The 46,931-nt window shown below is 35.2% G+C and carries 31 protein-coding genes; 22 read left to right on the top strand and 9 right to left on the bottom strand.

The annotated features are described in order from the left end of the window. Positions 1-127 precede the first annotated feature (127 nt). On the bottom strand, positions 128-583 hold the full coding sequence (locus tag BOW55_RS13500; RefSeq protein WP_129024546.1) for a hypothetical protein: 456 nt from the start codon (positions 581-583) through the stop codon (positions 128-130). Positions 584-829: 246 nt separating this feature from the next. Between BOW55_RS13500 and BOW55_RS13495 the strand changes: the two genes are divergently transcribed. From BOW55_RS13495 to BOW55_RS13485, 3 genes are all read left to right on the top strand, one after another. Next, entirely contained in the window at positions 830-1,819 is a 990-nt protein-coding gene (locus tag BOW55_RS13495) for a sensor histidine kinase (RefSeq protein ID WP_129024545.1), read from the top strand. After that, the gene (locus tag BOW55_RS13490; RefSeq protein WP_129024544.1) at positions 1,797-2,525 is read left to right on the top strand and encodes a LytTR family DNA-binding domain-containing protein; all 729 of its coding nucleotides are present in this window, start codon (positions 1,797-1,799) and stop codon (positions 2,523-2,525) included. Before BOW55_RS13495 ends, BOW55_RS13490 begins: the two co-directional genes overlap by 23 nt. A gap of 140 nt (positions 2,526-2,665) precedes the next feature. Beyond that, a complete protein-coding gene (locus BOW55_RS13485; protein ID WP_241686560.1) occupies positions 2,666-3,811 on the top strand; it encodes an agmatine/peptidylarginine deiminase in 1,146 nt (381 codons plus the stop codon). Between the two features lie 280 nt (positions 3,812-4,091). Here BOW55_RS13485 and BOW55_RS13480 read toward each other — a convergent pair whose 3' ends face one another. Beyond that, positions 4,092-4,958 (bottom strand): AraC family transcriptional regulator, encoded by an 867-nt coding sequence (locus BOW55_RS13480; protein ID WP_129024543.1) that lies wholly within the window; start codon positions 4,956-4,958, stop codon positions 4,092-4,094. A 164-nt stretch (positions 4,959-5,122) separates the two neighbouring features. Here BOW55_RS13480 and BOW55_RS13475 point away from each other — a divergent pair, with 164 nt between their 5' ends. The 8 genes from BOW55_RS13475 to BOW55_RS13440 all read left to right on the top strand — a co-directional run bounded on the left by BOW55_RS13475 (position 5,123) and on the right by BOW55_RS13440 (position 20,703). Further along, positions 5,123-6,043, top strand: a complete 921-nt coding sequence (locus tag BOW55_RS13475; RefSeq protein WP_129024542.1) for a dihydrodipicolinate synthase family protein — start codon at positions 5,123-5,125, stop codon at positions 6,041-6,043. Between the two features lie 160 nt (positions 6,044-6,203). After that, entirely contained in the window at positions 6,204-7,787 is a 1,584-nt protein-coding gene (locus BOW55_RS13470; protein ID WP_129024541.1) for an aldehyde dehydrogenase (NADP(+)), read from the top strand. A gap of 3 nt (positions 7,788-7,790) precedes the next feature. Further along, positions 7,791-8,801: a 4-hydroxyproline epimerase gene (locus tag BOW55_RS13465; RefSeq protein ID WP_129024540.1), complete on the top strand. Its 1,011-nt coding sequence runs from the start codon at positions 7,791-7,793 to the stop codon at positions 8,799-8,801. A 77-nt stretch (positions 8,802-8,878) separates the two neighbouring features. Next, positions 8,879-10,114: an FAD-binding oxidoreductase gene (locus BOW55_RS13460; RefSeq protein ID WP_129024539.1), complete on the top strand. Its 1,236-nt coding sequence runs from the start codon at positions 8,879-8,881 to the stop codon at positions 10,112-10,114. A gap of 4 nt (positions 10,115-10,118) precedes the next feature. Continuing rightward, positions 10,119-11,414 (top strand): aminopeptidase P family protein, encoded by a 1,296-nt coding sequence (locus tag BOW55_RS13455; protein WP_129024538.1) that lies wholly within the window; start codon positions 10,119-10,121, stop codon positions 11,412-11,414. A gap of 496 nt (positions 11,415-11,910) precedes the next feature. Then, positions 11,911-15,105: a SusC/RagA family TonB-linked outer membrane protein gene (locus BOW55_RS13450; RefSeq protein ID WP_129024537.1), complete on the top strand. Its 3,195-nt coding sequence runs from the start codon at positions 11,911-11,913 to the stop codon at positions 15,103-15,105. 11 nt (positions 15,106-15,116) lie between these two features. Next, positions 15,117-16,574, top strand: coding sequence for a SusD/RagB family nutrient-binding outer membrane lipoprotein (locus tag BOW55_RS13445; RefSeq protein WP_129024536.1), 1,458 nt, complete (start codon positions 15,117-15,119; stop codon positions 16,572-16,574). A gap of 280 nt (positions 16,575-16,854) precedes the next feature. Then, on the top strand, positions 16,855-20,703 hold the full coding sequence (locus BOW55_RS13440; protein ID WP_129024535.1) for a M43 family zinc metalloprotease: 3,849 nt from the start codon (positions 16,855-16,857) through the stop codon (positions 20,701-20,703). 156 nt (positions 20,704-20,859) lie between these two features. Here the strand turns inward: BOW55_RS13440 and BOW55_RS13435 are convergent, their stop codons facing one another. From BOW55_RS13435 to BOW55_RS13425, 3 genes are all read right to left on the bottom strand, one after another. Then, the gene (locus BOW55_RS13435) at positions 20,860-22,071 is read right to left on the bottom strand and encodes a Xaa-Pro peptidase family protein (RefSeq protein WP_129024534.1); all 1,212 of its coding nucleotides are present in this window, start codon (positions 22,069-22,071) and stop codon (positions 20,860-20,862) included. A gap of 237 nt (positions 22,072-22,308) precedes the next feature. Continuing rightward, positions 22,309-23,376 (bottom strand): proline racemase family protein, encoded by a 1,068-nt coding sequence (locus tag BOW55_RS13430; protein ID WP_129024533.1) that lies wholly within the window; start codon positions 23,374-23,376, stop codon positions 22,309-22,311. After that, entirely contained in the window at positions 23,369-24,343 is a 975-nt protein-coding gene (locus BOW55_RS13425) for an ornithine cyclodeaminase family protein (protein WP_129024532.1), read from the bottom strand. The genes BOW55_RS13430 and BOW55_RS13425 overlap by 8 nt, the downstream gene beginning before the upstream one ends. 154 nt (positions 24,344-24,497) lie before the next feature. Here BOW55_RS13425 and BOW55_RS13420 point away from each other — a divergent pair, with 154 nt between their 5' ends. Beyond that, positions 24,498-25,805 (top strand): S28 family serine protease, encoded by a 1,308-nt coding sequence (locus tag BOW55_RS13420; RefSeq protein ID WP_129024531.1) that lies wholly within the window; start codon positions 24,498-24,500, stop codon positions 25,803-25,805. Between the two features lie 216 nt (positions 25,806-26,021). Here the strand turns inward: BOW55_RS13420 and BOW55_RS13415 are convergent, their stop codons facing one another. Further along, on the bottom strand, positions 26,022-26,492 hold the full coding sequence (locus BOW55_RS13415) for an Lrp/AsnC family transcriptional regulator (RefSeq protein ID WP_129024530.1): 471 nt from the start codon (positions 26,490-26,492) through the stop codon (positions 26,022-26,024). A gap of 188 nt (positions 26,493-26,680) precedes the next feature. On the opposite strand from BOW55_RS13415, the gene BOW55_RS13410 reads away from it, so the two are divergent. From BOW55_RS13410 to BOW55_RS13370, 9 genes are all read left to right on the top strand, one after another. Next, positions 26,681-27,493: a DUF1338 domain-containing protein gene (locus BOW55_RS13410; protein WP_129024529.1), complete on the top strand. Its 813-nt coding sequence runs from the start codon at positions 26,681-26,683 to the stop codon at positions 27,491-27,493. Positions 27,494-27,586: 93 nt separating this feature from the next. Further along, positions 27,587-29,140 (top strand): aldehyde dehydrogenase family protein, encoded by a 1,554-nt coding sequence (locus BOW55_RS13405; protein WP_129024528.1) that lies wholly within the window; start codon positions 27,587-27,589, stop codon positions 29,138-29,140. 152 nt (positions 29,141-29,292) lie between these two features. Further along, positions 29,293-32,415, top strand: a complete 3,123-nt coding sequence (locus tag BOW55_RS13400) for a TonB-dependent receptor (RefSeq protein ID WP_129024527.1) — start codon at positions 29,293-29,295, stop codon at positions 32,413-32,415. 24 nt (positions 32,416-32,439) lie between these two features. Then, complete coding sequence (locus tag BOW55_RS13395) at positions 32,440-33,939, top strand: RagB/SusD family nutrient uptake outer membrane protein (RefSeq protein ID WP_129024526.1); 1,500 nt, start codon at positions 32,440-32,442, stop codon at positions 33,937-33,939. Positions 33,940-34,128: 189 nt separating this feature from the next. Further along, entirely contained in the window at positions 34,129-36,129 is a 2,001-nt protein-coding gene (locus BOW55_RS13390) for a trehalase family glycosidase (RefSeq protein ID WP_129024525.1), read from the top strand. A gap of 38 nt (positions 36,130-36,167) precedes the next feature. Beyond that, entirely contained in the window at positions 36,168-38,300 is a 2,133-nt protein-coding gene (locus tag BOW55_RS13385) for a beta-galactosidase (RefSeq protein WP_129024524.1), read from the top strand. Positions 38,301-38,441: 141 nt separating this feature from the next. Further along, a complete protein-coding gene (locus BOW55_RS13380) occupies positions 38,442-40,739 on the top strand; it encodes an aminotransferase class III-fold pyridoxal phosphate-dependent enzyme (protein ID WP_129024523.1) in 2,298 nt (765 codons plus the stop codon). Between the two features lie 266 nt (positions 40,740-41,005). Next, the gene (locus BOW55_RS13375; protein WP_129024522.1) at positions 41,006-43,957 is read left to right on the top strand and encodes an FAD-binding and (Fe-S)-binding domain-containing protein; all 2,952 of its coding nucleotides are present in this window, start codon (positions 41,006-41,008) and stop codon (positions 43,955-43,957) included. A gap of 109 nt (positions 43,958-44,066) precedes the next feature. After that, complete coding sequence (locus BOW55_RS13370; RefSeq protein WP_129024521.1) at positions 44,067-44,489, top strand: MgtC/SapB family protein; 423 nt, start codon at positions 44,067-44,069, stop codon at positions 44,487-44,489. A 34-nt stretch (positions 44,490-44,523) separates the two neighbouring features. Here BOW55_RS13370 and rclC read toward each other — a convergent pair whose 3' ends face one another. Continuing rightward, positions 44,524-45,087: a reactive chlorine resistance membrane protein RclC gene (gene rclC, locus BOW55_RS13365; RefSeq protein WP_129024520.1), complete on the bottom strand. Its 564-nt coding sequence runs from the start codon at positions 45,085-45,087 to the stop codon at positions 44,524-44,526. Between the two features lie 62 nt (positions 45,088-45,149). Further along, entirely contained in the window at positions 45,150-46,001 is an 852-nt protein-coding gene (locus BOW55_RS13360) for an AraC family transcriptional regulator (RefSeq protein ID WP_129024519.1), read from the bottom strand. A 184-nt stretch (positions 46,002-46,185) separates the two neighbouring features. Between BOW55_RS13360 and BOW55_RS13355 the strand changes: the two genes are divergently transcribed. Beyond that, positions 46,186-46,479 (top strand): GNAT family N-acetyltransferase, encoded by a 294-nt coding sequence (locus BOW55_RS13355; protein ID WP_089053970.1) that lies wholly within the window; start codon positions 46,186-46,188, stop codon positions 46,477-46,479. Between the two features lie 69 nt (positions 46,480-46,548). Here BOW55_RS13355 and BOW55_RS13350 read toward each other — a convergent pair whose 3' ends face one another. Further along, positions 46,549-46,854 (bottom strand): hypothetical protein, encoded by a 306-nt coding sequence (locus tag BOW55_RS13350; protein WP_129024518.1) that lies wholly within the window; start codon positions 46,852-46,854, stop codon positions 46,549-46,551. Positions 46,855-46,931 lie beyond the last annotated feature (77 nt).

Genomic DNA, 46,931 nt, shown 5'->3' with positions numbered 1-46,931 from the left:
ATAAGAACTCTTTGCGGAGCAAGTTGTGCAGCTTTTTACGAGAACTTTTTGCGGAGCGGGTAAATTACCCTAATTTTTAATTTCATCAAAAATTTGATTTTCTTTCAATTCGGGATGATCCCATTCATCAAATATCTTGATATAATTTAATATATTTTTTTGCGTTTTTTACATTATACCTTTGCAAATAGTTTTCTACTTCGAAGTTGTTCTTCTTATTAAAATAAAATAAGAACTTACTATTCGTTTCCAATATACCCCAATAGTTATTAGCATGTGAACTTAGCGAAAAAAAGCGAACTAATAAAACATTGTTCTTTTCAGGTGAAATAGGAAAAATCTCCATTATTTTTACGATTCCAATCTTACCTACGTATTCGCTAACTTTAATTTCTCTACTGCTTTTAGTCCCAAATTGATTATTCTCAATTAAATATTCTATCATCTCTTTTTGGTACTTTTTTATTCTATAGTCACGATCCACATAATTTACTTTAGTCTGACCATAAAGATAAAACATAGAGAAAAACAGTCCGAAACTCAGGATTATATTTACTCTTTTATTTATTTTTCTTGTTTTCATCCGTTTGTTTATAAATGTTCCTGCTCCGAAAAGTGTTCATGAGAAGTACTGCGCAATCCCGAAAGCCTTCGGGAGCGACTTTGCACTTTTACAACAATAATCTATTAACTTCTTAAAACTCCTAAAAGTTTCTGACTTTATAAAAAAATAGTTAATAATGATTATCCCTAAAAACAGATTTAAAATTATTCTATTTTATTCAATGTTGCTTCTAAATTAATTACTTTGCATAAAATTAAGAGTCAAATGAATAAAATTTACTACCATCTGCTTTTTTGGTTGTTTATCTCATTGTATGTATTTGATTACATAGCTTCATTTTACAATCTAAAAGAGAGTATTCTTTATACTTCATTTGAAGTTGCTGCTTTTTGCTCTGAATTTTACATTAACCTATTCATTCTCCTGCCTTTTGTTTTGAATAAAAAAGGAAAAACAGCTTATGTATCAGCTTTAATTCTGTTGTTAAGTATTAGCTTTTTAATCTATTACAGCACTGGATTGAATATTGTTTTGTATGATGATGATTTGCTAAAATCATTTATTTCATTCCTTCTAAACCATTCGCTTTATCTTTTCATCTCTTATATTGTTTGGTTTTTCAATAAATATTTTACCGAAAAACAACTTCGCCTGCAGGCAGAAAATGAAAAATTGCAAACCGAAATGATGCTGTTAAAATCACAAATTAGTCCACATTTTCTTTTTAATGCACTTAATAACATTTATGCACTAACATTGATAAAAAGTGACAATGCTCCCAAAATGCTTGCTTGTTTAGCTGATATACTTCGTTATTTTTTATATGAAGGCGACAAGAAAAGCATATCTCTGCTGTCAGAAATAGAAATAATTCACAAATACCTTCAAATTCAGGAATACCGAGAAATTGCAGGAATGAAAAATATCAGCTTTACCATTTCTAACGACAACTCTGTAACGCAGGTTCCTCCTTTATTGCTTCTTACCCTAATAGAAAATGCTTTTAAGCATGGAGATATTATTGAAAATAAAAATGGTTTCGTCGACATAATTCTTACTGCTGCCAACAATAAAATTGAGTTTAGTGTTGTTAATTCTTTTCAGCCCAAATCAAAAAATCAAGGTATTGGATTAAAAAACCTAGAATCGCAGCTCAAAAATCTGTTTGGAGACAATTACCAATTAAGTACCGACGACATCGATTCAATCTATAAAGTAAGTTTACGTTTTTATGGAAACAAAGACAATATATAAATGTGCCATCGTCGATGATGAAACTTTAGCCCGTACTTTAATACGCACTCATTTAATGCATATTCCTGAGCTCGAAATTGTGTGCGAATGCTCGTCGGCACTTGAAGCTGACGATTATTTAAAAACAAATAAAGTCGATTTACTGTTTCTAGACATTCAAATGCAGCATTTGTCTGGAATCGATTTCTTAAAGTCACTTCAAAATCCGCCAAAAGTAATTTTTACAACTGCTTATTCTGAATTTGCTTTAGATGGTTACGAATTAAACATTATAGATTATTTACTAAAACCCATAACTTTTGAGCGTTTCTATAAGGCTGCAGCCAAAGCGCTGGAATTATTAAAACTAGAAAACGAAAGTAAAGAAGCATCTGAAGCCTCAGTTATAGATCAATCGATAGTTATAAAATCCAGTCATCAGCACATCAAAATTCTTTTGAGCGACATATTGTTTATCGAAGGCCTTCATAAATATGTAAAAATTGTAACCGAGAAAAAAACATATATTACTTTAATTGCTCTTACGGCAATGGAAGAAGAACTTTCAAAACAGCTTTTTTATCGCTGTCATCGCTCTTTTATTGTCAACTTAAGTAAAGTGGAACTGATTGATGGAAATTTAGCCATTATTGGGACTCATAAAATACCTATTAGCAAATTAAACAAACAAGAACTTCTTGCCAAATTAGGTAAGAAAATTGGGTAAATTAAGCACAAAACAAACTTTCTGTACCCAAACTAGTTCATTTGGGAGAAAAAAAATTATCAGGGTTTTAAAAATTATTCTCTTTGTCGAATAATTTTTAGAACCCTTAACGCATTTATTCAATAATTTAAAACATCAAAATGTACAACAAAGCAATTTTATCAATGACTTTTGCCATTTTAATTTCAGCTTGCGACAGCAATGAAATCGAAGGATCAACACAAAATCCTGATCCAACTTTACCTGTTACTAACGTTCTTTATACAATGCCCGAAGAATCTGCACCGCACGAAGGCACTTGGCTGCAATGGCCCCACCAATATGAATATGGCGTTACATACCGCAACAGTTTAGACGCGACATGGGTGGCGATGACAAAAGCTCTTCAATCAACAGAAAAAGTTCACATTATTGCTTATGACGCAGCAGAACAATCAAGAATTGAAACTCTGCTGACAAATGCCGGTGTGCCATTAACTAACGTAAATTTTAAAATACACGAAACAAACGACGTTTGGGTGAGAGACAACGGTCCTATTTTTGCAAAAGACCAATCTGGTCAATTAGTGCTTCAAGATTGGGGTTTTAATGGATGGGGAGAAAAATTTGGCTATAAAAAATGTGATAAAGTCCCATCATTTATCGCTGGTGAAATTGGTATAAAAGCGGTAAACGTACCAATGGTAAACGAAGGCGGATCTGTAGAATTAGACGGTAACGGTGTAATGATGGCTACAAAAAGTTCTGTACTGAGCCAAAAAAATAGATCAACTCGAAATGCAGGTATGACGCAGGCTCAAGCCGAAGCTAATTTTACGAAATACTACGGAGCTACAAAATTCATCTGGTTAGAAGGCGGATTTAGCAAAGAAGATGTAACAGATATGCATATTGACGGTATTGCTAAATTTGTTCCAGGTAATAAATTGGTTACCATGAATAATGATGATTTATTGAACTGGGGATTGACGCAAAAAGATATAGATGTATTGTACAGCGCTTCTAACAAAAACAATCAAGCCTATACAAAAGTATTTCTGCCATTATCAAAAAATGATGTTGTGACTACAAATGGCACCAATCTAGGATACAAAGGCTGTTACATAAACTTTTATGTTGCCAACGGAAAAGTATTAGTTCCAAACTATAACGATCCAAACGATGCTGTTGCCAATAACATTATTGCCGGCTTATTTCCTGGAAGAACTGTTGTAGGTATCGATGTTCGAAATTTATACAAAAACGGAGGAATGGTTCATTGTGTAACACAGCAGCAGCCTCAATAATAAAAGACATAAAACTCAAAAGCTCCTTAGACAAGAATGTTTAAGGAGCTTTTTTATTTGCACTCAATTGTTTTATTAACTCATTATGTGTAATTATTTTAACACATAGAAACATAGACTCTGAGTTCTAAAAAAAAGGCGTTTCACTTGTTTTAAATGCATCCCGAAGCTTCGGGACTGGCTATGCGAAAGAAATGTATTTCTTTATGTATTCTTTTCCAGCTATAAAACCTATGTTTCTATGTGTTTAAACATTTTTTTTGAAAATTACAGCCAACGTTTATACCTTTTGTTTCCATTTCAATCTTTGGGATTTCCGATAAACTAAAGGAGACATTCCTTTAATCTCCTTAAACTTTCTATTGAAGTTCGAAATATTATTAAAGCCGCACAATTCAGAAACTTCTAGAACTGAAAGTTCTTGCGATTTCGACAACAGCTTCCCTGCCCTCTCAATTCTAATTTCAATCAAAAACTGAAAAAAGGTTTTATTAGTTCGCACTTTAAAATATTTACAAAATGCATTTTTGGTCATATTCGATAAAGCAGCTATTTCCTCGAGCGTAATATTTTTTTGAAAATTAGTCATCACATATTCAAAAACCGTCTGCATTCTCTTGCCCTCATTATCAGTTATTTTTTTATCATATATATAACTCGAAAGCGGTGTTTTTTTATCCTGCGAAAGCTTTTTTGTTATTTCTAAAAAAAGCATAAACCGATCAAATTCATTAACCGATTTAATCTTTTTAAAGGATTTAATAACTTTATTAGACGGATTATTAACCACAAAACCATTTTTACAGCCCTCCCAAAACGGTTGAATTTCTTTTAAAGCGGGCAGTGAAAAGAAATCCTTTCCAAAAGAATTTGCAGTAAAAAACAATGTTAACATTACAGATAATTCTTCTGTGTTGGCATCACTTCTAAATACGTGAGGCAGATTACTGCCTATAACTACCACATCACCTTTTTGATAAGGTGAAATAGTATCACCTACAAAAATGGTTCCTTCGCCATTCTCAATATAGCTGATTTGTATTTCTTCGTGCTGATGCAATTTATCATAGAAAACAAACTCAATATCCTCTTGATAAATTAACGAATCTTCTTTAGTTTTTGGAATCTTAAATGGAAATACTTTCATAATCAATTTAATTACATGTGATAAATATAAAAAAATGTACACATATTAAGTAATAATTTTAAAAATTAATACTAAAGCGGATAATATAGTATCTTTTTGTGATAACTTCCCTAAGCACATATTTACTACTTATAAATATTTTTGAAAAAATTAAAATCGTAATTATGAGTATTCAATGGAAAGGCGTTATGCCAGCAGTAACCACAAAATTTACTGCCGATGACAAATTAGACTTCAATATGTTTGAAGTAAATGTTAAAGCTCAACTCGAAGCGGGTGTTTCTGGAATAATTTTAGGAGGTACACTTGGCGAGGCAAGCACATTATTACAAGAGGAAAAAAAAGAATTAATTCAAGAGACAATCAATATCGTTAACGGGCAAGTTCCGGTAATTATGAATATAGCCGAGCAAACAACTCGTGCCGCGATTCTTGCTGCTAACGAAGCAGAAAAAAATGGAGCAAAAGGTTTAATGTTACTTCCTCCTATGCGTTACAATGCTGCAAGTCACGAAACAGTAACTTATTTCTCTGAAATTGCAAAAAGCACTTCACTTCCTATCATGATTTATAACAATCCTATAGATTATAAAATAGAAGTAACATTAGATATGTTTGAAGAAATTTTAAAATTCGACAACATTCAAGCCGTAAAAGAATCTACAAGAGACATTTCGAATGTAACAAGAATTATAAACCGTTTTAACGGAAGATTAAAAATCTTATCTGGTGTTGATACGCTGGCATTAGAAAGTATCTTCATGGGATCTGACGGATGGGTTTCTGGTTTAGTGGATGCTTTCCCAGCCGAAACTGTTGCGATTTTCAAACTGGCAAAAGCAGGAAGAGCCGAAGAAGCTTTGGCTATTTACAGATGGTTTTTACCTCTTTTAGAATTAGATATTAATCCGCTTTTAGTGCAAAATATAAAACTGGCTGAAGTTGCCACAGGTTTAGGAACAGAGTATGTTCGTGCACCAAGATTACCGCTTCATGGAGCTGAAAGAGAAAGAGTGTTGGCTATTATCAACGAAAGCCTTCGCACTAGACCTACACTTCCAGATTACAAGTCTATAGTATTATAAACTTGTATTGAACAGAAAATTAATCTTTTTTCTCAAAAAGTTTAATTTGGTTGATTTAGTTTGTTTGTTTTTGAGCTGGTTATTATAGCAATAACCAGCACACAAAACACTGTAATTTTTAACAAATCTGGATTTAACTTTAATCTTAACATATAAAAAAATGATTACAGGAAAAAATTATGTTGGAAGTCAGCTTTTGGCGAGCGGAGCCAAAACATATAAAACCATAAACCCGCAGTGGAATATAGAAAATCCATGGACATTTACAGAAGCATCTCCTGAAGAAATTGAACAGGCGGTTGCTTTAGCGGATGATGCCTTTAAAATTTATAAAAATTATCCAGCGGCAAAAAAAGCAGCTTTTTTAAATTCAATTGCAGACGAAATCCTAGAATTGGGAGATGCTTTATTAGAAATATACTGCACCGAATCAGGTTTTTTAAAAGGCAGAGCAGAATCAGAAAGAGGACGTACTATTTTTCAATTACGCTCTTTTGCCAATATGCTTTTAGAAGGAAGCTGGCTTGAAGCTACTATTGACACAGCAATTCCTGATCGAGCACCGCTCGCGAAAGAAGATCTGCGCAAAATGCTGGTTCCGTTAGGTCCAGTTGTTGTTTTTGGATCTAGTAATTTCCCATTTGCATTTTCTACCGCAGGAGGCGATACTGCATCAGCTTTGGCTGCAGGATGTCCTGTAATTGTAAAAAGCCATTCTATGCATATTGCAACCGGCGAAATGGTTGCATCTGCAGTTATAAAAGCGGCAAAAAAACACCAAATGCCCGAAGGTGTTTTTTCTAATTTAATTGGCAGCGGTACAACACTTGGTACAAGTTTAGTAAAACATCCGCTTGTAAAAGCTGTTGGATTTACTGGAAGTATAAATGGAGGACGTGCTTTATTTAATCTGGCTTCACAACGCCCGGAACCAATACCTGTTTTTGCCGAAATGGGAAGCATAAATCCTGTCGTTATTTTGCCCGAAGCATTAGCAAAAAACAGCAAAAAATGGGCAGCCATTTATGCTGGTTCAATCACACTGGGAACGGGACAATTTTGTACCAATCCTGGATTGCTTTTAGGAATAAAAGGAAAAGAATTAGATCAGTTTACAAAAGAATTATCCGAAGAAATTGAAAAAATAGCACCTTCTTGTATGCTGCATCCGTCAATTAAAGCTGATTTTAATAACGGCAGAGAAAAAATCAGATCTCAAAACGGTGTTATAACGGTTGCCGAATACAAGGAAGAAACTGCACCTAATTATGCACAGCAGACTGTACTAAGTGTAGATGGTAAAACATTCTTAGAAAATACAATATTAAGCCATGAAGTTTTTGGTCCGTTTTCGATTATCGTTCAATGCGAAAATCTAGAAGAACTTACCACTATTATTAATAAATTAGACGGACAGCTGACTGGAACTATAATTGCCGAATCTGCCGAAATTTCAAATTATGACACTGTTATAAGCGCTTTACAAAACAGAGTTGGACGCTTAATTTTTAACGGAGTTCCTACTGGTGTTGAAGTATGCGCTTCAATGCTGCACGGAGGTCCTTACCCTGCATCGTCAGATTCTAGATTTACCGCTGTGGGAATTCATGCCGTAAAACGATGGGTACGCCCTTTCAGCTATCAAAATTGGCCGGATGAATTACTTCCGGAAGCACTTCAAAATAAAAACCCATTAAATATCAATAGAACTGTTAATGATGTAATAACAAACAAACCTATTTAATTTATGCCAAGAAAAACTTTTTTTTGTGTCGATGCACACACCTGTGGTAATCCAGTGAGAGTGGTTGCCGGCGGCGGTCCAAATTTAATTGGTGACAATATGAGCGAAAAACGCCAGCACTTTTTAAAAGAATACGACTGGATTCGCAAAGGACTAATGTTTGAACCCCGAGGTCATGATATGATGAGCGGCAGTATACTTTATCCGCCAAGTAATCCTGAAAATGATTTTGGTATTTTGTTTATCGAAACTTCCGGCTGTTTGCCTATGTGCGGTCACGGAACTATCGGAACAATAACCATTGCTGTTGAAGAAGGATTGGTTACTCCAAAAATTCCAGGAAAAATAAAAATGGAAGCGCCTGCTGGTTTAGTTCAAATTGAATATCAGCAAACAGGAAAAAAAGTAGATTGGGTACGTTTAACCAATGTAAAATCATATCTCGCTGCCGAAGGACTTACTATTGATTGTCCTGAACTTGGCGAAATAACTTTTGATGTTGCTTATGGCGGAAATTATTACGCTATTGTAGATCCGCAGACTAATTTTTCGGGAATACAAGATTTTACCGCGGCAAAAATTGTACAATACAGTCAGGAAGTTCGCAAACGCATCAACGAGAAATATCCTGATAGGTTCATTCACCCAGAAAACAGCACTATTAGAGATGTCAGCCATATGCTTTGGACAGGAGATCCGTTAGATTCTTCATCATCTGGACGAAATGCGGTTTTTTACGGAGACAAAGCAATCGATCGTTCGCCTTGCGGAACAGGAACCTCAGCCAGATTGGCGCAACTTCACGCGAAAGGCAAACTGAAAAAAGGCCAAGATTTTATTCACGAAAGTTTTATTGGCAGTAAATTTATAGGAAGAGTTGAAGAAGAAACTTCTATTGGAGATATTAAAGCCATTGTACCAAGCATTCAAGGATGGGCAAAAGTATATGGTTACAACAATATAATTATTGATGAAGAAGATGATCCTTACGCATTTGGATTTCAAGTAATCTAATAAATTAATATCAAAATAAATCATTGGTTTCAGCGAGAAGATACGCTTACCAATGATTTTTAAAATGCATAATTTTAATGAAAAAAGTAAGTATTATTGGCGGCGGAATAATAGGACTATGTTCTGCATACTATCTCGCTAAAGAAGGTTATGAAGTAGTTGTTTTTGACAAATCAGACATGACCGACGGCTGTTCGTATGGCAATGCCGGAATGATTGTTCCTTCTCACATTATTCCATTGGCACAGCCCGGAATGATTGCACAGGGCATAAAATGGATGTTTGACAGCCAAAGTCCTTTTTATGTAAAGCCGCGATTAAGTGCTGATCTTGCAAAATGGGGACTTCAATTTTATAAACATGCCAATAAACAACATGTCGAAAAAGCGATGCCGGCACTTTGCAATTTATCATTATTCAGCAAAGAATTGTATGAGGATTTCACTAAAGAAAATGATTCCTTTTTTTACGAGAAAAAAGGTCTTTTAATGCTTTATAAAACAGAAAGAACAGGCGAAGAAATAATTCATGAAGGAGAACTGGCTGCTTCTTTTGGATTAGAAGTCGATTTTTTATCAAAAGATGAAGTAACAAAACTTGAGAAAGGAACTCGAACAGACGTAATTGGCGGGGTGCATTATAAAAGTGACGCACATCTTTATCCGCAAAAATTCATGCGGTTTTTAAAAGGTGAATTAGACAAATTAAACGTAAAAATTTACAATAGAACTTTGGTCGAAGATTTCGTTATAAAAAACAATTCTGTTACAGAAATAATTACTGATATAGGACCATTTAAAACAGATGAAGTCGTTTTAGCAACAGGATCATGGAGCCAGGAAATTGCAAAAAAACTACATCGATCAATTTCAATTTTGCCTGGAAAAGGATATAGTTTTACTTTACAGGATACCAAACAAAAACCCTCAATTCCCGCCATTTTATGCGAAGGAAAAGTGGCTGTTACACCTATGAACAACGATATTCGTTTTGGCGGTACTATGGAAATAACGCATACAAATGACACTCAAATAAACAAAAACAGAGTGCAGGGAATTGTAAACAGCATTAACGACTTTTATCCCGATTTAAAAATCGAAATGCCAGAAGAAAAAGAAACTTGGTTTGGTTTTAGACCTTGTACACCGTCTGGAATGCCAATAATTACGCGAGACAAAAAAATAAAAAACTTAACTTTGGCAACAGGACACGCGATGATGGGATTAAGTTTAGCACCGGCAACAGGAAAACTGGTTTCGGAGATTATTTCGGAGAAAACCACATCGGTCAATACAGAAATGTTTCAATTATAATTTTATGAGATACGAATCCATATCACCTTCTTTATTCATCGAAAACAGAAAACGTTTTTCTGAAAAAATAAATCCAAGCACCATTACGGTTTTGGTTTCTAATGATGTAATGCCCAACAATGCAGATGATGTAATGGGATTTGCTCAAAATAACGATTTATTTTACCTGTCGGGAATTGATCAGGACGAAACTATTTTGGTTATTTGTCCGGATGCCTACAAAGAAGAAAATCGAACTATTTTATTTATAAAAGAAGTAAACGAGCACACCAAACTTTGGGATGGTGATTTTTTGACCAAAGAAGAAGCTTCAGCAATTTCGGGTATAAAAAACATAAAATGGGTTCATGAATTCGAAAAGACTTTACAGCTTTTTGCTTTTGAGGCCGATGCTTTTTATTTGGGTCATAATGAACACATCAAAAGAGTAACCGCCGAAATGACGACTCGTCAAGATCGAATGATTCAATGGTGTAAAGAAAAATATCCATTGCATCAATACTACAGAGCAGCAAAAATTACACGTGAATTACGCCCTATAAAATCTACGGAAGAAGTTGCTCTTATAGAAAAAGCTTCTGAAATCAGCGTGAAAAGTTTTGAACGTCTTTTAAAAGCAGTTAAACCAAACATTAAAGAGTTTGAATTAGAGGCTGAACTGATTTATGAAGTGATTAAAAATGGCGCTTCTCGTCATGCTTTCCGACCTATTATCGCTTCTGGAAAAAATGCCTGCGCTTTGCATTACAATACTAATGATGCCGTTTGCAAAGAAAATGATATGATCTTAGTCGATTTTGGTGTTTGTTATGCCAACTACAATTCAGATACAACAAGATGTGTTCCTGTAAATGGTGTTTTTTCACCTCGTCAGCGCGAAGTATATTCATCTGTTCTGCATTGTTTAAAAGAAGGTTCAAAACTACTAAAACCAGGCATACGTCATAGCGATTACGAAAAGCAAATGGCAGCTTTAATCGAACAGGAATTAATTAAATTAAAACTGATTACTCCTGAAGATATTGCCAACCAAAATCCTGATTATCCGGCTTACAAAAAATATTTTATGCACGGAACGGCTCATCATTTAGGTCTTGATGTTCACGATGTTGGATTGTATTCCCGCCCGTTAGAAAAAGGAATGGTATTGACCTGCGAACCCGGAATTTATATTAGAGAAGAAGGAATTGGCTGTCGATTAGAAAACGATTACCTGCTTACAGAAGATGGAAACATAAATCTTTCGGAAGCATTGCCTATTGAAATTGCAGATATCGAAAAATTGATGCAACACAAATAGTTTCTTTTAAGTCCCAGAGGGTAGTATCATTAAGTTAAGAAACAAAATCGCAAAGTTTTGTCATTTCGACGAAGAAGAAATCTTCATGAGAAGCTCGACAAAGATTGGATTCTCGTTGCGGAGTTACTTGCGAAGATTTCTTCTTCGTCGAAATGACAATATTATACTTAAAATTTAATCACATTGTCCCGTTGGGACTTTAAATTTATCATCATAAAAAAACAGTTACAAGAGCAATTTTGTAACTGTTTTTTTTTATTCTGAAAATGAAATTTTTATACTTTTTTAATGTCTCGGCTATTGTGACCAAATGTCTTCAAGTTTTAAAACATATAAAACAACAACATCTTTAAGCAAATAAATACTTACAACTGCAAAATAACAAAATAAACAATACGCAAAACACGATAATATAATCTGATTTTATGATAATATATTGGCATAAAAAAAACCATAAATGCAAAATATTTGCACCTACTAATCATAAAATCATAATATGAGAATTAACCTTTATTTTAGAAAGATTGCGATACTCTTTTTTGTATTTGCAACGCAGCTAATCTTTGCCCAGGAAAGAATAGTGACAGGAGTTGTTACCGATGATGCAGGACTGCCTTTACCAGGCGTAAGTGTATCCATCAAAGGAACCAAAACAGGAACACAAACAGACTTTGACGGCGCTTTTTCCATCAGCGCATCTGCAAACCAAGTTTTAACATTTAACTATATAGGACTGAAAGCTCAGGAAGTACCAGCATCTACAAACAAAATAAATATTAAAATGTCTGGAGGTTCAACGTCACTTCAAGAAGTTGTAGTAACCGCTTTAGGTGTTAAAAGAGAGAAAAAATCTCTTGGTTATGCTACTCAGGAAGTCAAAGGCGAAGATTTGACAAGAGTTAACAGCGGAAACGTTGCCAACTCTATTTCGGGAAAAGTGGCTGGTGTTGACATTAGAAGAAATAACAACATTGGCGGATCAACAAATGTTATTATTCGTGGATCGTCTTCTCTTACAGGAAACAACCAAGCTTTATGGGTTGTAGACGGAATTCCTTTAAATAACGACAACACAAATTCAATCGAACAAAAAATTGGCGGAAATACTGGTGGATACGATTATGGAAATGCGGCATCAGATATAAACCCTGACGATATTGAATCTATGAACGTTTTAAAAGGTGCTGCGGCTTCTGCTTTGTACGGTTCTAGAGCGGCAAATGGTGTTATCCTTGTTACATTAAAAAAAGGAAGCAAATCTAAAGGCGGACTAGGAATTACTTTTACAAGCGGAGTAAATGTTGGATCTGTAGACAAAAAAACATTACCAGAATACCAAAATCAATACGGAAGCGGATATGGTGATTTTTATGGAACTGTAGATTTAGGCAGCGGTACACACCCTTACGCAGCGACAGATGATGCGTCTTGGGGACCAAAATACGACCCAAATTTATTGGTTTACAACTGGAACTCTTTTTACCCAGAATTACCTACATATGGTATTGCAAAGCCTTGGGCACCTGTAAAAAAGAATCCAAACAGTTTTTACCAAAAGAGTCTTACGTATACGAACAACATCGCTGTTTCGGCATCAAATGAAAATGGAGATTTTAGATTTGGATATACAAACTATAACCAAACGCAAGGAATACTTCCAAACAGCAGTAACAAAAAAGACAACTTTAATTTTTCATCAAGCTACAAACTTAGTTCAAAAACAAAAATTTCTGCTTCGGCAAATTACTTGAAAGCATACGCTAAAGGAATGAACGAAACAGGTTACGGAGATGGTGGAAATAACTACTTGAGCAGTGTAAGACAATGGTACAATATGAGTGCTGATTTTCAGGATTTAGAAGATGCTTACAATTTAACTAAAAGAAACACAACATGGAGTGTTGGCGGACCAACGGACTTAAGCGTTCAGTTTCATGACAACCCATACTTTCAGCGTTACAACAATTACAACTCTTTAAACAGAGATCGTTTCTTTGGTAATTTTGCATTAAGTACAGATGTAGCAAGCTGGTTAAACATTGTAGGTAAAGGATCTGTTGATTACTACACTCAATTGCAAGAAGAACGTATTGCTGTAGGTTCTAAAAGAACAGCCAATATGTTAGGACAGTATTCTAGATATGACAAAACATTTCGTGAGATCAATTTAGATTTAATCTTAAACTTTAAAACTGATATTACCGAAACAATCAAATTTTATGGATTATTAGGAGGTAATACAAGACGCTCAGTAAATAGTAATACTTATGCCAGAACCAATGGAGGTTTAATTGTTCCTGGTAAATACATGTTAAGCAACACGATTGCTCCTATTAACTATCCTGACGAGTTTTACGAAACAATAGGTACAAACAGTGTTTATGCAAATGCCACTTTCAATTTTAATGAAACCTTTTTTGTTGAAGGTTCATATAGAGTAGATCAATCTTCGACACTTCCTAAGAAAAACAATACTTATACTTATCCATCTATTACTGGAACTTACATTTTCAGCAAACATCTTAATGCAGACTGGTTATCTTTTGGAAAACTTCGCTTAAACTATGCAGAAACTGGTAACGACGCTGAGTTTGCTGTTATTCAATCAACGTTTGCAAAAAACAGCAATTTTGGTCCTGATGGAATTCGTTTTTCAAATGAAAACAACAAAAGCAATTCTAACTTAAAAAGTGAGCTTACAAAAGGTGTTGAGGCCGGTGTTGAGCTTAAATTCTTAAAAAACAGAATTGGTTTAGATTTTTCATACTACAAAACCAACACTACAAACCAAATTTTATCTATTGAAGTTCCTGTACAAACAGGTTACAGCAGACAATGGATTAATGGCGGGAATGTTGAAAACAAAGGTTATGAACTTTCGTTGAATGTGATTCCGTTTCAAACCAAAGACTTTTCATGGGAAGCCAGAATCAACTGGGCATCTAACAAAAACAAAGTTATTGATCTAAATGGTGCTGAAAGACTTTCGATAAGTTCATTTCAAGGTGTAGGATACATCGCTGAGGTTGGAAAACCAATTGGTCAGTTCATCGGAAGAGGATTTAAATATCTAGATGGCGAAAGAGTTGTAAAAGCAAATGGTTTATATGAAGTAGTAGCCGGAGCAACAATTGGTGACGTAAATCCTGACTGGACAGGCGGTATCAACAACGTTTTCCGTTACAAAGATTTCGCATTCAACTTCTTGATAGACATGAAAAAAGGCGGAAGCGTATGGTCTCTAGATCAACAATATGGTCATACTACAGGTATTTACCAAAGCACAGTTGGAAACAATCACTTAGGAAACCCTGTAAGAAATTCAATTGCTGATGGAGGTGGAATTATTCTTCCGGGTGTAAAAGCAGATGGAACACCAAATACAACAGTTGTTCCTGCTGATTACAATACTTACAACTCGATGCCTCAAGAAGCTTATGTTTACGACGCTTCTTATGTAAAATTACGTGAAGTAGGTTTAAGCTATAAATTCCCTTCAAAATACCTGACACACACTTTTATCAACAGTCTTGTTTTTGCAGTAAATGGAAGCAATTTATGGATTATCCACAAAAATCTTCCTTATGCTGATCCAGAAGCTGGAACATCATCTGGAAATATGCAAGGTTTTCAAACTGGAGTATTACCAACAACAAAAGAGTACAACTTTAACATCAAAGTTCAATTCTAAAAACAAACAAAATGAAAAAAATAACAACCATACTCCTTGCCGGAATATTGCTAAGTTCTGCTGTTTCTTGCGAAGACATCGACAGATTAAACGAGAATACAAAAGCATATACCTCAGCCCTACCAGGAAGTTTAATGACAAGTTCTCAAGTAAATTATTCTTATTTCTTGACTAATGCTTCTGTTAATGATAATAACTTTAGAGGTTATGCACAGCATTGGACTACATCGACTTATACAGACGAAGTAAATTACAATCAAGCTAAGAGAAACTTAGGCAACTCTCATTCTGTAATACTTTACAGAGATGTTTTGCAGGATTTCGTAATTGCAAAAAAGAAAATAACAGAAGAGCAGGCTTTAGGTCCTGTTGAAGCAGCAGTTAAAAAAAATAGAATTGCTATTTTGGAAGTTCAAATTATAATGGCTTACCAAACACTAGTAGATCTTTTTGGAAACATTGTATATTCAGAAGCTTTAGATATAGAAAAATATCCAAATCCAAAATACGACGATGCAAAAACAGTTTATTTAGATTTAGCAGCACGTTTAGATGCTGCGATTGCAGATATGGATAGCAGTTATGACAGTTTCGGATCAGCTGATCTTATTTACAAAGGAAAAGTGTCACAATGGAAAAAACTAGCCAATAGCGTTAAACTAAAACTAGGAATGCACTTAGCCGATGTTGACGCTGCCAAAGCTAAAGCAATGGTAGAATCTGCGTACAGCTCAGGCGTAATTGGGAATAATGCTGAAAATGCTTTATTTCAATATTACAAAACCATAATAGATCAAAACCCATTATACAACAGTTTGGTAAACGAAAGCCAAATCATGCCGACAGAATTTTTTGTAAATGAATTAAACGGAAAATCTGACCCTAGAAGAGATATCTTTTTTAATCCTGCTTCAAAAATTGCAGGAGCTTACAAAGGCGCGCCTTATGCACAACAAGTTAGTTACAAAAACTTTTCGAATGTAGGTGTAAGAATAAAAGAAAGATCAAATCCAGGGGTAATCTTCGATTATACTGAAACTTGTTTTTTACTTGCAGACGCTGCCAGCAGAGGTTTTAGTGTAGGTGCTACAGCTGCAGAATATTATGAAAAAGGAATTCGTTCAAGTATGGATTACTGGGGAGTTTCAAATGCTGACACTAATACTTACCTAGCTAGAACAGATGTTGCTTATGCAACTGCCTTTGGAACTGATAAACAAAAAATAGCGTATCAGCTTTGGATTGCGTACTACAACCGTGGTTTTGAAGCTTGGACAGAATACAGAAGATTAGACTTCCCTATTTTAGTTGCACCAATAACAGCAGTTACTGAAGCTGAAGGAAAAGTACCCGTAAGAAACATTTATTCTTTATTTGACGCTACTTTAAATACAGCAAACTACAATGCAGCCGCAACAGCAATTGGCGGTGATAAAATGACAACAAAATTATTCTGGGATAAGTTTTAATTTGAATTAGTAAGCAATTTAATATCTCATTGAATTGAAGCAGGCGCCTTAAAAACGCCTGCTTTTTCTTTGGAATAAACTGAAATATTAGATTTTCTGCAGAAATCTAAAAACAAGACAAAAACAAAACAATGACACATCTAATTAACTGAATAAAAACACATAACATAATTTTAAAGTTAATTTTAAGATAATTTCATATCATAACCGAATAAAATAGTATAAGTATCTCATTTCATATAAAAATACCTTTGGTTCAACTAAACAAATACCTACATTTATGAAAACAAAATTATTTTTATTCGCATCGTTACTTATGATGCTCAAAATGAACGCTCAAGGTCTTCCCTGTCGGACGAGCGAGGAGAACGAAAAAATCTACAAATCAAATCCTCATGCACTAAAAGAAAAACAAGACTTTGATACTTTTAGTAAAAACTTTAGTGCAGCCAGAAAATCAAAAACTGGTAAAATGGCCGAAACCTCATACGTCATTCCAGTTGTCTTTCACATTTACGGCGATGTTCAAAGCGGAAAAACAGTTACCTATCAAAAAATAGTAAACCATTTACAACATCTTAATGATGATTTTAACGGCCGTAATACCGACTATCAAACGGTTGATCCTTTTTTTCAAGCCAGAAGAGGTACTTTAAAAATCGAATTTAAACTTGCCAAAATCGATCCAAACGGCGGCTGTACTTCGGGAGTTGTATTTCATCCTGCTAAAAACGGTTTTGGTAACGGCGGTGGTTACGACGATCAAATTGCAGCCGATGCTTGGGACAATACAAAATACATGAACGTTTACATTCAAAACGATTTATACGCAGATGGCGCTTTAAACAATTCGGGGGTTGCGTGGTATCCTGACTCTGGAATGACTGCCAGTAATACCGCAAGGGTTGTTTTTAATGGAGCTTATCTTTATGACAACTCCTACAGCACAGAATTTTCGGCTACGCTTACTCATGAATTCGGGCATTTCTTGAACCTAATTCACACTTTTGAAGGAGGTTGTACAGGTACTGATGAGGTAGACGATACTCCTCTTGAAGACGGAAAACATACTCTAGCTTGCACTCAAGGCACAAACTGCAACGGAGACCGAGTTAACAATGAAAACTACATGGGGTATAATGGAGCACAAGGTTGTTACAAAATGTACACTCAAGGACAAATTGACCGAATGGTTGCAGCTTTAGAACATCCGGCAAGAAAATCACTTTGGCAGGCAAGCAACCTTATTGCTACTGGAGTAAACGCTACTGGAGGTTTATTAACTGTAAACACGAGTTCGTTTAAAGAAGCTGTCTCTAATAATGGTGCTTTTGATACAGCATCAGTCGTAACACTTTCTGGAAAAACATTTGCACTTTCTTCTGGAACAATGACTTCTGGAACTCACTTTTCTCACACTTTTCCAGCAGGAATTACACCTGTAATCACTGTTAATTCAAACTCACAATTAACGGTAACTTTAACTGGAAACGCTGTAAATCATCAAACTGCCAATAATACAAAAGGCGCTATCACATTTTTACCTGCCGCTTTCACAGGCGGAACTGCAGATTTAACTTGTACCAGCTTAAACTACGACTTTAAGTTTGTAGATCCTTATGGTATTTTCTTTGTCGATATGCCAGACGCAACAGCATCTGCAGCTCAAACTTGGAAAGCATTTAAAATAAACAAAGGCGATGATCCCGCTTTTGGTTCCTGGAGATATACTGCCAACGCTTTAAAAATTGAAACTTACGCCAAAAAATTAGTGTGCGAAGCTGGAACAAGAAACATTACACTGCTTCCTGCTAATTCTCCTATAAGCGCTTCAAGTAATTTTACAGCTCCAGGTGCTTATCCAAATCAGTTAGATTTACGCACAGCAACATATACTAATTGGGACGGAAAAACTGGATATGTTGGTTTCGATTATCTTATTGATGGTTTAACTTGTTATGGCTGGTTTAAAGTTACTGTTGATGCAAATGGTGACGGTTTCAGCATTACTGAATATGCTTATAATACACAGCCAGGAGCTGCAATTTATACTGGAATGACTCCAAAAACAGCGGTAGTTCTTTCTACTGATACTTTGTATGAAGCAGATGCTAATGATGGAGCTATTACCACAAATGCAGTAATTTCATTGTCTACAAATAATGGAACTTTTACAAAAAGCACTGGCACTTTTACCGCAAATACAGACTACACTATTACTGGCGTTCCAGCAGGTTTAACAGCAGTTTTAACCTTGCAGAGCAACTCAAAAACGGCTCTTACTTTTACAGGAAAAGCAAGTTCACATTTACCAGCCAATGATGCTGCAGTAATTGTAACCTTTAAAGATGCTGCCATTACAGGCGGAATAGCAACGCTTGACAATGCTGCAAAAACCATAAATCTAAAATTCGAATCTCCTTACGGAATCTATTATGTAAACAATCCAGATTACGTTGCTTCACCAGCATCGGTTTGGCAATATTTTGATTTAGGAATCGGCGACAATACAGAGTATGGCGCGTGGCAATATGCGGCTAATGCTTTAAAAATTGAAACGTATGGCAAACGACTGGTTACTGAAACTGGAACACGAAACATTACTAAAATCGCTGCAGGAACATCAATAGGCGCAACAAGCAACTTTACGGCTCCAGGTGCATATCCGAATCAATTGGATTTACGTACAGCAGCTTACACTGCTTGGGACAATCAAACGGCTTATGTAGGTTTTGAATACAGCAGAAGAGGCAGAACTTGCTACGGATGGTTTAAGGTAAAAGTAACAGCAAACGGAGATGGTTATACAATTTCAGAGTTTGCTTATAACACACAGCCAAATCAAGCTATTATTGCAGGAGCAACAGGCGGAATAACTGTTGCTGCTCCAACAAATTTAGTTGCAACAGCAAATTCAACCAATCTTCAAGCTGTTTTAACATGGGCAGATAATGCCACTAACGAAACAGGATATACTGTAGAAAGAGCTTCAGCAGATGGTATTTACAGCAGCATTGCAACCTTAGGCGCCAATGTGGTTACGTATACTAATACTGGATTAACAGCTGGAAATACTTATACGTACAGAGTTAAAGCCATTGCTAATGCTGTTTCTTCAGATTATTCAAATGTCGCAACTGCTGTTATCGAAGCTGCATCGGCTTATTGTACAGCGCAAGGAAGCAATTCATATGAATATATCAAAGATGTTACGATTGGAAGTTTTACAACTACATCTGGTGCAGATGCTTCTGGTTACGGAAATTATACTTCTAAAAACATAACATTAACGCCTAATACTAGCGCTGCAGTAAGCCTAACTCCAGGCTTTTCAGGTTCTAACTATTCAGAATCTTGGGGAATTTGGATTGATTACAACAAAAACAACATTTTTGAACCTTCTGAAAAAGTAATTAACGGACTTTCGTCAACAGGTACAGTTACTGGTAATTTTACAGTTGCAGATGGAACTGGAACAACAAGAATGCGTATTGTAATGAAATACAACGGAAATCCTGCAACGCCATGCGATAATATTGGCGACGGTGAAGTTGAAGATTACACGGTAACTTTTGGAGCTTCAAACCCTAATCCGGTTACTTTAAATACACCGACAAATATTGGAAATTCAGGCGTTTATTCATCAGGATTCTATGCTTCTTGGACTGAAGTTGCGAATGCTACAAGCTATGAAGTACAATTGTACAAAGCTTCAACTGGATGGGCAACTACAGGAACTTCAACTACTTATTATTTATGGATTCCGAAACAAGGAACTGAAACGGCTTACCGATTTAGAGTAAGAGCAGCAAATACATCTGGAACGAGCGCTTGGAGTAATTATCTGGACATCAATCTGCCGCTTTCTGGAGCTGAAGGCAATGATATTTTAACAGGTAAAAAATCATTCTCAATGTTCCCGAACCCAGCAACTGATGTTGTAAATTTCAATTTTGAAAACGTAAATGTTGCAACTGCTGTAATTACGATTTACAATAATGTTGGTGCCATAATTGACACCGTTCGCAACACATCAAGCTATACCTTAAAGAATGTACCAACTGGTATTTATCATGTAGTACTTACTGATGGTAATTTCACTCAGAGAAAAAAACTAATCGTTAAGTAATCCTAAAAAATAATTACAATAAAATTCTAAAAAACAAAACCGCTGAGAGAGATTCTTTCAGCGGTTTTTCATTTTATACCATTAATCATAAAGACTTCATGCAAAACAATATAATTTAAACACTAATTTTTACGAATTAATTTGTGTTTGTTGTACTTAATACCCAAATGGATTTTCAACACTTTCCATTGGCGTTGTAAACCATTTTGGCCCGTTTTCTGTCATGTAAAAATGGTCTTCGTGACGAATTCCGAATTTTCCTGGAATACAAATCATTGGTTCGTTACTAACCACCATTCCTTCAAGAAGCTCAATTTTACTGCCTCTTACTAAATATGGATATTCATGAATATCTAAACCTGTTCCGTGCCCAACTCTATGCGGCAATCCCGGTAAGTTATAATCTGGACCTAAACCTGCTTCTACCAATGTTTTTCTAGCTGCATCATCAACAGATCCGCATGACGCTCCTATTTGAGCCGCTTCAAAAGCCGCATGCTGCGCTGCTCTTTCTAAATTCCAAATCGTTTTATATTCTTCAGACGGAGTTCCGTATGAATACGATCTGGTAATATCCGAGATATACCCTTCTAATTTACAACCCGTATCTATAATTACCGCCCCATTTTCTTTTAAATCCTGAGGTACAGAAACACCATGCGGATATTGTGTATCATCAGCAAATAAAACAATACAAAAATAAGAACCAGAAACAGCACCTGCTTTTATGTGCGCTTCATTTATAAATTTAGTAACCTCAGCAGCCGTAATTCCAGGTCTTAAAATTTTTGCAGCTGCACGTTGTACAACCATTGTAATATCTTTTGCTCTTTGAATAATTGCAATTTCGTTAGCCGATTTTTGCATACGACAAGCTGATGTAATAGAAAGTGCATTGACAATAGCATAAGACTGATTTGTTTTTACCACACCATCAACCAAAAAATAAGGAGCCGACTCGTCTATTGCAATATTTCCGTTTAGGATATTTTTACCTTTCAATAATTCTCCCATCAAAGCATAAGGAGATTCGTGCTCTTCCCAACAATTAATTTTTCCGTTTAATTGCATGTATTTTTTAAAAGTACCTTCTTCAAACTTTGGAACAATATAATCCAGTGTTCCATCATCGTACAATAAAGCGCCCACCATTCTTTCTGACGGATTCCATTTCGTTCCCGTAAAATAATAAAGGTTTGTTCCTGCATTAACGTACAGCACTTTTACGTTGCTGTCTTTCATAATCGTAACTGCTTTTTTTAAACGCGCCGAATATTCTTCTAGCTGAATTGGCTTTACATCCAATGTCATATTTTCGATTTTCTCTAACTCCGTAGCAGCAGTTGAGCCTCCTATACCAATTGTCATTTTATATATTTTTTAAAAATTGATTAATTAAATTATCTAAACCCGTTGGGCGCGATTACTTTCAACACATAGAAACATAGCTTTTTTGTCGCGTAAAAAGGCGTTTCACTTTACATGAATGCACATAGAGACTCTATGTGTAAATGATGTGTCATTTATTTTAATCTTTTATCCAATAAAATAAACCTATGTTTCTATGTGTTAAATAATTTTAAGCAATTATGCTAAACTTTTTAATTATCTAAGTATAAAGCCATTTTTCATAGGATCTTTTGGATCTATTAAAAATGTGTTTACTCCGGTTACAAAAGCTGTTCCTTCTACTTGCGGAATTACCGCTTTAAAAGGGCCAAATTTCTCTTCTCTAACAAGAGATCCTGTAAAAGTACTTCCTGTTATGCTTTCTATTGTAATAAATTCATTCAAATTTATGGCATTTCTAGCATTTTCAATCGCAATTCTTCCAGAAACACCGGAACCAGTTGGAGAACGATCAACTTCTCCATCGGCAAAAACACAAACGTTTCGACTGTGATTAGAAATATGCTGTGGTTCATCAATAAAAATAGTGCCGTATAAAAAACTCAAATCCTCCTCAAACGGATGCTGAATTTCTTTATCCTGATCCATTACCGCATGTTTTATATCGACGCCATTTTGAATAATCGTACGGTAATTTTCTTCGGTTAAACCAAAATTCAAATGCGTATTTTTCCTCAAATCAACATAAGCATAAAAAGCGCCGCCATAAGCCAAATCATAAACAACATTGCCAACGCCCTGAACATTTACAACACGATCTAAACCTACAACAAAACTAGGTACGCAATGAAACCTCACTCCTGTTACTTCTCCATTTAAAATGTTTACAAACGAAAAAATTCGACCACACGGAGCATCAATTTTCAATTCATTCTCACCTTCTTTTATTGAAATCCAATTCATTTTTGCTGCCAAAGTGCTTATCGCAATAACCGCATGACCGCACATACTGCTGTATCCTTCATTATGCATGAAAAGAATACCAAAATCGGCATCATCATCATTTGGCGGAAGCAAAATACAACCGTACATATCAGCATGACCGCGAGGTTCAAACATCAATGCTGTTCTTAAATAATCGTAGTTTTCTTTTATATCTCTTCGGTATTCTAAAACAGTATTTCCTTTTAATTTTGGAAAACCAGAAACAATCACACGCAACGGCTCACCGCCTGTATGCATATCAATTGTTTTTATCTGCAGTACATCTGCCTCTGCTTTATAATCAATATTATTACAAATATTTTGGTAGGTTTTAGACATTTTTTTGTGTTTTTAAATTATACTCTTCATAAAAATATCCAGCTGCAACAAGATCTTCTAAGGCGTGTCCAACGGATTTAAAATAGGTAATTTCAGTATCAGATGTTCTGCCCGCTTTTGTATTGCCGCACAGTTCAAACAAATCTGCTTTGATTGTTTCTTTGGTGATAATTCCACTTGTCAACGGAATCAAAATATCGCCGCTTTCCTTAAGTCCGCCTTGATAAGTATCCAAAAATATACTCGATTTTAAAACAGCTTCATCGTCTGCTTCACGCATATCTTTTTTATATGCGCCAACCAAATCTAAATGCTGTCCTGCTTTCAGCCATTTTCCAAAAACAAGCGGAACAGGCGATAAAGTTGCTGCCGAAATAATATCTACTTGAGAAATAACTTCTTCAACAGTTGAAACTGGTTTACAGATAAGCGAAGAATTTTTAACTGCATCGCAAACCAATTGTGCTTTTTCTATAGTTCTTCCCCAAACATAGACCTCTTTTATAGGTCTTACGCTTGCATGCGCCTGAATCAAATTTATGGCTAATGCTCCTGTTCCAATCATCAGCATAGAAGAAGACTCTTTTCGAGAAAGATAACTGCTTGCCAATGCAGATGTCGCTGCGGTTCGTTTTCCTGTTAATGATTTTGCATCAAGAATTGCTTTTATGTTTCCTTTATGTCCATCGAGATAAATATAAGTTCCTTGTATTGAAGGCAAATCATATTTACCATTATTAGGACTTACGGTAACTATTTTTACTCCTAAATCTTTACCTGCTTGAAACGCCGGCATTAGCAATAATGTCGAATCTTTCTCTTCTGCGGGATTAGGATAATCATGATGATGACGCATAGGAACTTGGATTGCCGAAGTCGAAAACCCAGCTCGAAGTCTTTCTATAAGTTCTTTAAAATTACATTTTTCTTCAATGAAATGATCTGAAATAAGTTGTATAGGTTCCATGTATTTTGTTGAAATTTTACTAAAAATAGAAGATTATTTTATGATAATACTATTTCACTTAAAATCAGATAACATACACCAACTTAAGGTTAATATAGTACAAATTGATTAGGCTTTATGAGCCTATTTTTATAAAAAACAATTTTAAAAAATAATGAAAAAGTTAAAACACATTTTAGTAGTACTGACTGTTTCCTTGACATTCTGTACTAGTTTTGCTCAAACTGAAACCACAGCTCAAACGAGCTTAGAAGGCAAATTGAAGGAATTATTTCCGGATGCTGCTATTACAAAAACTAAAAATCTTGACGGTTTTAGCGAGTCGTATCAATTAGTTCTTAACGAACCTTTAGACTACAATAATCCGAAAAAAGGAACTTTTAAACATTATGTTTATTTATCGCATTTAGATTTTAAAAGTCCAATGGTGATTGAAACTGAAGGTTATGCAGCACGCTATAAAAAAACGGAGCTGAGTTCTTTACTGCATACGAATCAGGTAATTGTTGAATATCGTTTTTACGGAAACTCGAGACCAAACCCAATTCAATGGGAATATTTAACCAATGATCAAGCGATCGAAGATTATCATTCGATTGTAACAAAATTGAAACAATTGTATACAGGAAAATGGATTTCGACTGGAATTAGTAAAGGCGGAGAAACGACCTTAATTTACAAATCGAAATATCCTAATGATATTGATGTTGCGGTTCCGTATGTGGCTCCTTTAATAAACACACAGGAAGATCCTAGAATCGAACAGCATCTGGCAACTGTAGGAACTGCAGAATGCCGTAAAAAAATAGTTGATTTTCAGCGTACTTTATTACAAAACAGAACAGCACTTCTTAAAGAAATAAAAGCGTATGCTGAACAAGAAAAAATGACTTTTACTGAGGTTTCTTTTGATGAAGCTTTAGAATATGGCGTTCTTGAATTTCCTTTTTCGTTCTGGCAATGGGGAGGAAAATGTGAAGATATTCCCAACAACACAGCATCATCAAAAACGCTGTTTGATTATATGAACAAAATTGTTGGAATTGGTTATTACAACGACAAAAACTATTATGATTTATTACCGTCGTATTACCAGCACATGAGCGAACTAGGGTATTACGGATTTGATTTTACACCGGTTAAAGATTTATTGACGACTGTAAAAAGCACTTCAAACAATCGTTTTGCTCCAAAAGATGTTCGAATAACCTACAATCCAAAATACATTAAAAAAGTGAGGGATTATGTAGAAACGAAAGGTTCAAAAATACTTTACATTTATGGAGGCTATGACACTTGGGAATCTTGTTCTCCAACTCCTAATTCAAATCTTGATGCTTTAAAAATGGTTTTAGCCGGCGGCAGTCATGCCACTAGAATAAAAAACTTTTCAGAGCAGGATCAAGACAAAATAATGAATACACTGACAAGATGGTTAACAGAACAACCAAACTTAAACTAAAAAATGTGGCTGAAGAAAACTTTCTTCAGCCACATTATATAGACATGACTATTACAAATCAATTTTGAACACAAATTGCACCAATTTACACCAATTTTAATAGTTTAATCTTGTTTGTGAAATTAATTTCACAAACAAGTTAGTGACAATTAGTGCAATCTGTGTTGCTTTTTTATTGTCTCTACAAAACAACTCTAGTGAGCGTTTTTTAATTTATTATACGGGCACATTTTTTTCAAAAGCTGAACCAAATGAGAAGAAAGAATCTGTGCTTCCTACGCCTTCAATTTGATGAATTTGCTCGTATAAAATTTTACGAAGTTCTTCATTATTATAGGACACAATTTTTATAAATAAAGCATATTTTCCAGAAACCCAATGGCATTCGATTACTTCAGGAATTTCTTTCAATTTTTCAGCAATTGAGTAAGAAAAACGCGCTTCTTTAGTAACAATCCCTGTATAGGTAACCGTTTCATAACCAAGTTCTTTGGCATTCAGTTTTACCGAAAATCCGGTAATAATTCCAGACTCCTGCAATTTTCTGACCCTTAAATGTACGAGCGAGTTTGATATGTTTAATTCTTTAGCTAAATCAGAAAATGGCACTCTTCCGTTTTCACTAAGTTTTTTGATGATTTCTTTATCTAAATAGTCAGTATTTTCATTGTTTTTTGTACTTGCCATGGCTCATTTTTTTGGATTGATTATACTATTTTGACAATTCTAAAGCTGATTCCAGCATTTAAAGTGTCAAAATTACAAAAAAACAATCACGAAATGTCTAATTATTAATAATCACGTACACACATTGTTATAATAACACCATTTTATATAGATTTGTGTCATAATCACACATTTTTAACAGAACCAAAATGAATAAAGATCAACTACTTACAAAACTATGGGAGCAGTATGCTGCTATCACTCCATCAGCAAAAAAAATTCATGAATTATTAGAAGAAAAAGGTGAAGTAATAAAAAATGACCATATCGCAATTCGAACTTTTAATGATAAACGTATTAATATAGAGGTATTAGAAAAACCTTTCTTAAATGTTGGTTACGAAGCAAAAGGAGAATACAATTTTGAAACTAAAAAATTATTTGCCAAGCATTATGAACACGCTACAGATAAAGACGCCCCAAGAATTTTTATTTCTGAATTGGAATTAGAAAAATGTTCTGCTGAATTGCAGGAAACTGTAAAAGACATTTTGAACAGCTGTGATGATGATACCTTCAAAAATCCTGAACTAGTTTTAAGCGGTTCTGTTTGGAAGGCAAATTCACAGAAAATCTATAAATCATTATTAAGTGAATCTGAATATGCAGCTTGGATGTACGTTTACGGTTTTAGAGCCAATCACTTTACTATAAATACCAATGCTTTAAAAGATTTTGAAACATTAGAGGAGCTGAACACTTTCTTAGAAAACAACGGCTGGAAATTGAATGAGTCTGGCGGAAAAATTAAAGGTACTCCAGAACAATTATTAGAGCAATCGAGCACATTGGCAGATTTGTATACAATTGATTTTGAAGAAGGAGCTCTGGAAATTCCATCTTGCTATTATGAATTTGCACTTCGTTACCCAATGTCTAACGGAGAATTGTATCAAGGATTTGTTGCTTCATCTGCCGATAAAATATTTGAAAGCACAGATGTTAAACTGCAAAAATCTTAAGATTCAGATTGATTCACAGCAATCTACCCTATCAAAAAATCAACTTCTTATAATCCCCAATAAGAGTTGAATAACATATCAAAAAAGGTCAAAATGACAACAACAGAATTACAATTTGGAATAAAAGAAGCTTTAGACCAATTAGGCATAAAGGAAATTAACGAAGGAACGTCAACAGGATTAAATAACTTTTCGAACGGAGAAATACTAGAAAGTTTTTCTCCTGTTGACGGACAATTAATTGCTAAAGTTAAAACTTCGACAGCAGCAGATTACGAGAAAGTAATGGAGGCAGCTACAACCGCTTTCAAAACATTTCGAGTAATGCCGGCACCTCAACGTGGTGAAATTGTACGTCAGTTTGGCGAAAAGCTGCGTAAAAATAAAGAAGTTTTAGGTAAACTGGTTTCTTATGAAATGGGAAAATCATTGCAGGAAGGTTATGGCGAAGTGCAGGAAATGATCGATATCTGCGATTTTGCAGTAGGACTTTCGCGTCAGCTTCATGGCTTGACTATGCATTCTGAGCGTCCTGGACATAGAATGTACGAGCAATACCATTCTTTGGGTGTCGTTGGAATTATTTCGGCATTTAATTTCCCTGTAGCGGTTTGGGCTTGGAACACAGCACTGGCTTGGATTTGTGGTGATGTTTGCGTTTGGAAACCCTCTGAAAAAACACCTCTTTGCGGAATTGCTTGTCAAAACATTATTGCCGAGGTTATCAAAGAAAACAATCTTCCTGAAGGGATTTCATGTTTGATCAACGGCAATTATAAAATTGGTGAAATACTAACAAATGATAGCCGTATTCCGTTAATTTCCGCAACAGGTTCTACTCGCATGGGTAAAATAGTCGCACAGACTGTTGCAGGACGTTTAGGGAAATCGTTATTAGAATTGGGCGGAAACAATGCTATTATTGTAACTCCGGATGCTGATATTAAAATGACAGTTATTGGTGCTGTTTTTGGCGCTGTAGGAACTGCAGGTCAAAGATGTACATCTACACGTCGATTAATTATTCACGAAAGTATTTATGATAAAGTAAAAGATGCAATCGTTTCGGCTTATAAACAATTACGTATTGGAAATCCTTTGGACGAAAAGAATCATGTTGGGCCATTAATCGACAAACAAGCTGTCGAAATGTACAACTATGCTCTTGAAAAAGTAGTTGCCGAAGGAGGTAAAATTCTAGTGGATGGCGGCGTACTTTCTGGCGAAGGATACGAAAGCGGCTGTTATGTAAAACCTGCAATTGCTGAGGCAGATAATTCATTCGAAATCGTACAGCACGAAACTTTTGCTCCTGTATTGTATTTACTTAAATACTCAGGAACCGTTGAGAATGCAATCGCTGTTCAAAATGGTGTTGCGCAAGGATTATCATCGGCAATTATGACCAATAATTTAAGAGAAGCTGAACTATTTTTATCAGTTACAGGTTCTGATTGTGGTATTGCAAATGTAAATATAGGAACTTCCGGCGCTGAAATTGGCGGCGCTTTTGGAGGAGAAAAAGAAACCGGAGGAGGAAGAGAATCTGGGTCTGACGCTTGGAAAGTATACATGCGAAGACAAACCAATACAATCAATTATACTACTAGTTTACCATTGGCGCAAGGAATAAAATTTGATCTGTAAGCAAAAACTAAAAAAAACAGATTAAAAATTCATCGCATTTTATACATCAGGTTTGAAACCGAAGCCAAAAAATAAACTGCTTTTATAACAATTAAAAAAAACTAAAAAAAAGAAAAACTATCGGATTTTAATTAACCAAAAACTATCACCAAATGAAAAAACTATTAATTAGGAAGCTGAATTTTATTCCTTTACTATTATGTTTATGGCTACCAACTCTCCATTATGGTCAAGCACAAAAAAGCATAACCGGAAAAGTAACTGATGATAAAAACAATACGTTACCAGGCGTAAGCATTTCTATAAAAGATTCAAACTACAATGCTTCAACAGATTTTGATGGTAATTATACATTGACATTCCCATCAAATTTGACAAATCCTACGATCATTTATTCGTTCTTAGGATTTACTCAAAAAATGGAAACTGCAGACAACCGGACTACGATTAATGTAACAATGATGGAAGAAACCAATAAACTTAATGAGGTTATTGTAATTGGTTACGGTTCTCAGAAAAAAGGGAATGTTACGGGAGCCATTTCATCTGTTAAAAAAGAAAGTATTGAAGCAAGAGCTGCAACAAATCCTGCCGAAGCACTGCAAGGTTTAGTAGCGGGTGTGAATGTGCAAAAAAGCGGTGGCCTTGCCGGAGCTGATGTAAGGGTAAAAATACGTGGAGTAAACACCTTTGGAGCAACTGAACCGCTTTATATTATTGACGGATTTCAAGGTGATATTAAAACCATAAACCCAACAAACATCGAATCGATGGAGGTTCTTAAAGATGGAGCTGCTGCTGCTATTTACGGATCTGTTGCAGCAAATGGGGTAATTATCGTTACCACTAAAAATGGTCAAAAAGAAGGCATAAAAGTAGATTTTAGTTCGTTTTTAAGTTTAACAAATGTTGCCAACACTTTAGACTTATTAGATGCTGATGGTTATCGTACTGTACATAAAAGAATGTATGATGAGTATAACAAATATGCTACATCGCCAAAACCGCTTCCTGCTTATATTACTGCTCCATCTGATGTTAATACAGACTGGCAGGACGAAGTTTTCCGTTCTGGACTTACGCAAAATTATGGTTTAGGAGTTCAAGGAAGACAAGGCGATATTAAATTTGCTTTGTATGGTAACTACGTAAAACAAAAAGGAGTTGTAATTGATAATGATTTTGGTCAGCAAACAGCAAGTGCAAGAGTAAGTTTTAAGAAATCTATTTTTGATGTAGATGGAAAAATGGCTTATATAGCAACACAAAATGCACTGCCTAATTTTCAATTAAAAGAGGTATATACAATGGCTCCTTTAGTTCCTGTTTACGATTCAAATGAACAATATGGTTATGGATTAACAGGTAAAAATGGACTTCCAGCAGGAACAAATCCAGTAGCTGAAGAACATTTTAGAAAAAGTAATGATAACGGACAGGATTTAACAGCAAATATTGCTATTACAGCAAACATTACTTCATGGCTCAAATATAAAATTGCCTATTCTTACCACATGAAAAACAACCAGCAAATGGCTCATTTTCCACCATTTATTGCTAATCCAAAAGAAGTGCATCTTTATCCGATGCAAACAGAATTGAGATCACATTGGGATGAGCAGATCTTAGATAATATCATCACTGTTGATAAAACTTTTGGAAAACATACTTTTGGTTTAATGCTTGGTAACACCATTAATGGTCAATCATCAAACTGGAATCAAGTAAGTGTTGAAGGAAAAACAACAGACTATTCTGTAGAAAACGGAGAATTAGTATCAATCGATCGTCCGTCTGGATTTTTAGATCCAAATTTTGAAACTATCGGTGCAGGTAAAGGAGGAACTTACTCTGCCGACGGTTCAAAATTTCAATACAACCGTGTTTCATTTTTCAGCCGTTTAAACTACTCTTTCAACGATCGTTACTTACTTCAAATGACAGTTAGAAAAGATGGTTCATCTAAATTTGGAGAAGACAGCCGTTGGGGAACTTTCCCATCGATTGCTTTAGGATGGAAAATAGATCAAGAAAACTTCTTCCCAAAAGATTTTTTCATCTCAAATTTAAAATTGCGTGCAAGCTGGGGACAATTGGGTAACGAAGCTGCTTTAGGATATTACTCTGCCAATACTTTAATCAAAACTGGAAACACTTTAGGTAACGGTTATGTGCAAGGCGTTGGAAACAACCCTTGGCCTGGAAGTATTGCAACTGCATTAGAAAACAGAAACTTGCAATGGGAAACAACTGATTCTAAAAACGTTGGTATCGATTTTACGCTTAAAAATGGAAAAATCAGTGGTTCGATGAACTACTACCGCAATGTTACCGATAATTTACTGATTACAAAAAGATTAGCACCATCTGCTGGTATCGACGACCCGATCCTTAACGTTGGTAAAATCAGCAACAGCGGTTTTGAACTTGAGGTAAACTATCGTGATCAAGTTAATGAGTTTAAATACAACGTAGGTTTCAACCTTACTACACTTAAAAATAAAGTAGAGTCTTTGGCAAACGAAGGTCAAACTATTTATGGTGAAGGATTGAAATTTGGAGAAGAACATTTCCCAACACAAGCACGTGTAGGAAGTCCAATCAGTGGTTTTTACTTATACAAAACTGATGGTATTTTCCAAACTGTTGACGAAGTAAATGCCCACAGCAAAAATGGTGTTTTATTACAACCAAATGCACAGCCTGGAGATATTCGTTTTAAAGATTTAAATGGCGATGGTTCTATAGATGAAAATGACAAAGCTTACGCTGGAACAGGATTGCCAAAATTAGAAGCAAATCTAAGTTTAGGAGCGAGTTACAAAGGTTTTGACTTCTCTGCATTAATTGGAAGCGGATGGGGTAACAAACTGTATAACGGAAATAGATATTTTTACGAATCTATGAGTGCAGGAACCAATATGCTGGCTACAACTCTAAATTCTTGGACACCAGAAAACCGCAGCAACATGCCGCGTGCCGTATTGCAAGATCCTAACGGAAACAGCCGCGAATCTGATCGTTTTCTTGAAAGCGGAAACTTCGTGAGAATGCGTCAAATACAATTAGGATATACAATCCCAAGTAAAATGTTAGGTAAAGCTAAAATAGACAAACTTAGATTTTATGTAAGTGTTGAGAACCTATTTACAATCACTGATTACTCAGGTATTGATCCAGAATTTTCTCGTGCATCTGTTCTTAATACAGGTGTTGATCGTTTTGTTTATCCATTTACAAGATCATTTGTATCAGGTGTTCAATATATATTTTAATTCTATTTAAAAAAGACAAAAATCATGAACAAGATATTTTATTTATTATCCATCATAAGCTTATTCACTATTACAAGTTGTAGTGATTATCTAGACCAGCAATCTCCTGACCAGCTTACCTCGGGTAATTTCTGGAGAAATAAAGCTGATGCCGAATCTGCTTTGGCAGCAACCTATTCACAATTGGAAGCGGCTGTTGACGAATGGGCTTTCGCCGAAGTAAAATGGCCTGTTGAAGCGTATCGTGAAGACATTTGCGATTTAGGAAGCGACGCCTTAAACTACCAAAGCTGGGTTGAACTTTCGACATTTACTTATACAAATGGAAACCCGCAATTTGCAACCTATTGGAGACTTAACTACAGAGGAATCAGTAATGCGAATCAAGTTATCGATAAATTGCCGCAAGTTCCTGCAGCTAATTTAAACGATGCTGACAGAGCACAAATTGAAGCCGAAGCTCGTTTTTTACGTGCTTATTACCACATGAAACTGCTTCTAAACTGGGATCAGATTTACGTTAGAAAAAAATACATTACTAAAGAAAGCGATCTAAGCATTCCGTTATCAACACGTGCTGAAGCATGGGATTTTATTACAAGCGAACTTAAAGCTGCGGCAGCAGTACTTCCTGCAAAACAATCTACAGATAAAACTGGACGTGCAACAAGCGGTGCTGCAAACAGCTACCTTGGATTTGCTTATTTAACCAGAGCTTATGAAGAAACAGCTCAAAAACAAGCTTTCTTAAACGAATCTCTTACTGCACTTAACAAAGTACAAGGATATGAGTTAGTTAAAGATTACGTTTCTATGTTTGATGGTACTTCTAAAAATACCAGAGAATCAATATTCGAATTGCAGTTTACAGAAACAACAGCAAATGGTGCCTTTTATCGTAATGCCCTTCATTATTGGATGGCTGCAGCAGAATTAGGCGGATGGGACGAAATTTTGCCAAGTACTGTACTTATAAACGAATTTAAGAAAGAAGGAAAAACGGCAACTACAGGTAACTACGACACTCGTTTTTACAGTACTATTTTCTTTAAAGATCCTTATTTTAATGATCCAAGTAATCCGTTAGTATTAGGAACTACTTATGATGATAAATTTGGCGGTACTGACAAACCAGTATTCCGTAAATTTATTCCAAGTACACAGGAAAAAATGAATCAAGAATTTACTGCAATCAACGTTCCATTAATGAGATACTCAAACGTATTGTTGATGCAGGCCGAAGTATTAAACGAATTGGGTCGTACACCAGAAGCAATTCCGTACATCAACAAAGTGCGTAATAGAGCAGATATGCCAGCAATGACAGGAACAACTGCAAGCGCTGTAAAAGCTCAAATCGAGCACGAAAGAATTCTTGAATTTCCGTTGGAAAACTATCGTTTTTATGACTTACGTCGTTGGGGAAAAACAAAAGCTGCTCTTGATGCTGCAGGACGTACTGGGTTTGATGCTGCAAAAAACAACTTCTACCCTATTCCGATAACAGAATTACAAGCAAATTAATCCATTAAATAATTACAATTTTTAAAAGAATAGCCCTATATTTCTTGGGCTATTCTTTTTATCTAATAGCAAATTGCTGGAGATAGTATTTTATAAACCATTCTCCACAATATTATATTTATCGAAAAGCATCGACTCATATAAACAGCTGAAATAAAAACAAAAAACATTCAATAAAGACGAAATAACATGGGCAAAAGGCATACACTTTTTATTCTATCCTTCTTTTTTATCTTACAATCCAGCTCGGCGCAAAAAGGATTTCCAATTTTAGAATCCGCAAAAAACAGCTTAAATTATAAGGGAAATCCAGCGAATGCTACAGATCGTAACTCATTGGCTTTTTCTGATAAAGGCGCTTGGTTTGCATTCGGATTCTTGGATACACCAAATACGCAGGCAGGGTTTTCTGGTCCATTTTTAATGACAGAACAAAACGGAGTTTGGCTGAGTCCATCATTTGTTTCTTTACAGCTTACTGACGAAAGTAAAAACGAAGTCATTAACTGGAAAAACACTTTAGTAAATCAAAACAGTTACAACAGTCATTTAGAGCAGCAATTTCAGAACGAAAAAGTAAACGTAAAACAACAATTGGTTTATTTATCAGGTCATTCGGCACTTCAAAAAACAAGTATTACCAATAAAACAGGAAAAACGATAACACTTTATCCCTCTTATAATGCCTCTCTTTTTTTAAACGATTTAAAGTTATCCGATGAAAATAAAACTTTAAAAATAGTTTCATCAAAAAGTACAGCAATTGGATACATTCAGTTTTTAAACTCAAATCCTGCAATCGAAATTACAAAAGAAGGTTATAAAGCTCAAACTGAAAAACTGACTTTAAAACCTAATGAAACTAAAGATATTGTTGTTTCTCAAACCTATATTTTTCCACAGTATTCATGGCAGAAAGAAAAAGAAACAATCGCTAAAACAACATTTAACACACTGCTGAACAACACACAAAAAGAAAAAGAAAATCTATTGGTACAATTAATTGCTAAGAAAAAAGCGATTTACAAAGACAATATTTATTCTGATTTAATTGCAAAATTAGAATTGACATTACAAAACAATACCAGAATTGCGGCAGAAGGATTAAAACACGGAGGTCTTTTTCCAAGCTACAATTATGAATGGTTTCATGGATTTTGGGCATGGGACAGCTGGAAACATGCGGCAGCTGTGGCTAATTATGATACTGAATTGGCAAAAAACCAAATGCGTGCTTTATTTGATTATCAAGAACCAAACGGTTTTATTCCTGATTGCGTTTACAGAAATAATCTTATCGAAGAAAACAATTACCGCAACACAAAAGCGCCGCTTGCAGCGTGGGCAATTTGGCAGATTTATGAGAAGACAAAAGATGCAGCTTTCTTAAAAGAGTTTTATCCAAAGTTAAAACTATACCATAACTGGTGGTACAAAGAACGTGATCACGATCAAGATGGTTTATGCGAATTTGGCTCAACAGACGGAACTCTAATTGCAGGAAAATGGGAAAGCGGAATGGATAATGCAGTTCGTTTTGATGACAGTAAAATCTTGAAAAACGGAGAGAAAGCTTTTTCTTTAGATCAGGAAAGTGTCGATTTAAATTCATTCTTATATGCCGAAAAAAACTATTTAAGCAAAATGGCTCAGGTTTTAAAATTAACCAAAGAATCAAAAGACTGGCAAGACGCAAGCACAGCATTAAAAACTAAAATTCAAACACAATTCTGGGATGCTTCTACAGGTTGGTTTTACGACACAACAATCGATGGGAAATCGTTAATAAAGATTATGGGATGCGAGGGATATCTGCCAATTTGGGCAGAAGTTGCAACTCCAGAACAAACTAAATTAATAAAAGAAAACATGCTTAATCCTGCAATTTTTAACACATTTGTTCCATTGCCGACATTAGCAGCAAATCATCCGAAATTTAAACCTGAAGGCGGTTATTGGAGAGGACCAATCTGGCTGGATCAAAGTTATTTTGGCATCAACGGACTTGAAAAATACGGATACACAAACGAAGCAAACCAATTAGCGCATAAGCTTATTCATAACGCTGACGGTGTTCTAGACAAAGGTACTTCTATTAGAGAAAATTATCAGCCTCTAACCGGAAAAGGACTTGAAGCTTATAATTTCAGCTGGTCGGCAGCGCATTATTTAATGCTTATTTTGAACTAAAACTTAAAATTTATTATTGATTAACTATTAAATAAACCATGAACCAAAATATATCTCTTGCAAAATTTATTACTGCAGTAACATTTATTGCAGGCTGTCATTCGATACCTATTTTTGCTCAAAATAAAAAGGCAGTTTCTTCAGAAAAAAAAGATCCGCAGCGTTTTTTCTCAAAACCAGATTTAATGCAGATTGGCGTTTATTATTATCCTGAACAATGGCCAAGAGAACAATGGGAACGCGACCTCAAAAACATTAAAAAACTTGGTTTTGAATTTACGCATTTTGCTGAATTTGCCTGGACTTATATGGAACCGCAAGAGGGCGTTTATGACTTTAAATGGCTGGACTATGCTTTGGCTATAGCCGAAAAAGAAGGTTTAAAAGTAATTCTTTGTACGCCAACTCCAACTCCGCCGGCATGGATGGGAGAAAAATATCCTGAGATTTATTTAGTAGATGCAAACGGCCGCCGCAGAGAACACGGAAACAGAGCAAATGTGTCTATAACAAATGAAAAATACAGAGAATTTACAGATCAAATTGTTGCCGAATTAGGAAAAAGATACGGTAAGAATAAAAATATCATGGGCTGGCAAATCGACAATGAACCTCTTGGCACAGCAGATTTCAGTCCGTCGGCACGCAAAGCATTTCAAATTTGGCTTAAAGCCAAATACGGAACAATCGAAAAGTTAAACACAGAATGGGTTGGAAATTTCTGGAGCACACGTTACAATAACTTTGAACAGATTGTTTTACCAAACGCCGAAATGTATTTTGAAGATAAATTGAGTCCGCATGCCGTTTTAGATTTTAAAAGATTTACATCTGATGCTCAAGCTCAATACTTGAACAGACAAGCTGAAATACTTAGAAAATATGTTGATCCAAAACAATGGATTACCACAAACTTTACCAACGTAATTTATGACGCTGATCCAAGAAGTGCTGACAAAATGGATTTTATAACCTATACAATGTATCCTGTAAGCGGTCAAAATCCGTTAGGCGGCGATAGTTTTAGAATGGGCTCACCAAGCAAAATTTCAGAAGCAAATGATTATTACAGATCAATAACGGGCGTTACTGGTGTTATGGAATTGCAGCCTGGACAGGTAAACTGGGCAAGTATTAATCCGCAGTTACTTCCGGGAACTGTTCACATGTGGATTTCACAGGCTTTTGGCGGCGGCTGTTCTTTCACTTGTACGTACAGATACAGACATCCGCTTGGAAGCAGCGAAATGTATCATGACGGAATCGTTGGCACCGATGGCGTAACACTTACACAAGGCGGAAAAGAATTTGTACAATCTATCGAAGACATGAAACTGCTTCGTAAAGAATACAATCCGAAAACTGTAATACCGCAAGATATTGCGAAAAGAAAAACCGGCTTTTTATGGAGTCATGATAACCTTTGGGATTTAGAAAACCAGAAACAAACTAAATTCTGGAATACGTGGAAACACAGAAACACTTATACATCGGCTGTTAAATCAACTGGTGCGCCTATGGATTTTATTACTGAAGAGGCTAATTTTGATGATTATCCATTTATTGTAGCTCCGGCTTATCAGCTTGTTGATCAAAAACTAGTGGCAAAATGGCAAAAATATGTAGAGAACGGAGGAAATTTAATTCTAACTTGTCGTACGGGACAGAAAGACAGAAATGGTCATTTTTTCGAAGCAAATTGGAATGCTCCTATTGTTCCTTTAATTGGTGCTGATGTTGACTTTTTTGATATGCTGGTGGCTGATGTAAACGGAACCATCAAAGCAGGAAACAACAGTTACAAATGGAATACTTGGGCAGATGTTTTATCGCCTAAACAAGGAACAGAAGTTTTAGCCACTTATGACGATCAGTTTTACAAAGGCAAAGCTGCGGCGGTGACTCGAAAATTAGGTAAAGGAACCATCACTTATATTGGAGCAGAAAGCAACGATGGAAGTTTAGAGAGACAAATTGTACGCGATACGTATTCTCGCGCCAAAGTTGCGATTGAAAACTTACCAAAAGGCGTTTTTATAGAATGGAGAGATGGTTTTTATGTAGGTGTAAATTATACCAATGAGCCTATTAATCTACCTATTCCTCAAGGAAGTAAAATATTGGTCGGACAAAATCCTTTACAGCCTGCGCAAGCTGTGATTTGGAAGTAAAAGTTTGCCAAGATTAAGGTTTGCCACAAATTACACGAATTGCACGAATTTTTTCAAATAGAATACACACAATAATTAGTGTAAATTCGTGCAATTTGTGGCGAAAAATAAAACAAACAAAAACAATAAAATACAATACCAATGACTTTTTCAGAAGCAGCTATTCAAGACTTAGTAAAAGAACATTACGGACTAACCGTAACCGCAAAGGCATTAAATGGATATGATGAATTAAACTTTCTTTTATCGAATGACAAAAATGAAAAGTACATTCTAAAAGTATCAAATGAGAGTCACTCATTTCCTTTTTTAGAGGCGCAGGTGGAAATCATAAAACACTTAACGAGAAGCAATATCTCTGATTGTTTTCAGCATTTTTGCATTAACAAACAAGGCGATGAATTAACTAAAATAGTGCTTGACAACCATACTTATTATATACGAATTCTAAACTTTTTGAAAGGTACTTTTTGGGTTGATGAAAAAGCAAAAACGACCGAATTACATTATAATTTAGGTTCTTTTTTAGGGAATATGGACAATGCTTTAAAGGATTTTTCGCATCCTGCAATGCATCGCAATTACACTTGGGACATTAGTCATGCGAGTGAAGCTGGAGACAACTTAAAACACATTCTAAATCACGAAAAAAGACGTATTGCATGTTATTTTCTACTTCAATTTGACACAGAAGTTCTGCCTCAAATACATCGCTTAAGACATGCTTATATACATAACGATGCCAACGACTACAATGTATTAGTACAAGGTAATCGCATAAGTGGTTTGATTGATTTTGGCGATATGGTTTATACTGCTCTTGTCAATAATCTAGCCATTGCCTGTACTTATGCCATGCTCGATGAAAAAGATCCGCTTGCTGTTGCGGCATCAGTAGTTCAAGGATATCATAAAGCGTACGCACTTACAGAGCAGGAATTAGATTTATTGTATTATTTAATAGCTGGAAGACTTTGCATCAGCGTAACACAATCTGCTTACAATGCTTCGTTAGACAGCAATAATGAACATCATTTTATTACTGAAAAACCAGCTTGGAATTTATTGTATAAGTTAATTGAAATTAATCCAATCAAAGCACAAGATGCTTTTAGAAAAGCTTGCGGTTTTGAAGGGTTAATTAATGATAATGACTATAGCGATTTACTTGAAGTTCGTAAAAAGAAAATTGGTCGAAATCTAAGCATTGGTTATAAAGACAAATTAAAAATTGTTAAAGGCGCACTGCAATATTTATATGATGACAAAGGAAAAACCTTTGTAGATTGTGTAAACAATCCTTCGCATGTTGGACATTGCCACCCGGTTGTAGTTAGAAAAATGCAAAAACAAATTGCGACTTTAAATACCAATACACGTTATTTAAACGACGCGATAACAGAATATGCAGAAAAACTTACTGCTACATTACCTGAAAAACTAAGTGTTTGTTATTTTGTAAACTCTGGCAGCGAAGCAAATGATTTGGCTATTAGAATGAGCCGTCATTGTACCAAACAAAAAGATATAATTGTACTGGATCATGCGTATCACGGCACCTCAACTGTGGCAATGGAAATGAGTCCGTATAAATTTGACAGCAAAGGCGGTTCTGGTCAAATGCCGTGGATTCACAAAGCAATCAATCCTGATTTATATAGAGGTCCATTTAAATACGGCGATGCAAAAGCAGGCGAAAAATACGCTGCTGATGTACAACGAATTATCGAAGATTTAAAAAAGGAAGATAAAACACCTGCTGTATTTATTTGTGAAACTTTATTGGGAGTCGGCGGACAAATTCCGTTACCCGAAAACTATCTAAAAACAGCTTATGAATATGTAAGAGCTGCTGGCGGTGTTTGCATCGCCGATGAAGTTCAAGTAGGATTTGGAAGAATCGGAGATCATTTCTGGGGATTCGAATTGCAAAATGTTGTTCCAGATATTGTTGTTTTAGGAAAACCAATTGGAAACGGTCATCCGCTTGCAGCAGTAATTGTAACAGAGGAAATTGCAGATTCATTTAATAACGGTTTAGAGTATTTTAACACCTTTGGAGGAAATCCGGTCTCTATGACTACAGGATTAGCCGTTTTAGATGTTATTCAGGAAGAAGAAATGCAGCAGCATGCACTTGAAGTAGGAAATCATTTGATGAACGGTCTTAAAACTCTGATGGCAAAATATCCGATAATAAGCGATGTTCGAGGACACGGATTATTCATTGGCGCCGAAATGGTAAAAGACAGAACCTCAATGGAACCTGCCGTTCCTGAAATTGATATTATAGTCGAAAAAATGAAAGCAAATGGCTTTTTACTCAGTACAGACGGTCCTTTGCACAATGTTTTAAAAATAAAACCGCCTATGACATTCAGCAAACAAAATGCCGATGAAATGGTGCGTTTACTTGATATTGCATTAAGCGAATTGTAAAAAGTATTTAATACATAATCCAAACGTTTGAACACAATATTGTCATTTCGACCGAAGGGAGAAATCACACGCGGGATTCGACAAAGATTGGCGATTTTGATTGCGGCGTTTCTTGTGTGATTTCTCCCTTCGGTCGAAATGACAAAACTCTAATTGAGTTTCTGGATTATGTGTTAAAAAACAGCAAAAACAAACAAAAACTATTCCTGACTTCTTATCTGAATAATTTTGGATAAGGCAATCTTGTATATAATTACTGTATTAAAATGAATAACAATAATATCCTTTCCAAGAATTCTATTAATCTTGAAAGTTTAGAAAAGCAGCTAGAAGGTAAATTGTTCTACGATCATACCATGCGTCTGCTTTATGCTACTGATGCAAGCGCTTATAAAGAAATGCCTTTGGCCGTTGCGGTTCCAAAAACTAAAGAAGATATTCAAAAAATTATTGCTTTTGCAAGGGAAAACAAAAGCAGCATAATACCGCGTGCTGCTGGAACTTCACTTGCGGGTCAAGTGGTTGGAAACGGAATTATTGTTGATATTTCGCAGGAATTTACCAAAATCATTTCAGTTGATCCAATTGAAAAATCGGCTTGGGTAGAACCTGGAGTTATTCGTGATGAATTAAATCTTCATTTAAAATCGTATAAACTGTTCTTTGGACCAGAAACTTCTACCAGTAATCGCTGCATGATTGGCGGTATGGTTGGCAATAATGCCTGCGGTGCACGATCTGTTGTTTATGGTTCTACTCGTGAACATTTACTTGAAATTAAAGGCTTTCTGGCTGATGGCTGCGAGGTTACTTTTGGTGCTTTGACGAATGCCGAATTTGAAGACAAATGTAACGGAATTAATGTTGTAAGTTCTCTAGAACAAGCCATTTATCTTCAAGCTAAAGATCTTTTATCATCAGAAACTAACAGAATATTATTCGAGGATAATTTTCCTAAAAAAACAATCCCGAGAAGAAATACGGGTTACGCTTTAGATTTATTGGCAGATTCTATGCCTTTTGGAGATTCAGATGAAAAATTTAATTTTTGTAAATTAATTGCAGGTTCAGAGGGAACTTTGTTTTTTTCTACAGCGATAAAATTAAATTTAGTCGACGCTTTAAAACCCCACGCCGCTTTAGTCTGCATCCATTTTGAAAGCATCAATGAATCATTAAAAGCCAATATTGAAGCCTTAAAATTCAATCCTGACAGCATTGAATTAATCGATCATTATATTCTAGAATGTACAAAAGAAAACATTGAGCAAAGCAAAAATCGCTTTTTTGTAAAAGGTGATCCGCAAGCGATTTTAGCGGTCGAATTTTTACGTGATACTCAAGAAGAAATTGATAATGTTGCGATAGAAATGGAAGCTTTGATGCGTTCTAAAAATCTTGGCTATCATTTTCCAATAGTTTACGGAGAAGACACTAATAAAGTCTGGGCTTTAAGAAAAGCTGGATTAGGTTTATTGTCAAATATTCCTGGCGATGCCAAAGCTGTTGCTGTAATTGAGGATACGGCCGTTGATGTAAACGATTTACCCGATTTTATTGAAGATTTTAATGCCATTTTAAAAGAAAGAAATTTAAATTGTGTGCATTATGCTCACGCCGCAACGGGCGAATTGCACCTGCGCCCTATTATCGATTTAAAAACAAAAGAAGGCACGGCAATTTTTAGAACTATCGCCACAGACATTGCGCACTTAGTTAAAAAATACAAAGGTTCTCTGAGCGGCGAACACGGTGACGGAAGACTTCGCGGAGAATTTATCCCTTTGATGTTAGGCGAAGAAACATATCAAATGTTCGTTCAAATAAAAGAAGTTTGGGATCCTTGGGGTGTTTTTAATCCTGGTAAAATTGTAAATACACCGCCTATGGATACCAGTTTAAGATATACAGCTGGTCAAGAAACACCAATGCCTGAAACTTATTTTGATTTTTCTCAACATAACGGAATTTTGCGTGCAGCTGAAATGTGCAATGGTTCTGGAGACTGCAGAAAAACCGAAAAAAGCGGCGGTACAATGTGCCCAAGCTATATGGCAACTCGCGACGAAAAACACACTACACGTGCAAGGGCAAATATTTTAAGAGAAACGATAACGAATTCAAAAAAAGAAAACAAATTTGATGACGAAGGTCTTCTTGAGGTTCTCGATTTATGCTTAAGCTGTAAAGGCTGTAAATCTGAATGTCCGTCGAATGTTGATATGGCAAAACTAAAAGCCGAAACTTTGCAACAGTATCACGACAAAAGCGGCATTAAATTCCGTTCGAAATTGATTGGAAATACGCCCAAAATAAATCATTTGTTTGCAGCAACACCTTGGATTTACAATTTATCTACTAAGGGTGTTTTAGGAAATATTATCAAAAAAGCATCAGGTTTTGCTGTGGAGAGAAAATTGCCTTTAATGCATAAAATCACTTTCGCAAAATGGATGAAAAACTATACTCAAAAAGGAGATTTTACAAATGGCAAAGTGTATTTGTATAATGATGAATTTCTGAATTATTATGATGTTGAAATTGGTCAAACCGCTGTTAAACTTTTAAATCGGTTAGGTTATCAAGTCGAAATTCCGAAAATCGGCATCAGCGGAAGAACGTATCTTTCTAAAGGAATGCTGAAAGAAGCACGAGAAATAGCGGAAAAAAACATTCTATATTTTGAAAAAAGCATACCTCAAGACGGAATTTTAATTGGAATAGAGCCTTCGGGAATATTATCTTTCCGAGATGAATATCCCGATTTATGCCGCGGCGATTTAAAAGAAAAAGCAAAATTATTTGCTTCAAAAACCTTTTTAATCGAAGAATTTTTAGCCAAAGAATTAGACGAGGGTCGTGTTTCATCAGCCAGTTTTACGGATAAAACGGAACGTGTGCGTATGCATGGGCATTGTTTTCAAAAAGCTTTATCATCATTAGTGCCATTAAAGAAAATTTTAACGCTGCCAAGAAACTATACCGTTTTAAACATTCCGAGTGGCTGCTGTGGCATGGCAGGCTCTTTTGGTTATGAAAAAGAGCATTACGATATATCGATGAAAATAGGCGAACTAGTTTTGTTTCCAACAATCCGTTCAGAAGATCAAGCGACATTAATTTCGGCGTCAGGAACTAGCTGCAGGCATCAAATCGCAGATGGTACAGGTCGTAAAGCGCAGCATCCTGTAGAAATATTGTTTGAAGCATTAAAATAGATTCTTTTTAAACTCGTTGCCCATATTTATTTTTTAAATATCTTTATGTTAAGATAACAGCTTTTACAAGAAAATGAATCTTTTTTTAATGATCTAAAAAGTAATAATTTTGAGTACTACAGAATTTTTAACAAGACTTGCTGCCGCCACTTTAGCAGGATTAATTATAGGTTTTGAAAGACAATGGCATCATAAAGAAACTGGATTAAAAACGAATACATTGGTAGCAATAGGAGCTGCAACTTTTGTATTATTATCTATAAAAGTTGCGGGTACTGCCTTAAATGTTGATGTTACTCGTATTACGGCTCAGGTTGTTATGGGAGTTGGTTTTCTAGGTGCAGGAGTCATTTTTAGAGAAGGCGATAATGTACATGGTTTAAACTCGGCCGCTACAATTTGGTGCAGTGCCGCGATTGGCTGTATTGCCGCTTCTGGTTATTTTGCCGAAGCTTTAATTTGTACACTCACTGTAATTATCATAAACACCGCCACTGAACCAATCGAAAGATGGTTGAAAAACAGGAAGTAATAAGTTCTAATTGACTTGTTTCTGCTCTTTTTTCTTACTCTTTCAAAAGCTTTTTAGCAGAATCAGAAGCGACAATCAAACCGCCCGCCATCATAATAATATCTTTTACAACTAATCTACCAGCCCCTGATAAATAAGGAAAACCAAATTGCGGCGTTAGCATATCACCTCCCAAATTAGGAACCCAAGTTTCCGGAGTTGTAATTAAAAAAGTAAGAGTTACCAATGCCATACCTGCAGTAAGCAATCCGCCGATAAGTCCCAAACGATCGTTGAAAATACCTAAAAAAGTGAGTGAACCAATAATGACAATAACAGTTCCTAAAGCATACGAGAAACCATAAGTTCCGTTTAGATGATTCCATTCAATATTCTTTTGAACCATCTCCCCCTCTTTATTTTTATGTTCTTTATATTCTTGCGGATTATTATAAAAGAAACTCATTAAAGGGCTGTTGGCTACAAAAGGAACGATTCCGTCAGCCTCATATTGAAAAGCTTTAAGTCCGCCAATCCACACCATAACGATAAGAATAGCGATTCGCATAAAATTGATAAACTGCCCTTGTAATTTTGATAAAATGATTAAAATTTTCATAGTCTAAGTATTTAGACACAAAATTAAGAAGAGTCAATTTAGACCACAATGGACAAATATGGCTATTCTCTGGACAAATCTGCTACGATAGATATTCCAACATTTTCGCGAAAAGCTGTTGGCGTAATTCCAGTATGTTTTTTAAAATAACGACTAAAATAATTCTCATCATCAAAATTCAATTCAGCTGCTATTTCTTTCATACTCTTATAAGTCAGATGAATTAACTTTTTAGATTCAAGTATTACTCTTTCATGAATTAATGTCGAAGGTGTTTTTAAGAAATACTGCTTGCAGATCTTCGAAAAATTATTGGGCGAAATTCCCATTTTTGCAGCATAAAAAGAAGGCTGCCTTTCTTTTTGAAAATTATTTTCCAGCAGTTCCTTAAAATTCATCAGCGGATGATATGCATTCTTTTCTGCTTCGATACTATTATCTTTAGATTTAATTTTACTGCATAACGCCAAAATCAATTGTAAATAAGCTTTTACTACTGCTGCAGCATACGTATTCGAATCTTGAAGCTCGATTATCATTTTTCTCAAGATGAAATCAATTTCAGTATAGTCTTCTTGCTCAAGATTTATAAAAGTCTGCTGATAAATATTATTAAACAAAAGTCCATTGCAGGCGACTTCTTTTTTATGGTATTCAATACAATAAAAATCGCCGTGAAACTGCAGTTTCTTTACTTTAATCGGAGATTCAGATTCAAAATAAACCATTTGATATGGCGTTGAAAACAACACAATTTTACCTTCAAAAGAGTACTTTACTAAATCTACGCTTACTTTCCCACTGCCTTCAAAAAGAAATATAGTGTAGAGCGGCGAACTGCCTATACGGTTAATATCATCTGTAGTACATTCCTGAACTGAACAGCCTTTTTGATTATTTTCTTTATCTTTCATTGATGATTTATACTGCAAATTCTATTTGCTGTTTTAAGCAGTACTCAAAGTTAGAGTATTATTTTGGGGAACTGACTTTTAAAGAATAGATAAATCAATGCTGTTTTTTTTAAAATTTCTTGTCATAGATTAAGTCTACTAGGTTTTATACTTACTAATTTTACAATACTAAAAAAAAGCAATTATGGAATATACAGTTATAAACAACGAAAAAGACAAACGTTTTGAGATTCACGTAGATGGACATATGGCGTTTGAACAATACAAATTATTCGACGGCGGTATTGCCTATATCCATACTGAGGTTCCGCCAGAATTATCTGGACAAGGATTAGCGGCTTACATAGCAAAATATGTTTTGGATTACGCAGAAGAAAATCATCTTAAAGTAAAACCGTATTGTCCTTACATAAAAGCTTACATCGACAAACATCCAGAATATCAAGCTAATTCATTATTTCATAATAAAGAATTATAAAACTGATAAAACAAAAAAAAGACTACTCAAACCGAGTAGCTTTTTTTTTACATAACAGCTAAACGGCTTTTAAGCCATAAATAGTGCATGTTTATTATAATTGTACAAAACCTTATCATAAGGCACATAAAGTGACGTTATCTTCTCTGATGCTTCATTAAACTTGATTCCATTATGTTTTCTAAACAAGTAAATTTCTTTCAAGCAATTCGACAGACTTTGATGAATTGAAGTTGTAAAAGTTGGTAGTTTATTATCGCCTACTAATAAATCAATTTGATAATTAGAACTGCTTTTTGACAAGTTGTTACCAATAATTCTTATTGTAAAAGTAGTCGCTTTTCCGTGTTGTTCACCTTGATATTGTAATACCATAATTTTATAATTAAAAAGGTTATATGTTTTCTCTTTACTCTTATTTAAAGTTATGAAAAAATGACTGTTTTAAAAAT

The organism is Flavobacterium sp. YO12 (assembly GCF_004119495.1).
In the GTDB taxonomy this organism is placed as follows: Bacteria; Bacteroidota; Bacteroidia; order Flavobacteriales; family Flavobacteriaceae; genus Flavobacterium.
This window is presented reverse-complemented; position numbering and strand designations above follow the sequence as displayed.

Coding starts and splice junctions, on each gene's coding strand:
- BOW55_RS13500 (WP_129024546.1), bottom strand. CDS start 583: ATGAAAACAAGAAAAATAAATAAAAGAGTAAATATAATCCTGAGTTTC.
- BOW55_RS13495 (WP_129024545.1), top strand. CDS start 830: ATGAATAAAATTTACTACCATCTGCTTTTTTGGTTGTTTATCTCATTG.
- BOW55_RS13490 (WP_129024544.1), top strand. CDS start 1,797: ATGGAAACAAAGACAATATATAAATGTGCCATCGTCGATGATGAAACT.
- BOW55_RS13485 (WP_241686560.1), top strand. CDS start 2,666: ATGTACAACAAAGCAATTTTATCAATGACTTTTGCCATTTTAATTTCA.
- BOW55_RS13480 (WP_129024543.1), bottom strand. CDS start 4,958: ATGAAAGTATTTCCATTTAAGATTCCAAAAACTAAAGAAGATTCGTTA.
- BOW55_RS13475 (WP_129024542.1), top strand. CDS start 5,123: ATGAGTATTCAATGGAAAGGCGTTATGCCAGCAGTAACCACAAAATTT.
- BOW55_RS13470 (WP_129024541.1), top strand. CDS start 6,204: ATGATTACAGGAAAAAATTATGTTGGAAGTCAGCTTTTGGCGAGCGGA.
- BOW55_RS13465 (WP_129024540.1), top strand. CDS start 7,791: ATGCCAAGAAAAACTTTTTTTTGTGTCGATGCACACACCTGTGGTAAT.
- BOW55_RS13460 (WP_129024539.1), top strand. CDS start 8,879: ATGAAAAAAGTAAGTATTATTGGCGGCGGAATAATAGGACTATGTTCT.
- BOW55_RS13455 (WP_129024538.1), top strand. CDS start 10,119: ATGAGATACGAATCCATATCACCTTCTTTATTCATCGAAAACAGAAAA.
- BOW55_RS13450 (WP_129024537.1), top strand. CDS start 11,911: ATGAGAATTAACCTTTATTTTAGAAAGATTGCGATACTCTTTTTTGTA.
- BOW55_RS13445 (WP_129024536.1), top strand. CDS start 15,117: ATGAAAAAAATAACAACCATACTCCTTGCCGGAATATTGCTAAGTTCT.
- BOW55_RS13440 (WP_129024535.1), top strand. CDS start 16,855: ATGAAAACAAAATTATTTTTATTCGCATCGTTACTTATGATGCTCAAA.
- BOW55_RS13435 (WP_129024534.1), bottom strand. CDS start 22,071: ATGACAATTGGTATAGGAGGCTCAACTGCTGCTACGGAGTTAGAGAAA.
- BOW55_RS13430 (WP_129024533.1), bottom strand. CDS start 23,376: ATGTCTAAAACCTACCAAAATATTTGTAATAATATTGATTATAAAGCA.
- BOW55_RS13425 (WP_129024532.1), bottom strand. CDS start 24,343: ATGGAACCTATACAACTTATTTCAGATCATTTCATTGAAGAAAAATGT.
- BOW55_RS13420 (WP_129024531.1), top strand. CDS start 24,498: ATGAAAAAGTTAAAACACATTTTAGTAGTACTGACTGTTTCCTTGACA.
- BOW55_RS13415 (WP_129024530.1), bottom strand. CDS start 26,492: ATGGCAAGTACAAAAAACAATGAAAATACTGACTATTTAGATAAAGAA.
- BOW55_RS13410 (WP_129024529.1), top strand. CDS start 26,681: ATGAATAAAGATCAACTACTTACAAAACTATGGGAGCAGTATGCTGCT.
- BOW55_RS13405 (WP_129024528.1), top strand. CDS start 27,587: ATGACAACAACAGAATTACAATTTGGAATAAAAGAAGCTTTAGACCAA.
- BOW55_RS13400 (WP_129024527.1), top strand. CDS start 29,293: ATGAAAAAACTATTAATTAGGAAGCTGAATTTTATTCCTTTACTATTA.
- BOW55_RS13395 (WP_129024526.1), top strand. CDS start 32,440: ATGAACAAGATATTTTATTTATTATCCATCATAAGCTTATTCACTATT.
- BOW55_RS13390 (WP_129024525.1), top strand. CDS start 34,129: ATGGGCAAAAGGCATACACTTTTTATTCTATCCTTCTTTTTTATCTTA.
- BOW55_RS13385 (WP_129024524.1), top strand. CDS start 36,168: ATGAACCAAAATATATCTCTTGCAAAATTTATTACTGCAGTAACATTT.
- BOW55_RS13380 (WP_129024523.1), top strand. CDS start 38,442: ATGACTTTTTCAGAAGCAGCTATTCAAGACTTAGTAAAAGAACATTAC.
- BOW55_RS13375 (WP_129024522.1), top strand. CDS start 41,006: ATGAATAACAATAATATCCTTTCCAAGAATTCTATTAATCTTGAAAGT.
- rclC (WP_129024520.1), bottom strand. CDS start 45,087: ATGAAAATTTTAATCATTTTATCAAAATTACAAGGGCAGTTTATCAAT.
- BOW55_RS13360 (WP_129024519.1), bottom strand. CDS start 46,001: ATGAAAGATAAAGAAAATAATCAAAAAGGCTGTTCAGTTCAGGAATGT.
- BOW55_RS13355 (WP_089053970.1), top strand. CDS start 46,186: ATGGAATATACAGTTATAAACAACGAAAAAGACAAACGTTTTGAGATT.
- BOW55_RS13350 (WP_129024518.1), bottom strand. CDS start 46,854: ATGGTATTACAATATCAAGGTGAACAACACGGAAAAGCGACTACTTTT.